This window comes from Candidatus Chloroploca mongolica, from assembly GCF_004762035.2.
GTDB classification, from domain to species: domain Bacteria; phylum Chloroflexota; class Chloroflexia; order Chloroflexales; family Chloroflexaceae; genus Chloroploca; species Chloroploca mongolica.
Genome location: NZ_SIJK02000009.1, coordinates 12,181 through 69,851, shown reverse-complemented (window position 1 = coordinate 69,851; position 57,671 = coordinate 12,181). Strand labels below are relative to the sequence as shown.

The window sequence follows — 57,671 nt, the reverse complement described above, 5'->3', positions numbered from 1 at the left end:
CGGACGCACTGTCCGCGATGGCAAGGCCTATTTTGTGCGTGATGCTTCGACCGATCCAGATTTTTTGCATGCCGTACCCGGGATAACCCAGGGTATCTTTGTGCCGATTCGTTATGGACATCAGCCGGTCGCAGGCATTATTAGTATCGAATCCTCAGGCGAACCGGCGCTCTCGGATGATGACCTCAAGTTACTCACCCTTCTGGCCGATCAGATCAGCGTCGCCCTCGTAAATGCCCGTCTCTTTGCCCGCGTTGAGGATGCCGCCCTCCGCTTTCGCTCACTGGTCGAGACGGCTGGCAGTGTCATTGTCTGCCTTGACCCTGTATTACGGGTGACCGAGTTCAATCGCGAGGCTGAACGGGTCTTTGGCATGGCCCGTGAAGCGGCGCTCGGACGCGATTATTTGCGGACGTTTGTGGCCCCTGCTGACCGTGTCGCATTTGTCGAACTTGCGCGCACAACCACCACCGGCGCACAGCCATTCTCGTTGGAAACAACGATCGCGCTGGACAATGACAGTGAACGCACCTTCTTCTGGTCGCTGACCTGGCGGCAAGATGTGCGGGGCAAGCCGATTGAGTTGCTAGTGGTAGGGCAAGATATTACCGCCCGTCGGCACGCCGAAGAAGCCCGCCTCGCTGTCGAACGCAAAATGTTTGAGGCCCAACGCCTCGAAAGCCTCGGCGTGATGGCCGGCGGCATTGCCCACGATTTCAACAATCTGCTCGCGGCGATCCTCGGCAATGCGAGTCTGCTGCTCCTCGATCTCCCTCAAGAGAGCGAACTGTACCAGAGTGCCCGCGAGATTGAGCTTGTGACCCGTCGTGCGGCCGATCTGGTTGGTCAGATGCTGGCCTATGCCGGACGCGGGCATTTCGATGTGCAACCACTTGATCTCAATGCGGTTGTCGCTGAGATGATCGGTCTCCTACGCATTTCAGTCAACAAAAAGGCGCTCTTGCACCAGGAACTGACCCCAGATCTGCCCCTTATCGCGGCCGATGCCGCGCAGATTCGCCAGGTAGTGATGAATCTGATTGTCAATGCCGCCGAATCCCTGGCCGAAATTGGAGGCACGGTGACGATTAGTACCTTCCTGCGGGAACTGACGTTAGTCGATCTTGCGACATTCCATACGTTCCCAGAGGTAACCGCGGGTACGTATGTTTGTCTGATGGTCACTGATACAGGGATTGGCATGGAATCAGCGAGTTTGTCACGTATTTTTGATCCGTTTTTCACAACGAAATTTGCTGGGCGAGGCCTCGGATTGGCTGCGGTGATGGGCATTGTGCGCGGGCACCGGGGTGCGTTGACGGTTAAGAGTACGCCGGGCAAGGGGAGTAGCTTTACCATCCTGCTGCCTGTCGATCAGGCGGGAACAACCTTCCTCAAGACGCTGTCTAGACCATCAGGGCCAAGCAAGCCGCCAACACCACCGCCTGATCGCCCGCTGATTCTGGTGATTGACGATGAGCGTGATGTGCGCAGCATCGTGATCCGGATTCTTGAGCGGGGCGGCTATCGGACGCTCAGCGCCAACGATGGGATCCAGGGGCTCGCTATTTGTGATCACCTGCCCCAACCGCTTGGCGCTGTCCTGCTCGATCTCACCATGCCCCAGATGAGTGGGAAAGAGGTCTTTTACCAGTTACGTCAGCGCTGGCCCACGTTACCAGTGGTGTTAATGAGTGGCTACACCACCGAAGAGATGACCAGTCATTTTCACGATGACAGCCCGATCGCCTTTCTCCAAAAACCCTTCACAGCCGAACGACTGTTGAACCTGCTCCATCAGGTGCTGCAACCGACGGAATAACAGGGAGGATCAGCTGTGAGCGATCATGGTATACTTGAAGGGTTCAATCGTGTGCATCTATAGTCTCTTGGAGGAGCCGTATGTCCGTTCCGTTTTTGCACGAGGCCGAATCGCTGCATGATGAACTGGTTGCCATTCGGCGCGACCTGCATATGCATCCCGAGTTGGGCTTTCAAGAATTTCGTACTGCCAACATCGTCGCCGCAAAGCTTGATGCGCTGGGCTACGAGGTTCAGACAGGCGTTGGTCAGACGGGGGTTGTTGGCATCCTGCAGGGCGATCTGCCAGGCGAACGCACCGTGCTCCTGCGTTTTGATATGGACGCCTTGCCCATCGATGAGGCGAATGATGTGTCCTACCGCTCGCAGACACCGGGCGTGATGCACGCCTGCGGTCACGATGCCCATGTCGCCGTTGGCATCGGCGTTGCGACGCTCTTTGCACGCCATCGCGACCAGGTGCCGGGCACGATCAAGCTGATGTTCCAGCCCGCCGAGGAGGGACTGGGCGGCGCAGTGGCGATGATTGCCGACGGCCTCCTTGAAAGCCCGGTACCCGATATCGCCCTTGGCCTGCATGTCTCGTCAGGCCATCCGCTTGGCACAGCGGTCGTCCGCGACGGTGCGTTGATGGCAGCGTCTGATCCCTTCCGGATCATTGTCCACGGCAAAGGCGGGCACGGGGCCCAGCCGCATCAGACGGTCGACGCGGTGCTCGTCGGTGCCCAGATTGTGGTCGCCCTCCAGACCATCGTTGCTCGCAATCTCAACCCCGAAGAGACGGGGGTCGTCACCATCGGGGCCTTTCAGTCCGGCGAGGCCGGCAATGTCATCGCCGAAAGCGCCGAATTGCGTGGAACGATTCGGAGCTTCAGCCCCGAAATCCAGGAATTGCTGCACCGCCGTGTCCGCGAGGTCGCCGAAGGCATTGCACAGACGCTGGGGGCCACCGCTGATGTCCAGATCCGCTTTGGGGTCGATGCGACCGTCAATGCACCTGCACCAACCGCCGTTACCTATCAATCAGCCGCAGCTGTGCTCGGCGAAGAGAAGATCAATACAACCTTCCGCACCACTGGTGGCGAAGATTTCTCAGCCGTCCTGGCGAAAGTCCCGGGCTGCTACTTCTTCCTGGGGTCGAGCAGCAACGAGGCAACTTCTTTCCCACACCACAATCCTCGCTTTGACATTGATGAAGCCTGCCTTCCACAAGGCGTGGCGATTCTCTGCGACACAGCGATGCGTTGCCTCAACGGTGAAGGGTAAGGGGGCCTGCGGCCCCCGAGAATCTTGCTTGCGCTGGAAAAAACCCAGCTACGCTGGTTTTTTTCCAGCGCAAGCAACCGTGGTTGGCAGCACCGCCCTGAAGAAAGGAAGATCATTTTGGCAAAAATTGGCCTCTCTGCTGCACTTGAGCAGTTTCACCCAACTGAGTTGATCGAGCATTGCAAACTCGCCGAGTGTTATGGCTTTGAAGGCGTGATGGCAGCTGACCATTTTCAGCCCTGGGTGCCTGCCCAGGGCCATAATGCCTATGCCTATAGTTGGATGGGCGCACTTGGCATGGTCACGAAGGGCGACTTTGGCCCCGGTGTGACATGCCCGAGTTTTCGTACCCACCCAGCGGTCATTGCCAATGCTGCCGCGACCCTCGCCGCGATGTTCCCCGGTCGCTTCTGGCTTGGCCTCGGAAGTGGCGAGTTGCTCAATGAAAATGTCGTTGGCGGCGAATGGCCCGAGCCGTTGATCCGCTTTGAGATGCTGCAAGAAGCGACCGAGTTGATGCAGAAATTACTCAGCGGCAAGTCGATCCGTTATCGCGGACGCTACTTCCAGATGAATAAGGTGCAGCTCTGGACGCTGCCCGAAGAGCCGCTGCCAATCTATGTCGCCGCTACTGGCCCCCAGACGCTCAAGTGGGCTGGCAAGACCTGTGATGGCCTGATTACGCCTGGGGCCAACCACGACAAACTGCGCGGCATTCTCGATAGCTTTGCCGCCGGGGCAAAAGAGGCGGGCAAAGATCCGGCCAGAATGCCCAAGCTCTTGCAACTGCACGTCTCGTGGGCCGAGACCGACGAAGAGGCGATGCAATCAGCCATGGTTGAATGGCCCAATGGTGGCATGAATTTCCCCAAACAGGATGTCCGCAGTCCTGAGGATTTTGCGGCCATGGCCCGTCTCGTGCGCCCCGAAAACTTCAAAGGGCGGGTGCTCATCTCGTCCAACCTTGACGAGCATCGTGCCCACCTGCAAGGCTTCCTCGATCTCGGCTTTGATAAGATCTATGTCCACAACGTCGGGCGCAATCAGGAGGCCTGGATTCGGGCCTTCGGCGAGCATATCTTGCCAAAGCTGACGTAGGGGGCCTGCGGCTCACGGGAATGTTTCCTTGTGCGACAAACAAGCCAGCTACGCTGGCTTGTTTGTCACACAAGATGATAAGACCTGCCAGCGTAGCTGGCTTGTCAAGAGAAAAACGATGCAACGGATGTTGATTGCCAACCGCGGTGAAATTGCTGTGCGCATTCTGCGGGCCTGTCGTGAACTGGGCATTAGTCCGGTGGCAGTCTATTCAGAGGCTGATGCGAGCGCAATGCATGTGCGCCTTGCCGATGCCGCCGTCTGCCTTGGGCCACCTGCCGCAACGCAGAGCTATCTGCGCGGCGAGGCGATCATTGCGGCGGCCCGCGCAACCGGGGCCGAGGCGATCCATCCTGGCTATGGCTTTCTCTCAGAGAATGCGGCGTTTGCGCGTATGTGCCGCGAGGCGGGCCTGATTTTTGTTGGCCCGCCTCCCGAGGCGATCGAGGCCATGGGCGGCAAGATTGGGGCACGTCACCTCGCCACGGCCGCCGGTGTACCAGTTGTACCAGGCTACGATGGGCAAGATCAGTCTGATGAGCGGTTGATGATCGAAGCTGAACGCATTGGCACGCCGCTGCTGATCAAGGCGAGTGCCGGTGGCGGCGGCAAAGGGATGCGGATCGTCACTGATCTCGCCGGCTTCACCGAAGCGCTCGCCGGCGCTCGACGCGAGGCGCTCGCGGCGTTTGGCGATGATGCGGTGCTGCTCGAACGCCTCATCGTGCGCCCGCGCCACATCGAGATCCAGGTGCTCGCCGATGCCTATGGGACGGTGCTGCACCTCGGCGAACGCGAATGCTCGATCCAGCGCCGCCACCAGAAGATCCTTGAAGAGGCCCCGTCGCCCGCCCTGAGTCCTGCGCTGCGTGCAACGATGGGCGAAGCAGCTGTGCGTGTCGCACGGGCAGCCGGATATGTCAATGCCGGCACCGTCGAGTTTGTCCTTGACCCCGAGGGCCAGTTCTATTTTCTCGAGATGAATACGCGCTTGCAGGTCGAACACCCCGTCACCGAACTGGTGACCGGGCTCGATCTTGTGCGCTGGCAGATTGCCATTGCCAGGGGCGAACCGCTCACCCTGACCCAGAGCGAGATTGCGATGCGCGGCCACGCGATCGAGGTACGCCTCTATGCCGAAGATCCGGTCTCGTACTTGCCTGCCATTGGACAACTGGCGCTCTTTGCGCCACCAACTGGCCCGGGCATCCGCGTCGACGCCGGCTTGAGCAGCGGCGATGAGGTGACCGTGCATTACGACCCGATGATCGCCAAGCTGATCGTCGCGGGCGAAGACCGCACCGCAGCCGTCGAGCGCCTCTGTGCCGCACTCGATGCGACGGTTGTGCTCGGGTTGACCACCAATCTGGCCTTGCTCCGTGCCCTCGCTGCGCACCCTGCCTACGCCGCTGGTGCCACCAATACGGGCTTCCTCACTGATCACCCACTTGAGCTAGCCACCCCTAGCGAACCGCCTATCGAGGTTGTGCTAGCCGGGGCGATCCTTGCGCAACAAACGGCCCAGGCCACCGCGGCAACGCCACTTCGCCACGACCCCTTTGCGCTGCACTGGCGCATGGGCAACGCCGGTGTGCCGGTGCGCTTCCAAAGCGGCGACCACGCCCTGGTTGCGTATACGCAGCACCGTGGGAATGACTGGACAATCAGCGTCCAAGGAACAAGCCACCCGGTACGCCGCGTGATGCAGGGCGCAACCGAATGCGTCCTGGAACTCGGAGGGCGACTCGAGCGCTTTCTGTTTGCGCACGACCGCAGTGGCGACCTCTTGATCGGCTGGCGCGGCAATGGTTACCGACTCACCCAACCTGCGCCCCTCAGTGCCGACAGCGCCACGCGCCCAGGTGGCGGCCACGATGCCGCCGGACTCACCGCACCAATGCCCGGCACGCTGATCAAACTGCTCGTCAGCGAAGGCGAAGCGATCGAAGAGGGGCAACCACTGATGATCCTCGAAGCGATGAAAATGGAACACACGGTGGTCGCCCCGTACAGCGGGGTTGTGCGACGTCTACCCTTTGCGCAAGGAGCCAGCGTCACTGGCGGGGTGAACTTGATCGAGCTCGAAGCCGAAGGGGAGGCAACCGCCTCGTAAAGCGCCCATGCCGCAGAACTAACTCATTACAAATCCATAACCCCAACACAACGCCCCCCTCGCTATACTCAGCAGTGCATCCATTGATCACTGCTGCCAGTGTCGTCAGCATCTCGCATACGGGAGGTCAGGTCAGACAAGCCTTTGCACCTCCCGGATACGCATCAACGCAAGCCTTGCATCCTTCATCTGGCGAGAGAGACGACCATGAACACAGCAGCACTCCCCGAGGATCTTGTCCATCGTGCGCGATCCGCCGACCCCGAAGCCTTATCAACCATTTACGAACGCTTTGCACCTGGGATCTATCGCTATGTTTACTATCGCATTGGTGACGCCGAAGTCGCCCGCGACATCCAGTCTGATGTCTTTTTACGCATGCTCGAGAGCATCGAACGCTACGAAGACCGGGGATGGTCGATCGGATCTTGGCTCTACAGCATTGCGCACGCCCGCACCGTTGACACCCTGCGGCGCAACAAACGGCGCAAGCAAGCCCCACTCAGCGAATGGTGCGCGATCAGCGAAGGCCCCGAGACGAGGCTTACCGACCGGATCAATGAAGCAGCCCTCCAAGAAGCGCTCGGTCACCTCAGCGAAGCCCAGCGCCAGGTCATCTTACTCCGCCATAGCTACGGCCTCTCGCTCGAAGAAACAGCCAACCAACTAGGGCGTAGCATTGGCGCAGTCAAATCATTGCAACACCGGGCCCACGAACGTCTGGCCCGCCTCATCCGCACCAGCCTTGGTGAAGATGATTCAACCGAAGGCTGAACGCAAGATGATCGCGTGGGGCGAAGGCAGGCAGACTTCGCCCCACGTCATTATCCCTCTACCCACTCACGCAGCGCCGGGCCGGTTTCAAAGAAGATTGACGGTAACACGTTGAAGCGCTCGCTGAACCAGGGGAGCAGTGCCTGGAAGGCCTGGTGACGCAACGGCGCAAGCAAAGCCAAGCCTGTCGCTAGGCTGGCGAGGCCAAGCCGACCATGGCGATGACCAAGCATAACGAGAGCAACACCCGTCGCCCCAGCGAGCCCCGCAGCCCCTGCAAGTGCTCGTTTGCGTTCGTGGCGTATCAGACCAACGGCCACCATGGCAAAGCGGGCCTGGAGCTCTACCCGCCGGGGATGCGTACGGAGTTCGGTAAGAAAGCGCTCGACTTCCTCAAGCTCCAACGCTGGAAAATCACGTCGCTGCCCCCAGGTTACCTGGTGCATAACGATCTGTTCCATTAGTTGCGCAACTTCCTTGCGCAGATCGCTACGCGAACGAGGCTCTACCGCCTGAGCCTGATGTAACAAGGCAAACATGAATGCGCGGATCGCATAGGCCAGCGCCAGCACATCGGCGAGATAACGGGCACTGTCAACGACAAACTGAACCTCTGCTGCCTCAGTCGCACGTTCTGCCAGACGTTCCGCATACCTCCTCGCTCGCGCCACAGCGAGCGCACTCGCCTCTAGCACCGTCTGCGGCGAAGCCACAGCGCCGGCTAAATACGCCCAGATCGGGAGTGAGGCCGTCGGACGCATCCACCAGACCCAGAGCAAAGGCGAAAGATAGACCCCGCCAAGCCGGTTGACCGCCTGTGGCAAGTGGCTCATATACCAGCCCTGTTCAAGTAACTGAGCCGAATCGCGATAGAGATCCGCAGCGACATCGACAAAAGCAGGGCTACACACCAAACCAAGACGTGTATGGAGCCAGTCACGGACAAAGGTTTCGCTCGCAAATGCGGATTGATCGGCAAGTGCCGCCGTTACCGCGCTATTCAATTCAGTCCAGAGGTTCCAGCCGGTCTGTCCCAGTGAAGCCTGCCCGCCGCCCCAGCCGCCGGTACTATTCCACGCCCAGAAGCCAGCACACTGTGGATCACGCGCCGCACGCGCTAGCGCCATACCGTGCAAGGTGACAATTGAACTCGGCACCAGACCAAAGAGTTCATACTCACGGCGATTCTGGAATTCGATCAGTTGGCGTGGGCCTGGCAAGCCCAGTGTCGGGTTGGCTGGCAGCAGACGAAAAAAGTCGGCTGGACCATGCTTGATCGAAACAAGCAGGTTGGGGGAAGTGAGGCCACCAAACGTCGCAGCATAACGGGCAGGCGAGCAGATCAGATCACCCAGTTCGCCAATACCGACGCTCCAGGTACGGATGATCAACTGCTTGCCGTACGCTTCACACACGGGCAACAACTGCTCGATGAGCCTACGCAAAGCCGCCGACGTCGTATAGATCATATGGCCGGTATAGGTATCACCCTGATTGTGCGCCCCGCCCGCTTCGCCCACGCGCATCACAAGCCCGCTCACCTGCGGGAGAGCCGCAAAAAGCTCGGCGATAGCGCGCTGATTGAGGGCGACCAGACGGGCATTGCTCGCATCGAGTGAACCAACCTCCCGCCGCAGTTCGGGCGTACTCCACTGCATATCGGTGGTCACAAAAAAGTGCATGCCAAGGGCGGCTGCGTGTTCCGCAAGTGAGGCAAAGGCGCGGCGATAGACAAGCGCACGCCGTCGCACCGGGCTATCAGCAGCATACACTGGTTCACCAGGGCCATCAAACGCAACCAGGTGGGCCAGGTTATCCACCACAACCCCATTGTAGCCCTGTACGTGCAAGACATCGAGTTGCGCACGCGCCCGTGCGACCCCCTGATCGAGTTGAAGTAGGTCAACATACGGGGCCGTCGGCAGATCAAGCTGATCGTAGGGGAACGACGACCAGTTGCGAAACGGTTTCTCAGGATCAAAAAATGGCCCACTCAGATCGGCCAGACGGTACGAAAGCATCTTCAGGTTACCTGCGCTAGATTAACAAACGATGATGTGATGTTAAGAGTGTGTTAATTGATTATACCGCAGATACTCCTTGACGATCATACTGCCAGAGACGCAGACAGAGCTGAAGCAAAGTCGTTGGAGTTGCGCCCCAGACCCCAGTTTTTGGTTCGTTTTGGCGGCTTCACCGCCAAAACGAACCAAAAACTCTCGTGGAGCGGTGAAGCCGCTCCACACCCCACCGCCGGAGGCGAACTTTGCAGCAGCCCTGGCGACGCAGAACGCCCCTGCCAGCTTTGCTGACAGGGGCGTTCTGCGTCTTTCTAAAAGTTCCACCAGACCCAGTGGTACGATTGTACCGGGAATGGGCGTGACGGCATCGGCTGCCCAGGACGCGGCAGTTTGTCGTTAATTGGATTGGCGCTTGCGCTGCGGGCATAAATATAGGCCGGTTTGCCTGCATTCATCTGGAACGCGGTATTGACCCAGGCCTGCGCAATCGTCTGTTGCGCCCACGGGAAGTCAATGCCAAAGAAACGCGGCATGCGCATGTTGTCAACAAGCCGCCCCCCAAACGCAATATCGCTCATATTGCTGTTGAAGCCAAGCAGCATATGCGCCCCCTGGAAGGCATTGAACCAGCGACGAATCGGTTCGTTGCCGGCACTGTAGCCCTGCACCCGCAAGGTCTGGCACGAGGCAAACCCGACCCAACGCAGGTTCTGGTACCGCGCATTCGATCCGTCAAACCAGGTGCTATCCTTGCTCGACGCCATCCCCAAGCCACCGGCCCCACCATGCCCGGCATAGTAGACAAAGGCCGCCCGATCAACGCCTGATGTGCAATCAAGCCCATTGCCAATGCTGCAATCACGCCAGTCACGCTCCCAGGCGTTGCCGTTGCTCCAGAAGAAGCGCGAGGTGTAGCCATAACTCGCCATCCCACTGCGGAACCCATTGACATCAGGGATCACGCCTGGCAGATCCGAGCCACCCGGCCCATAAGGCGGGTAATCCCAGTTGCCCTCAACCCCAAAGGTGTAGCCAACCTGAGCGAGACTGGCCGCAGGGGCAACCGAACTGGCCGCTGCGCCACCGCGGGCAACCAGCGGCAGATAGACCGCAGGAATAACCTCAGGGGCGACAAAGACGGTCGCTTCACGAACGATGCCGACACTATCAGTCACCCTCAGAATGACCGTTGAACCTGACGGCAGGCCATCACGCCCCTGCACCGGCAACTGGTCGGTCAAGAGCGTCACCTCGCCAGCGGCCTCACGTACGGCGGGATCGCTCAGTGGCTCATTGTCATCAAGGAACCACTGGTACGTATACGGGGCCGCGCCATCGGCAATCGTGCCGCGGAAAGTCACTGCTGTCCCAGGGCGGAAACGGCTATCGTTGGCTGGTGCCGTGATCTGCACGGTCGCACCAAGGCCCTGTTCGCCACCTTCGATCAGAGGCACGGTGATATTCCGCAACACGATTGTTTCACCATCAACCGTCACCTCGATCGCCCCAAAGTCGAGCACTGGCTCCATGATCTCCTGCTCAACCGCAGCGTCACTGACAAAATAGAGCAGGGCCGGATCGGGGATGGTCACATTGGTTGCGTCGGGATAGGTCGCCCTGACCAGTTGCTCAACCTCCTCGCGCAGCGTTCCAGGATCACGGATGGGGAAGGTGCGGTCAAGCATCGCCGGTTGCCGGCCAAAGAAGGGCATCGCCACCGCCGCGAGGCCAGGGCTATCTGGATCAAGCCAGTTACCTTCAACATCAAAGTCAGTTGTGCTAAAGAGCAAAGAGAGATGCCCACCCGGGCCACCAATTGGCAAGAACTCGGGCGACTGACGATCAATTGCATAAGGAATGCCCATCGGGATTTCAATCACCGCCCCGATGGTCTCGGTGACTGGCACATCCTGTTGCAACGCGTTCGCGGGCAACGTCGCCGCCTGGATCGTCTTGATCGTGCCAAATGGCGTATTCTCATCAATATCACAGAACTGGGGATTGGTAATTGTTTGGACATTCTGAGGGATCTGCCGATCAATCAGCAATTGCCCATCGCCAGCCATAAAGCCGCCACTCAACAGGAACTGACAAGCGCGCCCCTGGAGTTGTCCAGGATCAAGTTTGCCCACCGGCGTTTCGCGCCCTACTTCTTCAAGATTAAACGCATAAAAACCACCCGTGGCCCCATACTGCGTCAACAACGAGAGCGTTTGCGTATTCGGAACCGTATAGCGGGGGTTACTCAGATAGGTCTCAGCAGCAACTGGTTGACGAGCATAGATGTTGCCAAAACGCTGAGCCAGTTCGCTCGCCCGACCTTCATCTACAGCAAGTGCGGTCAGTCGAAAGACGGGCAATTGTTGTGGGATCTGCAACGTAAAGCCATTCGACGTCACAAACCCAGGCGGAGCCGAACGTACAATCAGAGCTCCATTCCCTCCGATCACCAGGATCAAGCTAAGCATGAGCACCAGGCCAAGGAACAGATGGCGAACCGAACGTGCATGCATAGAACTACCCCTTTGGCAAAACGATCGTGAAGGCCCCACTACCTTCCAGCAGAGCATGACCAGCAAGGGCGAAACAACGCGGGTCTCAATACGAGACCAACCCTGTTTCGCCCCTGATAGGATGTTCACGATCTGTGCGTATACTACCGCATCATGCGCATATATGCATCAACTTCGTGACCAAGTTCTTCGCCAACCACCACCTGATTGCCACCGGCATGGCGCGCACAGTAGAGGGCCAGTTCAGCCGCGCTGAGCGCTTCGTCAAGCCGTGTCCCAGGTGCAATGATGGTGGCAATGCCAACCGAAACCGTGAGCTTGACTGTTGCCGTGGCATTCGGGCACAGCTTCCGCGCAGCGATAGCGTGCCGGATAGCCTCGGCCCGTTCGGTGACACCTGTGCGGTCTTCCCCAGTTATCACCAGCAGAAAAAGCCCGTCACCATAATGGCAGACGAGGTCATCAGGATGAACACGGGCGGTCAGCAAGCGACTCACCGCCTGGGTTACCTGCGCACTCGTGGTGGCAACATCAGCCTCGGCAACAACAGGATAGCCATCCACACCGATCAGCACCAGGCTAATCGGATACGCGGATGGCTCAAAAAGCTTGATTCCCAGCAATCTGGGCAGCGCCTGGGGCCTGGCCAAGCCGGTCACGGGATCATGCATGCTCTCGTCGTACGCAGAGAGACGGCGCTGCACCTGTGCGAGACCCTCCACTGCATATTCGACCAGGGTCGCACAGAGCCGCCGCCGGGCTTCAAGCAAAGGATCAAGCAAGAGGGGAGCCGACACGGGGACGTTGATCCGCACATGCAGCATGCCGTGAACCTGTTGCTGCACAATCAACGGCATACAGAGTGAGAATGGAGTCGTTGGTAAAACCAGGGTACCATCATCAGGAAACGCGCTCCACCGGGCGACCGGCTCAAGTGCCCCTGGTATGGTCTGGCGCATATAGAGGGTGCCATCATCACCAGGAAAAAGGCGTTGCACACTCTCGGCGATGATTGCGTAGGCTTCCGGCAACGATGCACACTGCGCGAGACTCGCTGTCATCTGCGCATAGATTGCCTGCTCAGGCAGAGACTGAACTGACCCAGTGCTGGCATAATCCTCAGGTCGCAGCAAATTGCTTTTCCCCATGAGCCTTCTCCAATCCAGGTACAGCCAAGAAGTGTGCCTTTGCATTGTATGAAGTGAACTCTGGGAAGGTACGAGGGGAATAAAGAGGTGAGCGTACTTCAGACATCTTCAGTGTACGCACACCGGCAAGCCGCGTCTATCCGTAGGAATACGGGATACAACCGTGCGATCTTGGCAAAAGACCTGGCGAAAAGTACGGAGAGTCATGTTTGCGCGGGAAAAAAGCCAGCTACGCTGGCTTTTTTCACGCGCAAGAAAAAGTGCTTGTTCAGAACAACCGCTGCTGGCGAGGCTCATCACCAGCCAGGGGCGGTTGCTGACCTCGCAACGCCCAGGTTAGCAACTCAGCGAACCCAAGTGCGTCGGCCCACTGAAGAAGATAAGCTTGATCGAGCGCATCATCCTGTACCCGCAGGATGGCCTGCACATCCCGCCACTGGCGATCAGATGGGGCAAGGCTGTACCATTCTAGCTTGGCCAGCACTGTATCTTCAGCACTCGCTACACGCAGCGCTCCACCCGGCTCACCGGCGATGTTTACCACCTGTGCCCGCTGAAACTGGGCCACCTCGAACGGACGCCCCGAAAAGAGGTACACATCTAGCTGGAAGCCCGTCGTCTTGTCGTAGGCACAAAAACTTGCCCGCTGCTGCCCATCATCCCGTGCTTCAGGAAGACGGAGGAGCGCGTCGGTAATGTCGCTCAAGAGAAAGGTAAAATCCTCACGCAGCCCTTCGACGAACACTCGCACGTTCTGAGCAGACAGGTTCACCACTACGTCGATATCGCGCGTCGTACGGTACTCGCCGTGGACAACAGCAGCCATTGAGCCAACGATGACATAGGGGATGGCCTGGGCATCAAGCAATGCGCCAAGACGCAACGCCAACGCAAGCGGATCAACAGGAGTCGGCATAAGCGGAATTCCTTCAAGAACAGCTGCACCATAAGGCCGTCGTTCCAACGTGAGCCGTTGGAGAGCCAGCGCATAGGCCCACTCGTGCATCGTTACCTCAGGCATCCGCTGCTGAATACCGGCCAGCGCCAGGCGATCAGCCATCTGATTCATCGCTCGAGCCAGTTCCAGTTTGCGCACAGGCGTCAGCGTGCGGAGCGTGGCGATAACCCCCGCTTCAAGATGGGCGGGGGTATCACCTGCAAGCGGCTGGGGCAGCATAGCGCCACGCGGTGCCTCCAAGAGCAGGGGTTTACCAGAAAATGGTATATCCAACGACCTTCCCCCGACTAGACATCCAGATCAACCACCTCTGACGCATGCGTCTGGATAAATTTACGCCGCGGGGGCACCAGGTCACCCATCAGCATCGTGAACGTCTCGTCGGCGCGCTGGGCATCTTCGATGGTTACCTGGAGAATCACGCGGTTCTCGGGGTTCATCGTTGTCTCCCAGAGTTGCTCGGCATTCATTTCACCGAGGCCTTTGTAGCGCTGGATGCCAACGCGCTGCCGCGTTTCTTCGGGGAGCTTGGACAAATACGCATCACGCTCGTTATCTGAATAGGTATAGACCTGCTCTTTGCCATGTTTGATCCGATAGAGCGGCGGCTGCGCAATATAGAGATGCCCACTGCTGATCAACTGGCGCATATGCCGAAAGAAGAAGGTGAGCAACAGCGTGCGGATATGGCTCCCGTCCACATCGGCATCGGTCATCAGCAGAATGCGATGATACCGCAATTTATCAGCATTGAACTGTTCACCGATGGGGGTACCAATCGCCGTAATCAAGGCCCGTACCTCGGTATTCGAGAGCATCTTGTCGAGGCGGCTACGCTCAACATTGAGGATCTTGCCACGAAGCGGCAGAATCGCCTGGAAGCGCCGGTCGCGCCCCTGCTTGGCCGTGCCACCTGCGCTGTCACCCTCAACAATATAGAGCTCGCTGCGCGCTGGATTGGTATCAGAACAATCGGCCAATTTGCCTGGCAGGGCAAACCCCTCCATCGCACTCTTGCGTGAGGTCTCTTTCACTTTCTGAACCGCCAACCGCGTTCGCGCTGCGCTCAACACCTTCTCAATCACCCGCCGGGCCTCGCCAGGATTCTCATCAAGCCAGGCCGCCAGATGATCGCCAAGCACCGTCGCAACCGCACCTGCTGCTTCAGGGCTAACCAGTTTTTCTTTGGTCTGCGAGCTAAAGAGGGGATCTTTCAGCTTGACACTAATCACTGCGGTCAGACCCTCACGCACATCTTCACCAGTCAGATTAGATTCATTCTCTTTCAGAATGCTCTTGGCACGGGCATAGGTATTGATCACACGGGTCAGGGCCGTACGAAAACCCGAGAGATGGGCACCACCGTCAGTATTATTGATATTATTCGCAAACGCATACACCGAGTCAGTATCATACGAGTCGGTATACTGCATTGCCACTTCGACGGCCACATCATTGACCGTATTTTCGGCATAGAAGGGCTGCTTATGCAACAAGGTTCGATCTTTGTTCAAGTGGCGCACATAACTGACAATGCCACCCTCAAAATAGAAATGCACTTCTTGATCGCTACGTTCATCAGTAAAGGCAAAATGCAGACCCTTGGTCAGATAGGCCATTTCACGAAAACGCTGAGACAGCGCCTTAAAGTTATATTCAATGCCTTCTTTGAAGATGGCCACATCAGGCATAAAATGGATCGACGTTCCCGTACCCTCAGCCAGGCCCACGGCTTTCACCGCACCCTGGGGTTTGCCAATGCGATACTCTTGCACCCAGAGCTTGCCGTGGCGACGCACTTCGGCACGCATCCATTCAGAAAGTGCATTCACCACCGAAAGACCCACCCCGTGCAAGCCCGACGAGACTTTATAGCCCCCATCGCCAAACTTGCCCCCGGCATGCAACTCAGTTGCGGCAAGTTGCAACGCCGAGACCTTGTGCTTGGGGTGAATATCAACGGGAATACCGCGACCATTATCAGTCACTTGAATCGATAAATCTTTATGGATCGTGATGGTAATGCGATCAGCGTGACCAGCAAGTGCTTCGTCAACCGAATTGTCCACTACTTCTTTGATCATATGGTGCAGGCCATTCATGTCGGTTGGCCCGATATACATCCCCGGGCGTTTCCGCACCGCATCAAGCCCCTCGAGCACCGTGATCTGGCTCGCATCATACCCCTGAGGTTCAGTGGAAGAAGTCTGCTCGTCATTCATACAACGCTCTATCCTCTATGCTATCGCGCAAGATGCGCACGATAAAACTCCATCCGAGCAGCCGTCAGGCCACTCCCAATATACGCGCTGCCAAGCAGCGCCACCGGCAAACCGACCGGCATCGCGGCAAGTTGCCGCCAGACAAGCCCCAGACCATTGACAATCAACAGGTTGAGCAAGAGCAGCATCAGGGTTTCAGCCAGATTGTGACGGACAATGTTGATGCTTGCGACAATCGCCTGCAACGGCCCGACCCGACTCAGCAGAATCGCCTCGGGCGCAAAGCAGGTATAAATATACGCCCAGAAGAGCACAATATACCAGGCTAACAGAATCGCCAGCGCCGTCCCCGGCAAGGCCACAATCACAATAATCGAAAGCGCCAGAAAGGGCAGAGCCAGCAACAACCCAATCCCAGCCAGGACCAACCAGTACCCCACCAGCGCAAGCGCCACTGCCAATGCCCGCTGCAGCGAACCCACGAGCGGCAGATAGACCCCACTGACGGCTTCACTCAATAAGGTCAAAAAATAGCTACTGAACACCAGCGCCAGCACATTGACCACCCCAATCGTCAGCAGCATGCGCGGCCAGTTCACCTCGTGCTCTATGCCCATAAGCGGCACAACTGGCCCTTCCGTTGGCGCAAGCATCGGGACAAAATTGAGCCAGGCAAGCGCTAAACGCAGATCGGTCATCAATACCGCCTGCGCGAGACGCACCCCTTCTCCCTCTTGCCCAATTAGTTCTCCGACCATCGCCAGATCAGCTTGCACGCCTGTCGCCAGCGGTGTCAGCGCAATCGGCGCCCCAAGCCAGAGGTACCCACTTACCAGGGCCGGGATCAACATCACCCAGAGCCTGCGATGGAGCGCACGGTAGCCTGCACTGATGATGTCAGTCAGAGACAGGTTTTTAGGCGTTGCAATGCTCAATCCGGCCTCCTCGTTGATATTCTATTATACCATACTCAGGCCGATCTGAAAAGAAGAAAGCGCATGTTTGTGCGATTTATCACCGTTGCACGCGAGCCCTGAGGGTCTGGAAGAAAAAACCGGCCGCTTCGATGCGGAAGGTCAGGCAAAGCACGAGATAGCTCAGGATTCCACCAGTTCCTGCCACCAGAATCTGGACGACCAGCGGGAGATTCGCGGTGAGCAGCGCGAGGGCCACGACCGCAGCGGCCATGACGCCACTGGCCCCAACGCCTTTCAGGGCGGCCTCGCCAAGGCGCAGGCCGCGCAGCGGTACGGTTCGGGTCAACAAGACCCCCGTAATCACGGCATGCCCGATCCATTGCGCCGAGTTGGCCAGTACCAGACCAAGAAAACCAAGTTGCGTGAACCAGATCAGGGGCAAGGCGACCAGCAAATAGACCCCGATGGCGGCACCCTGGATCAGGTTGGGGGTCAGCGTATTTTTGCGGGCATAGAAGGCAAAAATCAAGACTTGATCAAGCGCTGCGGCCGGCAAACCCGGCAGATAGAAACGCAAGGCCATCGCCGTCGCCGCTGTGTCAGCCGCCGAAAACCGCCCCCGTTCATAGGTCAGGGCCACCAGCGGCTCGGCAAGCACAAGCAGACCCGCCGTCGCTGGCAAGATCAACAGCAGCACCACCTTGAGCCCCATTGCCAGGGTCGTCTGAAAACTCGCCTCATCCCGTGCCTCACTCTGACGCGCCAGCGTCGGCAAGACCGCCAGCGCCACCGCCGAAGCAACAAGGCCCAGCGGAAACTGGATCAACGTCGTTGCATAACGCATCGTACCCAGTGCCGCTTCATAGCCCGAGGCGAGCCAGCGGTCAATCACGGTGCCCAACACCGAAAACCCGATTCCCAGGGCCACCGGCGCATAGAGGCGCAAGATCCGGCGCAGCGCCGGATGATCCAACCCGCTACCCAGACGTAACCGGGCACCGCGCAAGCCTGGGATCTGCAACAGCACCTGCCCAACGGCGCCAATCAACGCCCCAAACGCCAGGCTGTTGATGCCAAAGCGATCGTGGAGCAGCACAATGCCTGCGACCATACCAACATTGAAAGTTACCATCACAAAGGCAGGCAAAAGAAATCGCTGCTGAGCATGGAGCACCGCCGTCGCCAGTCCCGACAAGCCCATCAACAGGACGGCCGGCATCAACAGACGCACCAGCGGCGTCGCGAGCGCCCGCAACTCGGCCTGGTCGGGGCGCGTCAGCAGGGCCACCACCAGCGGGGCCTGCCAGACGGCCAGCGCCGTCAGCGCAGTCAAGGCAGCCAGAGCAACCGTGAAAACCCCCGAGATCACCCGCCAGAACTCGTCGTGGTCGCCTTCGGCATACGACGAAAAGACGGGAACCAGCGCGGCACTCACCGCCCCCGCAATCAACAGATCATAGATCGTGCTCGGCACCGTCCAGGCCACCTGGAAGGCATCAACCTCGACCCCGCGGGCGAAATAGAAGGCAATCGTACTATCACGCAGAAAGCCAACCATGCGGCTCGCGATATTGCCAAGAGCAATCAGCACCGCCGCGATCGCCACACCACGCAGCGCTCCGCCCGGCTCAGTTCCACGCACAGAGGGCGCATCAGCCACTAATTGCCACCAGCTGTCGGCACGGTCTCACCAGTAAACTCGCGCACCACCCGCCGCAAGGCTACGGGTTCAGCCGCAAACGTCGCCGGATCATTCAGTTCAACAATCATGCGCGAATCAATCGCATACCGGTGCAAATCTTCAATGCTGATCTCGCCAGCAAAATTGGCTAGCGCCAGAATCTGCCGCCGACTCAGATCGGTCTGCACATAACCGCGCATCATCTGGGTATAGTTATCGACTCCGATGATCCGATCGAGCATCCCGCGCTGGCTCAGACGCTCAAAAATAGCAATGAGCACTAATTGTTGGCGTTGATTACGGCCAAAATCACTATCAACATTGCGTGTGCGCGCATAGGTCAACGCGCGTTCACCGTCAAACCACTGGCGCCCCGCTTCGAAACGAACTTCGATTATGCCATAGTCCTCAGTCGGAAATCTGGGATCAAAGATCGCCTCAGGCACATCAACTTCAATGCCATCGATATAATCAATCAAGTTCCGAAAGCTCTCAAAATTAAGCATGACATAGTTGTCAACTTCAAGATTGAGCAAGCGGCCAACTGTTGCTTTCGCGACCGCCGCCCCACCTCCTGCGCCGAGCTGCAACTCACCTACAGCATAAGCCGCATTGATGCGCCCCGACGTACCGGTCGGATACGTCACCCAGAGATCGCGAGGCAACGAGAGCATACTGACCCGCCCATTCTCGCGGTCAATCCGCACCAGAATAATCCCATCAGTACGGGTTGGATCAACATCACCAGGACGAGCATCAGTGCCAAGCAATAAGATATTGAGGGTTGATTCGGTCAGCGTAGGCGCTGGTTGCACGGCGACCGACTGTGGCGGTGCATCATGATGCGTCATCCGCGCTGACTGTTTCGAGAGGAGGTCAGCTGTTGACCATTCGTTGTATTGAAATGATGATCCGCCCTGGACATCAACAGGGTCAGAGGTCACGATCATCGAGTCGATATCAGCAATTGCCTGACGCCATTGAAAGCCGAGACGTAGCAACAGGGCGACTACAAGCAGGCCACTGACGGCCACGGCGCTAAAAACAAGGCGCCTTCGCGAAAACGGCATATCTACGCATCTCCTGGATAAAGGCAATTCGTTATTTTGTTACCCTGTCTATTATAGGCCATCCAGTGACAACATTGCAACGCGAAGTTCGGGGCGGCAAGTCCTCACGAGTGAGTTGTAGAGCGGCAGCACTATAAGCCCACATCCCCCGTCGTTACTGGACAAAGTTCCCCACTCGCCTGACGCACCAGCAGGGTTCCATCAGGCTCAACCTGCTCGGCCAGGCCACTCACCAGACCAGCAGCGGTCTCAATGCGAACCTGCTGACCCAGGGTCACCAGACGTGACCGCCAGGCCCCAAAGAGTGCATCACGCTCACCCGCAGCAAGCCGCTGATACCACCCATCGATCCGCTGCATCAGTGCGATCAGCAGCGCCATCCGATCAACCTCCACTCCGGCAGCCGCCAGACTCGTCGCGGGATACCGCGTCTGGTCGGCTGGCGGGGCCGACGTCAGGTTGACCCCACAGCCAATGATCGCCCACGCCAGGTGATCCACGGTGCTGTTGACTTCCAACAACAATCCGGCCACCTTGGCCAGGGTGAGCGCAGGCGGTGCCCCCACGGGCAGCAAAAGATCGTTCGGCCACTTGAGCACCGGTTGCAGCGGGGTGACGGTCTCGATTGCTTCACAGAGTGCGACCGCCGCCATCCAGACCAGATAGACCGCTTCGGCAGGTTGCAACCAGGTCGGTTGCAACACCAGCGACACGAGCAAGGCGGTGCCCGGTGGCGCCATCCATGGGCGCCCCATTCGTCCACGCCCGGTGCGTTGCTCGTCTGCGACCAGCAAAACGGGGAACTGCTCAGGCGGCAATGTTTTCAGCAGCGGTCGCGCCAGATCCATTGTCGAACCAACACTGCCATAGGTATAGACCGTACGCGGCAACGATAACGAACGGAGGGCATGGGCAAGGATCGTAGCATCAAGACCTGGTGTCATATGAAATGCTTATTTCTGAATAAATTTCTCCCGATCAAGTTGCTGATCGGCAAACGAGAGTGGATCATCAAGTGGTTCGAGGTGGGTAAAAAAAGTCGTACCGGGCAAGGCCTCACACACATCACGCTCGATCTCTTCAATCAGCCGATGCCCATGCATGACGGTCCACCAGCCAGGCACCAGAACATGCACCGAAACAAAACGACGCGAAGCAGCCTGCCGCGTCCGCAATGCATGGAACTGAACCCCATCACGCGCCGCGTAGGCATCGAGGATCGCCATCACCTGCGAGCGTTCCGGCAGAGGCACCGCCGTATCAAGCAAGCCCAGCGCCGAGCGTTGCAGCAATTTGAACCCGGACCAGATAATATTGGCGGCCACAATGATCGCAATCATTGGATCGAGACGATGCCAACCAGTCAGCGCCACGGCACCAACCCCCACAACGACACCCACTGACGTCCAGACATCTGTCATCAAGTGGTGCCCATCGGCCTCCAGGGTAATCGAGTTATGCTGCTTACCGGCTTGCATCAGAATACGAGCGACACCCAGATTGATCAGCGACGCAACGATCGCAATCACCAGACCAAGCCCGACCCCTTCAATTGGCTGCGGGTCGAGCAAGCGTCGAGCGGCGGTATACATAATCGTTACCGCCGCCAGCAGAATCAACCCGCCTTCAACGCCACTCGAAAAGTATTCGGCCTTGTCGTGACCATACGCATGCTCCTCATCAGGTGGGCGCGCAGCAATCGTCAGAACAACGAGCGCCACCACAGCAGCAACAAGGTTCGTCACCGACTCAAGCGCATCCGAGAGCAAGCCGACCGAGCCCGTGATCAGATAGGCCCCAGTTTTCAAGCCAATCACAATCACCGAGGCGCTGATCGACAGCCATGCATACCGAACCAGTGACGCTCGTGCGGGCGCTCTCATCATTAGATCACCATCACTTAGTACTCGCGGCCTAGACGCAATACCATCTCAAATACGCTCACGTCAAGCCACGCGCTCGATCCCAAGAGCCACAGCCTCGCCGCCACCCAAACAGAGCGCAGCGATCCCCCGTTGCCCACCGCGCTCGCGCAACGCATAGATCAAGGTCACGAGCAAACGAGCCCCGCTGGCCCCGATCGGGTGCCCAAGCGCAATCGCGCCACCGTTGACATTCACCCGGTCGGGGTCAAGACCGGCGACCCGAATATTCGCAATCACCTGGGCCGCAAACGCCTCGTTGATTTCAAAGAGATCGTAGTCATCAACGATCCGTCCGGCCCGCGCCATCACCTTCTCAAGCGCAAAAGGCGGTGCCGTAAAGACCTCGAGTGGAGGCACTGCCGCCTGCGCCATCTGGTCGAGACGCGCCAGTGGCGTCAAACCAAGCTGAGCCGCCCGTGTCGCCCCCATCACTACGACGGCCGCCGCTCCATCGGTAATGCCAGGCGCATTGCCAGCGGTCACACTTCCCTGTTCGGCAAAAGCCGGGCGCAACTTGCCCAATGACGCGAGATTCGTATCACGCCGTGGGTTCTCGTCATGCTCGATTGTCAGCGTCGTCCCCTTGGGGCCTGGCACCACCACGGGCGCAATCTCGGCGGCAAAACGACCAGCATCGCTTGCCGCAACCGCCCGCTCGTGTGACTGCAACGCAAACGTATCCTGCTGTGTGCGCGTCACCCGTTGCGTCCGCGCAATCCATTCAGCCGCAACCCCCATATGCTGATGCTCAAACGCACACCAGAGCCCATCATGCACCATCACATCAAGCAACTCGCCGTTGCCAAGACGATAGCCATGACGCGCACTGGGCAACGCATACGGTGCCCCGCTCATATGCTCCATCCCACCGGCCACAATCACCTCGGCTTCACCCGCACGGATCATAGCGGCGGCAAGCATCACCGCTTTCAGACTACTGCCACACACTTTGTTGATCGTCAAGCCCCCGACTGTATGCGGCAACCCACCCTTGATCGCCGCCTGACGAGCCGGGGCCTGGCCGAGCGCCGTACTCACCACATTGCCCATAATGCACTCGTCGACCAGAGCAGGGTCAATGCCCGCCCGACTCACAGCAGCACGAATCGCAGCAGCACCAAGATCGACCGCAGACACCCCTGCATACGCACCATTGAATCTCCCAATCGGTGTCCTTGCAGCCCCCACAATGACGACATCGTCCATATGCGCTCCTCAACCTTCACCACAGCTACGTTAAGAGACCATTATACTGGATACGCCCACCCCCCGCTGCCAGTGCGCCCCAAACCCCAGTGTTTGGTTCATTTTGGCGGCTTCGCCGCCAAAATGAACCAAACAAAATCAAGCATCTATGCTATAGTACAATGTTGTTATCAATCCATTGCTGGCAATGGCACATGAGACCAATGGTGCCAGCATGGCGTACGAGGAGGTAGCCATGTTCGTCGGGGAACGCATGAGTCATCCAGTCATTAGTGTAACACCTGAAACCACGATCCACGATGCGCTGCACTTGATGCGCACCGAACACATCCGCCGCGCACCGGTGATTCACCATGGACGCTTGGTTGGCATCGTTTCGATGAAGGATCTGCTCAATGCATCGCCATCACAGGCAACAACCTTGAGCGTGTGGGAACTCAACTATCTGTTGAGCAAATTGACGGTCGAGTCCTATATGAACCGGCATGTCCTGACCGTTACCGAAGATACGCCGATCGAAGAAGCGTCACGCATTATGGCCGATCAGCGCATCGGCGGCTTGCCGGTGGTGCGCAATAGTGATGTCGTCGGAATGATCACCGAGACCGATCTCTTCAAGATTCTGCTTGAACTGATGGGGGCCCGCGACGCAGGCGTACGCTGTGCAGTCCATATGGTGGATGAGCCCGGTCAACTCGCCAGGCTTACCCAGGCGCTTGCCAGCGCTGGTGGCAATATTCTTGCCCTCGGTACCTTCGCCGGTGATACCTCAGCAAATAGTACCGTTACCTTCAAGGTTCACGGCCTTACCCCAGATCAGGTGCGTGCGCTCATTACGCCCATCGTCGAGCAGGTCGTTGATATTCGCATCACCCACCCCTGAGCCATTAGAGCGGCTTCACCGCTCCATACCCCACCGCCGGAGGCGGCCTTTGCAATACCTCTTTCAGGATGCCAGCCTCGCTGGCATCCTGAAAGAGCACCCTACTCCCTCGCTCGCACCGCACGCCAGATCTTTTCGGAACGCAGCGGCATATCAAGATGGCGAATACCCAGGTGCGCAAGGGCGTCAATGACGGCGTTGGTGATCGCCGGGGTCGAACCAATGGTGGCGGCTTCGCCAATGCCTTTGACGCCTAGCGGGTTGAGCGGCGTCGGCGTTTCAGTTTTGTCCAGCGTAAAGGGCGGGAAGATGTCGGCCCGTGGAATGGCATAGTCCATCAGAGAACCGGTCAGCAATTGTCCGTTGGCATCATAGACAACCTCTTCCAGCAGCGCCTGGGCAATGCCCTGCGCTAAGCCGCCATGCACCTGGCCGGCCACAATGATCGGGCTGATGCGCGGGCCACAGTCGTCAACCGAGTAGTAGTTGCGCAGGTGAACGTTGCCGGTCGCCAGGTCAACTTCGACGACCGCCACATGGGCACCAAAGGGGTAGATTAATTCGGGTGGCCGAAAATAGTCGGTCGCCTCCAGGCCCGGATCAAGGTCGGGCGGGAGTTTATTGCTGTACGCTCGGTGGGCAAGGTCGGCCAGGGTCAAGCTATTGCTCGGGACACCTCGCTCTTGATAGCGCCCCTCGACCAGTTCAATCTCTTCGGGAGTCACTTCGAGCATATAGGCGGCCAAGCGCATCGCTTTGGCCCGAATGACCTCCGCCGCACGCATCAAGGCCCCGCCTCCAACGGCCAGCGAGCGCGAACCCATCGTGCCAATGCCCATCGGTGTTGTCGCCGTATCGCCGTGACGCACGACGATCTGCGCAAAATCGGCACCGATCTGGTCAGCCACAATCTGCGCAAAGGTCGTCCCGGTGCCCTGGCCGTGCGGCGAAATGCCGGTCGTCACCGTCACCGAGCCAGTCGGCTCAACTTTGATCTGCGCACTCTCGTAGGGGCCAAAGCCACACATTTCGACATAGCAGGCAAGACCAATGCCAAGGGCAACCGGATCATCTGCCTGGCGACGGGCCGCCTGTTCACGGCGCAATTCCTCGTAACACGCCAGTTCCAACGCTTTGCTGAGCGCCCGATCATACTCGCCGGTATCGTAGGTCAAACCAGTCGGGGTCTTGTAGGGAAAAGCGTCGGGCGGGATGAAGTTCCGCCGACGCACTGCTACCGGATCAAGCCCAAGTTCAACGGCAATGCAGTCCATCAATCGCTCGATATAATAGGCCGCCTCGGGCCGCCCCGCACCACGGTAGGCCGCAACCGGGGTGGTGTTGGTATAGACCGAGAGCGCTTCGAGATCCACGGCCGGAATCTTGTATACCCCAACGCCCATCGCCGTGGTAAGATCGGGCAGGCCTGGGGCCAGCGGGTAGGCACCCAGGTCAGCGATGATCTGCATGCGCAGCGCCGTCACCGTGCCATCCGCTTCAACCGCCGCCTCAAGCTCGGCCACCTGGCCGCGCCCGTGGGTCGTCGCCTGCATGTGCTCCATCCGCTCTTCCACCCAACGCACCGGGGCCTTGAGCCGCTGAGCCAACGCGGCACACAACACCTCCTCCGGGTAGAGGCCGATCTTGACCCCAAAGCCTCCACCAACATCAGGCGCAATCACGCGAATCTGGCTGGTATTCATGCGCAAGACTTTGGCCAGTTCACTCCGGATCTGATGCGGCGTCTGCGTGCTTGTATAGACGGTCAAGCCACCCGTCATGTGATCTGGCACCGCAACGACGGCCCGACCCTCAAGCGGAAAGCCGCACAGGCGTTGATTGACCATGCGCTGACGCACAAGGCGATGGGCATTGGCAAAGGCGGTAACAACGTCACCTCGCTGACGGCGACGACGATGATCAAGATTATCGGGTAATCCGGTAAAAATCATTGGCGCATCTGGCTCCAGCGCCCGCAATGGATCAGCAACGACCGGCAAGGGGTCATAGTCAACGACGACCGCATAGGCGGCATCAACCGCCTCGGCATATGACGCAGCAACAACCGCCGCGACCGCCTCACCAACATAACGCACGCGCTCGACGGCCAGGGTATAGCGCGTCCTCCCCGTATAACTCACCTCACCATGCTCACCTTCGCCCGAGGTCGCCAGAGGCAACGGCTGACATTGATCCAGCAGATCGCTGCCCGTCACAATCGTCACCACACCCGGCATTGCCAGCGCCTCGGCCAGGTCAAAGCCGAGCACCGACGCGTGAGCATAGGGGCTCCGTACCACTGCGACATAGAGCATCCCAGGAAGCTTGAGATCACCAACATAGGTACCGGCCCCCTGAATCAAGCGTGGATCTTCGTTCCGTTTAACCTCAGCACCCATCATGCGGGCGTATGCCATGGGATAAGCCTTTCAATAATGATGTCTTTCGTAATAACCGAATGGTATACTCAAGCCAAAAGCTCGGGCCTGCATTCCCCTTACGCCTGTCCCGACCAGAGTTCGAAGGTGGTCTCATGGACTGGTTCTTCAACTTCTATAGCTACACGATCCTGCTTGCAATTGGCATCCTGGCAAGCATTCTCGTCTACATTATCCGTCATCGTGAGATGATGCTCGCCCGGAGTCACCTCTGGATGATCATCCCGGCCCTGGGCTGGATGATCTTCTGGTTCTTTGAGTTGTGGGTACGCGATCTGGCGCTCAAAGCAATGATGAATCAGATCCGCTTCTCATTTGTTGCCTTTGTTACCTTCGGGCTGGTTGTCTTTGTGCTTGAGTACACCGGACGACATAACCTGGTTCGTCCAGCGGTGCTTGGGCCACTCGCCACGATTCCCCTCATTACGCTTGTTCTCACCTGGACCAATCCATTCCACCAGTTACTCTGGCAAGAGTATCCCGTGACAACCGTTGGCATGTGGCTTATCCCTCTACGGGTCTATGGTGACTGGTTCGGTGTCCACATGCTCTATAGCTATCTGCTGCTTGCAGCCGTCTATCTCATTTTAACCCACGCAATGCTGACCTATCAAAATGCCTACCGTGGGCAGGGATGGCTCTTGATGCTCGCCGTCCTCGTACTCCATATCACTGATCTCTTCACGTTTATCCATCCCTTTACCCAATTTCAGGTCACCATGGTTCCGTTTGGGTATGTCTTTGCCGGTGCGATCCTGGCCTGGACATTGTCACAGTACCATCGTTTTACGCTGACACCTGTGGCCCAAGAGACGCTGATCCAGCGGCTCCCCGACGGCGTGCTTGTGCTTGATCGCACCTCTCAACTGGTGCAGGCAAACCCTTCAGCCCTCCGCATTCTAGGCAAACCGCTTAACGAGATGATCGGGGCATCACTCGACGTCATCCTGCCCTCCCTCAAGCTCAATGTGACCCTGGATGCTGAGCATGACTTTGATAATATCGAATTGATCCACGAGGTTGAAGGCCAGAAACGGCATTACGACGTTCAGATTACCAACCTCGCGCACCAGAATGATCCGTTTAACGGGCTGATCCTCGTCTTGCGTGATATTACCGAGCGACGCCAGGCTGAACGTACCCTGCGCAAATTTCAACGAGCCGTCGAACAGAGTCCTGCTTCGGTCGTGATTACCGATACGAGCGGGGCTATCGAGTATGTCAATCCCAAGTTTACCCGTGTCACCGGCTATACCTTTGAAGAAGCCCGGGGTCAGAGTCCCCGGATTTTGAAAACTCCGTACACCCCCACTGCGACCCATGTCGATCTCTGGCAAACGCTGCTGGCCGGACGCGCATGGGAGGGCGAATTTTGCAATCACCGCAAGGATGGCTCGGTCTACTGGGAATCGGCCTCCATTTCACCGATCTTTGACAGCCAAAGCAACATCAGCAATTTTGTTGCCGTCAAGCTCGAGATCACCGAGCGAAAACAGGCCGAAGATGCGCTTAGAGAGGCGCGGGACGCCGCCGAAACGGCGAATCGCGCCAAGAGTCTGCTGCTCGCCAATATGAGTCACGAGCTACGCACGCCACTGAACGCAATTCTCGGCTTTACCAATCTGTTGCAGCGAGCCCCCAATCTCAGCCCCGACCAGCAACACGATCTGGCGATTGTCCATCGGAGCGGCGAGCACCTGTTGGCTTTGATCAACGATGTGCTCGATCTGTCGAAGATCGAAGCAGGGCGGATGCAGATCCATCAGAGTGAGGTACATCTCGCGCATATGCTCAAGGAACTGCACGATATGTTTGCCCTACGCGCACGGCAGAAAGGGCTTCACTTCGCCTTTGAGTATAGCGCAGACCTCCCGGAAATGGTGCGGCTTGACGAAATCAAGCTCCGCCAGATCTTGATCAACCTGCTCTCGAATGCGATCAAGTTTACGCAGCACGGCTCGGTCACGCTCCAGATCCACAGCAATCCGTTCACGTCAGCGGCACCACAAGGAATGCTGCGCAGGCTTCATGAAAGCAGCGAAGAGGCATGCTGCATACTCACCTTCGCCATCGAAGACACTGGACCAGGGCTAAGCCCGGCGGAACTCACCAGCATCTTTGCACCTTTTGTGCAAGCCGAAGCTGGGCACAAGGCCAAAGAGGGTTCAGGACTGGGACTTGCCATCAGCCGACATTATGCCCAATTGATGGGTGGTGACCTTACCGTGACCAGTACGGTTGGGCAGGGGGCCATCTTTACCTGTTCAATCACCGCTGAGCAGTGCAGTGAGCTTGCGGCAGCAAAGCGACCAGCCAGCCAGCGCGTCATCGGCCTGGCCCCGGGGCAACCAGCGTATCGCCTGCTCGTCGTTGATGACCAGAACAGCAGCCGACGTCTGCTCGTACGGATGCTGGCCCCCCTTGGCTTTCAGGTGAGTGAAGCCGAGAGCGGCTACGCTGCCTTACGCATCTGGCAGGCATGGAACCCCCATGTCATCTTCCTCACGATGAACTTGCCAGACATTGATGGTTTCGCGATCACACGCCAGATCAAGACCTTTCCAGGAACCAACACCACCATCGTCGGGTTCACAAGCAGCATCAGCGAAGAGGATCAACACGCTCTTCTAGCTGCTGGCTGCGACGAGGTGATCAAGATTCCATTGCACGAGCATACGATCTTGAGGCTGCTCCAAAAACATACAGGCGTACAATATCAGACCATCAAGACCGAGCCAGGCATGACCCCACTGGGCAACCGAGCGATCTGGTTCGATCATACCCTGCTTGCACCCACGCAAATGATCCCACCAGCGCTGTTGCATCAGCTACGCGACGCCATCGTGATGGGCGACCTGAGCGCGATCAATGCACTCGCCACGCAGATCAAACCCTTCGAAGCTTCGGTTGCCCAGCAGATCGAAGCGATGGCCTATGAATTCGCCTATGACGACATGATCACCTTGCTTGACGCGCTCGAGCAAACAACGTGAAGAGACCTCTGCGTAGCAGCGGCCAAGCTGCTGCTACGCAGAGGAGTACATGAAGATCATCTACCCTCCCCAGCCCTTGCTGATCAACACCTCTTCGCCGGGTTTGCGTTGGGGAATACGGTAGAGCCAGCGTACAATCTGGTCAGCGGCGATGAACATAATGATGAGCGCCTGGATAATGCGGATCACATCAATAGAAATCCCGGCGCGCACCTGCATCAACCGTGCCCCGGTGAGCAAAGCCCCCCAGAGCAACCCGGAAAAGAGAATGCCAATCGGATTCGAGCGCGCCAGCAGCGCCACAGCAATCGCATCAAAGCCGACGCCCGAAATAAAATCGGTGCTCACGGCATAACGCACACCCATCACCTCACCGGCCCCCGCCAGACCAGCCAGGCTGCCCGAGAGCACCATGGCAAGGACAATCGTTTTGGGAACACTGATGCCGGCATACTTCGCCGCATTCGGATTGGTGCCCGAGGTGCGCAACTCAAAGCCAATCGTGGTGCGATTCAAGAACCAGGCCACCACAAAGACAAGAATGATCGCCATCAGAATGCCAGCATGCAACGCCGTCGTCTCGCCGAGGCGGATATTGGGCAGACGCATCGACTCGGCAATAAACGGGGTACGCGAACTGCTGGTATCAAGCGGATCGCCAAGTAACAGCGGCTGACGGCTCCGGATCAGCCAGTCGGTAAGCCGCAGAGCGATATAGTTGAGCATGATCGTATTGATCACCTCGTGCGCCCCTGTCCGCGCCTTGAGAATACCGGCAATCGCCGCCCACGCAGCCCCACCCACAGCACCTGCCACAATGCCCATCGGAATATGGAAAATCGGTGGCAACTGGAGTGTTGTTCCAATCACCACGGCACACATCGCCCCGGCATAGAGTTGGCCTTCAGCGCCGATATTGAAGAGACCCGACTTGAAGGCAAGTGCCACGGCCAGACCACAGATAATATAAGGGGTACTGCGGATTACCGTATTCGCCAGCGCCCGTGGCGAGCCAAACGCACCTTGCCAGAGCCCGATATACGCAGCGAGCCAATCGCCCCCGGTCATACCGATAATCACCGCCCCGACGATCAAGGCCGTAATCACAGCCAGAATTGGCACAAACAACGGCGAATAGCGTGCCCAGAAAGCACGGAAACCCGCCGGTTGCGCAGGTTCAGGAGTACGTCCCTCAACGGCCATGCGAAACTCCGCTCATCTACTGTTGCAAGACCATCGCCTCTGTGAGGCTCACCCCGGCCATCAAGAGGCCCAGTTGCTCACGGGAGAGATCACCATTGTTGACAATCGCGACGACCCGCCCGTGATACATCACCGCGATGCGATCCGAGAGCGCCAGGATCTCATCAAGTTCAGCTGATACCACCAGCACGGCCACGCCCTCATCACGTTTATGCACAATCTGATTGTGAATAAACTCAATTGAGCCAACGTCAATGCCACGGGTCGGCTGAGCCGCAATCAAGAGCTTCAGGGGATGCGAGAATTCGCGCGCCACAATGAATTTCTGCTGATTGCCGCCACTCAACGAACTCGCCGAAACATGCACCCCTGGGGTACGTACATCAAAGCGCGTCACCAGGTCTTGCGCGTGCTTGGTCACCTCCTGCTCATTGCGGACAATGCCACGGGCAAACGGCTCACGATAGTAATATTCGAGCACCCCATTATCCGTCAAAGGATAACTGGCAATAATACCATCACGCTGCCGATCCTCGGGAATATGGGCCACCCCAAGTTCACTGACCGTCCGCGAACTTGCCAGTGTGACATCCTGACCGGCAATGCGAATCGACCCGGCAACAGCCGAACGCAACCCATTCACGGCCTGCACCAACTCGGTCTGCCCATTGCCCTGCACCCCGGCAATGCCAAGGATCTCGCCAGCATGAACCTCAAAGCTCACATCATTGACCGCCATCAACTGACGGTCATCGCGTACCTGCAAGTTCCGTACCTCAAGTACCGGAGCCCCGGGACGCGCAGCTTCTTTGTCAACCCGCAACAACACAGTGCGCCCAACCATCAACGAAGCAAGACTCGCCTCAGTCGCCTCGGCGGGCGTCGTCTCACCAACAACCCGTCCACCTCGCAACACCATAATGCGATCGGCAACCTCAAGCACTTCACGCAATTTATGGGTAATAAAGATCAGCGATTTGCCTTGCGCCGTCAGGGTACGCATCACGCGCACCAGATCATCGGCCTCTTGCGGCGTCAGCACCGCCGTTGGTTCATCGAGAATCAAAATATCGGCGTTCCGATACAGCGCCTTGATAATCTCGACGCGCTGCTGGGCACCAACATCAAGATCAGCAATCAGCGCCTCCGGCTCAACAGGCAAGCCATACTGTTGCGAAATTTCACGAATGCGCTGCCCGGCCTGGCGTCGATCAAGCAGACCGCGGCGCATGACCTCATTCCCAAGAATAACATTCTCGGTCACCGTCATCACCGGCACGAGCTGAAAGTGCTGATGCACCATGCCAATGCCACGCTCAATCGACTCGTGAGGACTATTCACACGTAACGGGGCACCATTGACAAAAATCTCACCCTCATCTTGACTATAAAGGCCATAGAGGATATTCATCAGGGTGGATTTGCCTGCGCCATTTTCGCCAAGCAGCGCAAGTACCTCGCCATGCAAGAGCTTGAGCGAGACATTATCATTCGCAACCACACCAGGAAAACGCTTGGTAATCCCGCGCGCCTCCAGTACCACCGGGCGATCCTGGCCATTCTGGGTCACAGCGCACCTCTTGGGGGGGCAAAAGCCATGTAGTTTTCGTATTGTAACATAAATCACTGTATCTCTATCGGTACGCCCCTTGCGCAGAGCAGGTGCTTACGGCTACAATAGGGGCGGTGCATATGCCATCCCTCCGTGCAATGCTGTGCGGGAAGGGAAGAGACCGTACGGCCACCGGAGGCCGCGCCTAGGATCATAACGCCCATGGCCGAGCTACGGCAAAACATTGCAACCCGCGAATGGGTCATTATTGCCAGCGAGCGGGCACGCCGTCCCAATGCCTACGCCGAAGCAAGCAATCGCGTCCGCACCCACGAGCGCCACGAACACGACCCGGCATGCCCTTTCTGTGTCGGCAATGAAGAACTGGATCTTGAGGTCTGCCGCGACCCCGAGGATGGCCCGTGGACAACGCGTGTTGTACGCAATAAGTATCCCGCCCTGGCCCACGACGGCTCGCTCGCCAGGGTGTTCAATGGCGTGGAACGCCGCATTACGGGCATTGGCTATCACGAGGTTCTGGTTGAGCATCGCCTGCATAATGCGACGCTCGCGTTGATGACCGACGAAGAAGTGCGCGATGTGTTGCTGATGTATCGCCGCCGGGGGCAGCAAATTGCCAGCGATACGCGCATCGAACAGATCGTCTTTTTCAAAAACCACGGCGAACGAGCCGGGGCTTCATTACCCCATACCCACAGCCAGATTATCGGCCTCCCCATTGTGCCTGGCAATATCCGCCACCGCATCGAAGAAGCCCGTCGCTTCTTTGATGATACCGGCCAGTGCGTCTTTTGTACGATGCTCCATGATGAATTGACTAGTGGCGAACGCATTGTTGCGATCAATGATCATTATGTCGCCTTTGTGCTCTATGCTTCGTCTTCACCCTTCCATATCTGGATCCTGCCTCGCTATCATCGTGCGAGCTTTCTCAACGCCTCCGACGAAGAGATGATGCATCTTGCACCACTCATCCGTGATGTGCTCTTCCGCCTCTATAGCCATCTGAATGATCCCGACTACAACATGATCATTCGCACAACGCCAACCAAAGAGCCAGAAAATGGCTACTTTCACTGGTATATTGCCATCATCCCCCGCCTCAGTCGCAGTGCCGGCTTCGAACTAGGCAGCGGGGTCTGGATCAATCCTGCCCTCCCTGAACAGTGCGCCGCCTTCCTCCGCGAAGAACCGCAACCATAACCCCGTTCCTTGCGAAAAAGCCAGCGTTGCTGGCTTTTTCGCAAGGAACGGGGTTATAGGACGGCAACAGGGTACGACGAAAAGTCTTGCACGCACGCCAGACAGACAGCTTCCCGGAAGCTTTCACGCGTTTGACAGTACCTCCATACCTGTGGTATCCTTAACTCCGTTCGATAGAACAATATCTAAGGATTGAAAATACCCTTATGGCTCCCAGATCAGTGCTCGTACTCCTTATTAGCGGTCTTGTACTCCTCCTTATCGGGTGGAGCAAACGCGTTTAGGGGGTTGAGCCTGCGGGCCTGGTAGAGTGAGCGAGACTAAACCTCCTGGATGCGACCAGGGGGTTTTTTAATGTCACCAGTCTATCGTCGCACTGCCTTGCAGCAGGTCGTACATAGACGCAACGTCAGGAGGAACGGCTCATGTCCGAACAAATGACCGGTGCCCAGATCATGTGTGAGGCACTCATCCGCGAGGGGGTCGAGGTGATGTTTGGCATCCCTGGTGGGGCCATCATGCCATTCTATTTTGCGATGTGGGAGTATCGTGATCGGTTGCGCCACGTGCTCTGTCGGCACGAACAGGGCGCAGGCCACGCCGCCGAAGGGTATGCACGTTCGACCGGGCGTATCGGTGTCTGTATCGGTACCAGTGGCCCCGGGGTGACGAATCTGGTCACACCAATCGCCGATGCGATGATGGATAGTACACCGCTGCTGGCGATCTGTGGGCAGGTTGGGAGCCACGTGCTGGGCAAGGATGCCTTCCAGGAGACCGATATCACTGGCATTACGATGCCTATTACCAAGCACAATTATCTGGTCAAGGATGCGAATGAACTGCCCTATGTCTTCAAAGAGGCCATCCATATTGCTACCACTGGTCGCCCCGGCCCGGTCTTGATTGATATTACCAAGGATGCGATGCAAAAGAGTATCGTGCCCAACTGGGATGTCAAGCTCAATTTGCCCGGCTACAAGCCTACCTATCAGCCCAATCGTAAACAGATCCGCGAAGCGCTCAAGCTGCTCCTCCAGGCCAAAAAACCTTTGATTATCGCCGGTAATGGCGTGATTATGTCGGGGGCCGCCGATGAACTGCGCCACTTCGCCGAGAAGTTGCGCATTCCGGTGATTACGACGCTCCACGGCATTGGCTCGTTCCCTGAAGAACATCCCCTCAGCATTGGCATGCCTGGGATGCACGGGTGGGTGCATGTCAATCGGGCCATCCAGACCTGCGATGTGCTCTTTAATATCGGTGGGCGCTTTGATGACCGCGTGACCGGCAAGGCCAGTACCTTTGCGCCCAATGCCAAAGTGATTCACGTTGATATCGATCCCTCCGAAATTGGCAAGAATGTCAAGGTGACGGTGCCCATCGTCGGTGATGCCCGCGCAACCTTGCTCGCCCTGCTTGAAGAGATGCCCGCCCGCGAAGAACTGGCTGACCTGCATAGCGCGGCCTCGGATTGGATGGAACATATCCGCGAGATGCAAGACAAACATCAGGGCAAGCAGCAGTATGTCAATCGCGCCGATACCCTCCATATGACCCTGCCCCCGCATGATGTCTACCAGAAAATCAATCAGACGCTTGCCCTGCGCGGTAACTATCGCGTGGTGACCGATGTTGGTCAACATCAGATGTGGGCGGCCCAGTTGATGGATTGGAACGCCGGGCCACGCACCCATATCACCTCGGGTGGGGCCGCAACCATGGGCTTCTCGGTGCCCGCCTCGCTGGGCGTCGCGATTGCCCATCCCGATGAGACGATCTGGGTAATCTGTGGCGATGGTGGCTTCCAGATGACCAATCAAGAGATGGCGACGATTCATCAGGAAGGGATCAAGAATATCAAGGTAGCCATCATTAACAATGGCTACCTTGGGATGGTTCGTCAGTGGCAAGAGCTCTTCGAGAATAAGCGCTATAGTGGGACGCCCCTCAGTGGCCCCGATTTCGCAAAACTCGCCGAGGCCTATCACTGGAAGGGCATCACCGTTGAGCATAGCGATCAGGTGCAGGCCGCCATTGATGAAGCCTATGCGACTGATGGCCCGGTCTTGATCGATTTCCGCGTCGAACGCGAAGTCAATGTCTTCCCGATGGTGCCGCAAAATGCCTCCATCGGCGATATGATCACCGTCGACCCACAGGCATCATAATGATCGCCCAGGATGCGCACAAGGCCTGAGGTCTCGTGCGCATGACTTGGCGAGTGGGGCCGTTGCTCCCACACGCCCTGTTCGCCAGCACAACAGCGTAGGGCCACAGGCCCACAAATAGAGGTAGAGGGCACGATGAAAAAACATACCATTGTCGCGCTTGTCCAGGATCGCCCCGGTGTGCTCACACGTGTGGCCGGGCTGATCCGCCGTCGCGGCTATAATATCGAGAGTCTCGCCGTCGGTCATAGCGAACAGCCCGAGATCAGCCGCCTCACGCTCGTTATCGAGTCCGATCACGTCGAGCAGGTGGTGAAACAACTCTATCGCTTGATCGAGGTGATCAAGGTTAGTGACGTCACTGACGATCCCATCGTTGAACGTGAGATGGTGGTGCTCAAATTGCACGCTCCGTCGTCGGTTCGCCACGAGATCGTTTCAATGTCTGGCGTCTTCGAGGCCAAAATCGTCGATGTTGGGGCCAGTACGATGATTGTTGAGATGACCGGTACGCCGAGCAAGGTCGAGAATTTTATCGAAGTGGTGCGTGGCTATGGCATTAAAGAGATGATGCGCACCGGGCGCATCGCAATGGTACGCGGCGCACGCGGGCATAACGCCAGCGAGTATGTCGAGAATACCAATGGCAGCGGGGTGGTGCCAACCCTCAATTGAGGCGTCAGACAACGGCGGTTGAAGTTTTGGCTTCAACCGCCGTCTTTGGGTAAGGGCGCAGCGCGCTGCGCCCTTACCCAAAGACGGCGATCCATCAGAAAAAGATGGACGGAGTGCTCGTAGCAACACGGGTCTTCAGGGCGCTAGCCCTGCATATCTAAGACGTACAGGGCAAGCCGCCCTGTACCAGAAGCCTGGCAGACCTCGTCTGCCTCTTATGTGGAGAAGATCAGCATCATGGCGGAGCTCTTTTACGACAAGCAGGCCGATCTCGAACGTCTGAAAAACAAGCCGATTGCCATTATTGGTTTCGGGAGCCAGGGTCACGCCCATGCCCGTAATTTGACCGATAGCGGGCTTGATGTACGGGTTGGCCTCTATCCTGGGTCAAAGAGTTGGAGCAAGGTGGAAGAAGTCGGCCTCAAGCCGATGAGTGTGGCAGATGCCGCCCGCGAAGCCCAGATGATTATGATACTCACCCCTGATATTGGGCAGGCCGACATTTATCGTGATCATATTGCCCCTTCTATGGAGCCAGGTAAGACGTTGATGTTTGCCCACGGTTTCAATGTCCGGTTTGGGCAGATTATCCCCCCGGCTGGCATTGATGTGAGCATGGTCGCCCCCAAAGCCCCCGGCCACCGCGTCCGCGAGGTCTATACGCAGGGCGGCGGCGTTCCGGCGCTCGTCGCGGTGCAGCAGGACGCAACCGGGGGTGCCATGGCCGATGCCCTCGCGTATGCCAAAGGCCTCGGCTGTACCCGCGCCGGTGTGCTGACGACGACCTTCGGCGAAGAGACCGAGACGGATCTCTTTGGTGAACAGGTCGTGCTCTGTGGTGGTGTCTCCTCACTCGTCAAGATGGCCTTCGAAACCCTGGTCGAGTCAGGCTATCAGCCCGAGGTAGCCTATTTCGAGTGTATGCACGAACTCAAGCTGATCGTCGATCTCTTCTATCAGGGTGGCCTCAACTATATGCGCTACTCGGTCTCAGATACCGCCGAGTGGGGCGACTATACCGCCGGGCCCAGGCTGATTACTGAAGAGACCCGCCAGGCGATGCGGCAAATCCTGGCCGATATCCAGTCGGGGGCCTTTGCCGAAGATTGGATTGATGAGAATGTTCAGGGCCGTCCGCGCTTCAATGCACGCCGCCAGGCCGATATTGAACATCCCATCGAACGCATTGGGCTGGAATTGCGCCGCATGATGCCGTTTGTCAATCCACGTGAAGTCAAACCCGGTACCGGCGGCGCGTAAGCGCGGGGAGCTAGCCTGGGAGCGCGGGCGTCCCGCCCGCTTCGGGAGCAACAGCGGGCGGGACGCCCGCGTACCCAGGAAAGCCAGAAAACTTACTTCCCAGACCAATAAGTAGTCTGTGAAATAAGCTTTCTGCTCTGCTGCCGAAGGGAGTGCCGGCTTCAGCCGGCTAAAGCCGGCACTCCAGCATACCAGGAAACCTTGTTCCCAGACCAATAAGTGTAGATCAAGCTAAAGAGAGGTGATATGGGAGACAGCCACGTACGAATCTTCGATACGACGCTGCGTGATGGCGAGCAGGCCCCCGGTTGTACGATGACGTTGGAGGAGAAACTAGAAGTAGCCCGCCAGCTTGCCCGGATGAAGGTGGATATTATCGAGGCTGGCTTTCCCGCCGCTTCGCCAGGCGACTGGGCAGCGGTTCACGAAATTGCCCGTGAAGTTGGTACGGCCGATGGCCCCGTGATTGCGGCCCTCGCCCGTGCGAATCGCGACGATATCGAGAAAGCCTGGACGGCCATCCAGCCCGCAGTCAAGAAACGTATCCATACGTTTATGTCTACCTCAGACATTCACCTCGAGCATCAATTCCGCAAGACCCGCGCCGAGTGTCTTGAGGTGATCCGCGACATGGTCACCTATGCCCGCTCGCTCTGTGAGGAGGTCGAGTTCTCGCCAATGGACGCCGGGCGAAGCGATCCGACCTTTTTACGTGAGGCCGTCACGGTCGCCGTCCAAGCTGGGGCCACGACCCTCAATATTCCTGATACCGTTGGCTATCTGACTCCCGATGAGTATGGCGCGATGATCCGCGATCTCCACGAGAACGTGCCCGGCATCGAGCACTGCATCCTCTCGACCCATTGCCACGATGACCTTGGTGTTGCCGTCGCCAATTCGCTCGCCGGGGTGCGCAACGGCGCTCGCCAGGTTGAGTGTACGATCAATGGGATCGGCGAACGGGCTGGCAATGCGTCACTCGAAGAGGTCGTGATGGCGATCCATACGCGTGGTCAATTTTATGAGGTGCATACCCAGATCAATACCCACGAGATCGCCCGCGCCTCGCGTCTCGTCTCAAGCTTTATTGGGGTGCCTGTGCCACCCAATAAGGCGATCGTTGGCGCAAATGCGTTTGCCCACGAGTCAGGCATTCATCAGGATGGCGTGCTGAAGAATCGGCTCACCTACGAGATTATGAGCGCCGAGACGGTCGGACTCGATGGCAATGAGCTGGTGCTTGGCAAGCACTCGGGACGCCATGCGTTCCGTAAGCATGTTGAGGCGATGGGCTATAAGCTCAGCACCGAGGAGTTTCAACAGGTCTTCACCCGCTTTAAGGATCTCTGTGACCGCAAGAAGCGCGTTGATGACCGTGATATCGAGGCACTGATTGCTGGCGAGATGCAGCATACGCCCGATATTTATACGCTCGACCATGTGCAGTATGGCTCGGGCAGCGGGATGATCCCAACCGCCACGGTGCGACTGATCGGCCCCAATGGTCAGGTGCGCGTTGACAGCGACCAAGGCACTGGCCCCGTTGATGCGATCTACAAAGCGATCAACCGCATTATTCAACGCCCCAATGAATTGATGGAATTCTCGATCAACGCGATCACTGAAGGCCTCGATGCAGTCGCTGAAGTGACGGTGCGCATCCGTGAACAGGGCCATGCCGGGCTGAATATGGCCGCTAGCACCAGTACCGCCGCCAGTCTCACCGGGCGCCGCGCTGCGCAGCAGATCTTTAGTGGCTATGGGGTGCATACCGATACCATCATGGCTGCGGCCTATGCGTATATGGCCGCCCTCAACAAGATGCTCGCTGCCCGCCAGGAACGCATCAAGGCCGAAGCTGTCGCGTACGCCGCTGGCTATAGCACCGACTCTGATGGCGGGCTGCCGGTCGATCTCTTTGGGGGATGATGCTGTTTCAGACCAATACGGCTAGTTTCGCTAGTCGTATTGGTCTGAAGAAGCGAAATAACCTATGAATTTGATTGCCTATCTTGGACCACCAGGCACCTTCTCGGAAGAAGCCGCGCTCGCGTATGCAGCCACCCGGCCTGAATTGGGCTTGCTGTCGCTGACCAGTATCCCCGCCGTCGTTACAGCGATTGAGACCGGGGCCGCCCTAGTCGGGGTGCTGCCTATCGAGAATCTGCTCGAAGGTAGTGTCACTTACACCCTCGATCTGTTGATCCATGAGACAAGTTTGCAGATCGTTGGCGAGATCGTTATTCCGATTCGCCAGTATCTAGTAGCGCGTCCGGGGATGAGTCTCGACGAGATCGAGGTACTCTATGCCCATCCCCAGAGTCTTGGGCAGTGTCGGCGTTTTGTCGAGCGCTGTTTGCCAGGGGTTGCGACAGTGGCGTCACTCTCGAATAGTGCCGCCCCCGCCGAGGCCGTTGCCGATGACCGCAAGGCTGCAGCCATCAGTACCCTGCGGGCCGCTGAGTTGACTGGGACGCACATCCTTGCCCGCGATATTGCCGATAACCTCGGCAATGTCACCCGCTTTATTGTCCTGGCGACCGCCGATGCGCCTCCAACCGGTGACGATAAGACGAGTTTCTGCTTTGGTTTTACGGAAGATCGTGCCGGAACATTGGTCGGTGCGCTGCTCGAGCTCGCCGAAGCAAACATCAATATGACCAAGCTCGAGTCACGTCCGTCCAAGGCTGTCCTTGGGCAGTATATCTTTCTGGTTGATGTCAATGGGCATCGCGAAGATCCGCACGTGAAACGAACCCTTGAACGCATCAGTGCCAAAACCGGTATGTTCAAGGTGTTTGGTAGTTACCCGCGCTGGAAGGCGTAAGCTCTACCCTGGCCCAACAGAGATTGGAGACAAGGCCATGCAGATCATGCTCTATGATACGACGCTTCGTGATGGTACGCAGCGCGAAGGCATGTCCCTTTCATGTGAAGATAAACTCAAAATCGCTCGCATTCTTGATGATCTTGGTATTCATTATATTGAAGGGGGCTGGCCTGGCTCGAATCCAAAGGATGCCGAGTTTTTTCAGCGGGTGAAAAGCCTCGGTCTGACCCATGCACGCGTGGCCGCTTTCGGTGCGACCCGGCACGCTGGCAATCGCTGCGAAGATGATGCGAATGTGCAGGCCCTCGTTGCAGCCGAGACACCGGTCGTGACATTGGTTGGCAAGAGTTCGATCCTCCACGTGGAACAGGTACTCGAGACGACCCGTGAAGAAAATCTGGCCATGATTGCTGATACGGTCGCCTATTTCAAGCAGCGCGACAAAGAAGTTGTCTACGATGCCGAACACTTTTTTGATGGCTACAAGCTTGATCCCGACTATACGTTGGCAACGCTTGCCGCCGCATTCCGCGCCGGGGCCAATTGCCTGGTGCTCTGCGATACCAATGGCGGGGCACTGCCCCACGAGGTCGCCGCGATCACGCGTGCGGTTCGCGCATCTTTCCATGCTCAGGGCTTGCCCGAGCCTGAACTCGGGATCCATACGCACAATGATGGTGCCCTGGCCGTTGCGAATGCGCTCGCTGCCGTGCAAGAAGGCGTACGCCAGGTGCAAGGCACAATCAACGGCTATGGCGAGCGTTGCGGCAATATGGATCTGATCCCTGTGATCGCGAATTTGCAACTGAAACTTGGGTATGCGTGCGTCAGCCGGGCGCAACTGCACAAACTCAGCGACGTTGCGCACAGTGTTGCCGCAATCGCCAACCTCAATCCCGATCCGCACGCAGCCTATGTGGGCCGCAGTGCCTTTGCCCACAAGGGCGGCATTCACGTCGCCGCGATCGAGAAGGTTGAGTCAAGCTATCAGCACATTGATCCCACCCTGGTCGGCAATACCAAGCGAGTGGTGGTGAGCGAACTCGCGGGTCGCGGCAATATCCGCGTACGCGCCGAGGAACTGGGCCTGACCCTGCAAGGCGTCGAAGGCAACGTGGTTCAGCGCATCAAAGAGCTTGAGCACCGCGGGTTTCAGTTTGAAGCCGCGGAAGGGAGCTTCGAAATGCTGATCCGGCGTAGCGCGGTTGATTATGCGCCTCCCTTTGACCTGCTCGACTTTACGGTCATTGTGGAAAAACGTGGCAACCACCAGATCACTTCGCAGGCGACGGTCAAGGTGCGCGTTGGTGATCAGGTGATGCACACCGCTGCCGAGGGCGACGGGCCAGTCAATGCGCTCGACGGAGCCATCCGCAAAGCGCTGTTGCCCCACTATCCTGAACTTGCCGAGGTGCGCCTGGTTGACTACAAAGTACGCATTATTGACGAGCATCGCGGCACGGCCGCAACACCCCGCGTGCTGATCGAGAGTGCCAGAGGCGACGAACGCTGGTCTACCATCGGGGCCTCGCACAATATCATTGAAGCAAGCTATCAGGCCCTGTGGGACAGTCTCGAATTGCCCCTGCTGCGCTCACGCGAGCGCCAGAACAGAGAGTCTTCATAAGTCACAGAACTTGTCCGTTTTCGACGCAGCGGTAACTACCTAGAAAGCAAATCAATGCCAAAGACCCTCTTTGACAATGTATGGGATGCCCATATTGTTCGCCCTGAGACACCAGACACACCAGCGGTGCTCTATATTGATCTCCACCTGATCCACGAGGTCACCTCGCCCCAGGCCTTTACCGAATTGCGCCAGCGCGGGTTGCGCGTGCGTCGGCCTGATCGCACCCTGGCAACAATGGATCACAGTACGCCAACAACGCCCCGCAATGCCCTGGGTATCATCCCGGTGATCGATCCCCAGGCGATTGCCCAGCTTGATCAATTGCGTAAAAATTGTGCCGACTTTGGCATTCCGCTCTTCGAGCTAGGCAGCGCCAATCAGGGCATTGTCCACGTGATTGGTCCCGAGCAGGGTCTGACCCAACCAGGCATGACGATTGTCTGTGGCGATAGCCACACCAGCACCCACGGCGCTTTTGGGGCGCTCGCGTTTGGCATCGGTACGTCAGAGGTAGGCCATGTGCTCGCCAGCCAGTGTCTGCTCCAGTCGCGGCCCAAAACCTGTGCCGTCCGGATTGAGGGTCGGTTGCACCCCGGTGTGACGGCCAAGGATATTATTCTCGCGCTGATTGCCAAATATGGGGTAGGCGGCGGAACCGGGCACGTCTTTGAGTATATGGGCGAAGCGATGCGCGCGCTTTCGATGGAAGAGCGAATGACCATCTGCAACATGAGCATCGAAGGCGGCGCACGCGCTGGCATGGTTGCCCCCGACGAGACAACCTTTGAGTATGTCGCCGGGCGCCCGTATGCGCCCAAAGGCGCTGATTTCGACGCCGCCGTGGCCCGCTGGCGCACCCTGCCCAGCGCCCCCGAGGCCATCTTTGACAAAGAGATGTTCCTCGATGCCTCGAGTCTTGCCCCGATGATCACCTATGGCACCAACCCCGGGATGGGCATCCCAATTGATGCACCGGTGCCGACCCCTGAACAGATGCCCGATCCCGGTAGCCGCCAGGAACTCGACGCGGCCTTGAATTATATGAAGCTTGAGCCTGGCAAGCCCCTGCTCGGCCACCCGATTGATGTGGTCTTCATTGGCTCGTGTACCAACTCGCGCATCAACGATTTGCGCCAGGTCGCCCACCATCTGCGCGGGCGCAAAGTTGCCGACGGGATCCGCGTGATGGTCGTGCCAGGCAGCCAGCAGGTCAAACGCCAAGCTGAAGAAGAGGGCCTCGACACGATCTTCAAAGCGGCAGGAGCCGAATGGCGCGAAGCCGGCTGCTCAGCATGTCTCGGCATGAATGCCGACCAGGTGCCTCCGGGCAAATACGCCGTCTCGACGAGCAACCGGAACTTTGTCGGGCGGCAAGGACCAGGCGCTCGCACCCTCCTTGCCAGCCCGCTCACCGCCGTCGCTTCAGCCCTGACCGGGGTTGTCACCGACCCACGCACCCTGCTTGACTAGTGACAAGGCCTGCCGCCCTAATGTTCGTGTACATAGGGCCTGCGGCCCCCAAACATCTCGCATGCTGGCGCAAACGGCCAGCTTCGCTGGCCGTTTGCGCCAGCATACACACGGGTTTGTAGGGCGTCAGCCCTAACGTTCATGCGCATGGGGCCTGTGGCCCCATGCGCAAAGAAAGCGAGACGACACCACATGGAACCGATCACAACCTTTGCCGGCAAGGCGGTTGCGTTGCCGCTTGATAATGTCGATACCGATCAGGTGATCCCAGCCAAATATCTGAAAGTAACCGACAAGAGTGGACTGGCCGAAGGGCTCTTTACGGTCTGGCGGTATCTGCCAGATGGCACGCCCAACCCCGATTTTGCCCTGAATCGCCCCGAGGCAGCCGGCGCAAGCGTGCTTGTCGCCGGGCGCAATTTTGGCTGTGGCAGTTCGCGCGAGCACGCACCGTGGGCGCTGGCCGGCTATGGCTTCAAGGCGATCATCTCGCCCTATTTTGCCGACATCTTTCGTGGCAATGCCTTGAAAATTGGCCTGTTGCCGGTAACAGTTGATGAAGAGACCTACCACGAACTCTTGAGTCACATCGAAGAAGACCCCGAAACCTCGGTGACCATTGACCTCGCGGCCCAGCAGGTCATCTTGCCGGGGGGGCGCGCAGTCGCCTTCCCCATCGACAACTTTGCCCGTCACTGCCTGCTCAACGGGATCGATCAACTCGGCTTCCTGATGCAACAGGACGAGGACGTACGCAGCTACGAAGCCGCGAGCCCGATCACCCTGAATACCCACCTCTAAACATGATGCTGGCGCAAGCCTCTGGCTGAGGGTTTGGGGGCCGTAGGCCCCCAAGAAGCTCGCGTGTGCTGGCGCAAGTGGTCAACTTCGCTGGCCACTTGCGCCAGCACACGCATGGGTTTTTAGGGCATCCGCCCTAACGCTCATCCACCTGAGCAGCAGGCCCCCACGAAGCACTACGCAGCAAAAACCCATTGCCAACATGTACACAATGTGTTATAAGGGAATCAAACCTTCTACGGAGTAGCATCCATGTACATGGAAGAATCGATCACGACCCCGGAGTCACCACAGCCCACGTCTACACCGCCTGCCTGGGGTTGGCGTAGTGTGGGCCTGGCTGCCCTGGTGAGTATCGGGGCTTTGATCATCTTGAGTTTGATGGTTCAGGTTCTTACCAGCGGGCTGGGCCTCGAGGTCGGAAGTGGCATTGTTTCGCCCGTCCTCTATCTGGTCATGGTGGGCTTTTATCTCAGCCTGATCGGAGGGGTCTACCTCTTTGCGGCACGCCACGCTGGCTGGCAAGCCCTCGGTGTCCGTTCGGCGCGCCGACGTGATTATCTGCTGGTCATTCCCCTCTACCTGGCAGCACTTTTCCTGCTTATTTTAATCAATAGTCTTATCGTTTTTTTGATCGGTGATTTTGAAAACCCTCAGATCGAAGCGATCAGTGGCGGACGAGCACTGACGAGTGCAGAGCTCGTCATGCTCTTGTTGCTTGTCGCAGGGCTGGTCCCTTTCGCCGAAGAACTCTTCTTTCGCGGGATGATCTACCCGTTGATGCGCTATCGTGCGTCTATCATCACTGCGATTGCGCTGAACGCCGCTGCCTTCACCGTTGTCCACGTCATTCCAGTCATCTTTCCAGCCCTGTTTGTCTTAGGTCTGTTGCTCGCCTATCTACGTGAACGCAGTGGCTCGATCTGGCCCAGTGTCCTCTTGCATATGATGCAAAACGGCCTGGCGATCCTGGCAATCAATGCAGCGCTGGCGGGCACATAAAGACAAGCCACGTTCACCTTGATCACGCCCTCGGAGGTGAACGGTCATGAGGAGTGTATGAAGATCTACAAAGCCCGCGCCCCGATGCGGATAGGCTTTTTTGGCGGAGGAACTGACGTAACCCCGTATGCTGAAGAGCATGGCGGCAAGGTCTTGAATTGTACGATCAACTTATATGTGCGCTGTATGCTCAACCCCAGCACACAACCAGGCCTTACCATTCGATCCCTTGATCTGCAAGAAGTGAGTCGTATGGTAAGCGGGCGCGTCTGGGATGGGAAACTGGCGCTGCCGCAGGCCGTGCTCGACGCGATGCCCCATTTGCAACCATCCCTTGAAGCAACCCAACCGGGCTACAAGATTACGATGTTCAGCGATGCACCGCCGGGCAGTGGGCTGGGATCATCGTCGGCCCTCGTTGTGAGCATGCTCAAACTGCTCTACAATGTTGCCAACGAGAGCTTTGATGCCCACGAACTCGCTGAACTCGCTTATCGCATCGAACGGGTTGACCTGGGCATCCCTGGGGGGCGTCAGGATCAGTATGCGGCCGTTTTTGGCGGCATGTGTGTCTACCACTTTGGCAAAGGCCGCGTGATTGTTGAACCAGTGGTTACAGACCCGACCGCCCTGCTCGAACTCGAGAGTTGCCTTATTATCGGCTATATCGGTGATCGTCAACTCCTCCGTCATCATCTGATGGAAGACCAGGTGCAACGCCTCGTCAGTGGCGATACGCTGCGTTACCACGACGAGACCAAAGCGTTTGTCGACGAAGCCACCAGGCTGCTCCGCGAGTTGCGCATTGCCGATTTTGGCCGCTTGCTACACGATGCCTGGGAAGTCAAAAAAGCCTTCTCACCCCACATCGCCCCGCCCATCGTTGACGAGGTCTATGCGCTGGCTCGACGCCATGGTGCCTGGGGAGGCAAAATTACTGGGGCTGGCGGGGGCGGCTTTATGGTCTTTGCCTGCCCCTTTGATCGCCGACTCGAACTCGAACGCGTTCTGAGAGAAGCGGGGGTCCAGATGCGCCCCTTCTCCTTTGTAACCCACGGGGTACAGGCCTGGACGGTGCAAGAGCATGTGTAGCAAGCGCCGGTCTGAATCTATGCTACAATGGGCTAGATCCTATCACATGGAGGCTCTGGGCAAGTTATGAGTGACGTACCAATCGAAACCGCCACAGCGGAAACCGATCTCTACGGGTTGAGTGCCGTACGCGAATTATTGGGCATGATTGACAAGAGCGACGTCACCGAGATTCTTATCGAACGTGGCGAAATCAAACTGCATATCAAACGTGGCACGGTCATTACGACAGCACAGCCAATGACGATGGCACCAATGATTCAGCCGTCCTATATGCCTGGACCGATCCCAACGATGCCAATGCCATCGGCATTTACGCCAGAAGAGCCGCCGCCCACCGAAATGCCCGCCGGGCACACGATCACGGCTCCGATGGTTGGCACGTTCTATGCGTCCCCTTCACCCAAAGATGCGCCCTTCGTCCAGGAAGGCGATGAGTTGCGGGCCGGCGATCCCATCGGGATCATTGAAGCGATGAAGATGATGAATGAGATCGAAAGCGATACTGCCGGACGCGTTGCCCGCATTCTGGTCAAGAATGGGCAACCTGTCGAATATGGGCAGGCGCTGATGATCATCGAGCCACTGTAACGTCATTGCAGGGAACAATGCATCAGGCGCTTTCAGTCTCGGCGGTGACGACATATCTCCGCGAGTTGTTAGAGTCACATCCGCTCCTGGGCGATCTCTGGGTGCAGGGTGAGGTCGCCGAATTCAAGCGCCATGCAGCCTCAGGCCATTGTTATTTTAGCCTCAAAGACGAGGGTGGCCTGGTGCGCGCTGTAATGTGGCGAAGCAATGCCGTGCGCCTGAGTCAGTTGCCCCGCATGGGCGACCTTGTCCTGGCGCACGGCTATCTTTCGCTCTATGCGCCCCGTGGCGAGCTACAACTCTATGCCGATACCCTGCTGCCCGCCGGGGTCGGCTTGCTCTATGCTCGCTTCGAAGCCCTGCGCGCCCGCCTCGAGGCCGAAGGGCTCTTTGCCATTGAACGCAAACGGCCCCTGCCAAGGTTGCCACGACGGATCGGGTTGGTAACCGCACCCGGTGGCGCTGCGCTGCAGGATATGCTCACCATCCTCGCTCGCCGTTGCCCCCTCAGCGAGGTGCTGGTGGCACCATGTCTTGTCCAGGGTGAACGTGCCCCCGCAAGCATTGTTGCCGCCCTCACCACCGTCTATGCAGCCGGGGTCGATCTCGTCATTCTCGCTCGCGGCGGTGGCTCGCTCGAGGATCTCTGGGCGTTTAATGATGAGGCGGTTGCGCGCGCAGTCTTTGCAAGTCCGGTGCCGCTGATCACCGGGGTTGGGCACGAGACCGATACAACAATGGTTGATTATGTGGCCGACCTGCGGGCACCCACCCCCTCGGCGGCCGCTGAACTGGCGGTTCCTGAACACGACGATCTTTCGGCCCTGGTATGGCAAAGCCGGATGCGCCTCGATCAGAGTGTTGACGCCCTGCTCAATCGCACACAGGCTGACCTGGCAAACGCACGTTCGACGATTGACCGCCATACGCCCCTCCGTCGCCTGGCCCGTGATCGCCAGCAGGTTGATGACCTGGGACGCCACCTTGACCGGGCAGTTGACCGCACAACCGCTATGCGCCAACTTGCCCTGCAAGGCCTGGTGGCCCGCCTTGCCACGCTGAGTCCACAGGCTACCCTGCAACGGGGCTATGCCGTGGTACGCCACGCAACGACAGGGCACGTGCTCGGTTCGGTCATAGGCGTTCCGTCTGGGACACCACTGCAGATTGACCTCCGTGATGGCACGCTCGCAGCAGTCACTGTCCCCTTAGCAGAAGAGGAGTCCGAATGAGCAACATATCTGATGTCGAGACGTACGAAATGCTCTATGGGCAACTACAAGCGGTCGTAAACCGTCTTGAACAGGGCGATCTACCGCTCGCCGAAGCCTTGATGCTCTATGAACAGGGGACGCGCCTCGCTGCCGCTTGCCAGAAACTCCTCGATCACGCCGAAATGCGTGTACAGGAACTCCGTAGCGACGAAGTCTATCCTGATCTTGACCTAGAGGCATAAGGCCAGATCCGGAGTAGAAGCACATGCAGGTGGGCGAAAGTTATCATCGTTATAGTCGTCTGACGACATCAGCCCTTAGTTGGTTCTCAGCCGGTCTCATTGTGATGAGTCTCGGCTGGCTTGGGCTTACAATCCTGCAAGGGGTGTGGATCTTGAACGGGATCACGCCCGAGATGCTGCGCGCATGGCCGCTGCTGGGGTTCACTGGGTTATGGTCTGTTCAAGTGACCAGCGTGACAGACTTTTTTCCTGCGCTGCTGCCGCCACTCGTCGCCAGTGCCATCGTCCTGTTTGTCGCTTTGCTCGTGCGCAATGCGTTTCCGGCTATCCGCACCAGCAGTGTTGGCATGCTGGTGGAGTTTGCCGGAACATGGTTGCCCCTGAAATGGGAAGATCTGCGGGTGCTCAGAGTTACACCCTATGCCCAGGGAACGAAGTTTCTCGTCCTCGTTGAGGTCTTTCCCCGCCGCTTAACACCATGGCACCGCATCTATAGCGCGATCTACGGCTATGGATCTCAGCGTGGTTTTTATATCGCGTCGGGCATTGATCGTTTTGACCCCTTGCTCAAGACCATTCTGAGCCAGAGTGAGCGTACAGCTCGCGCCATCGAAGGGGCAAAGGTAATCCAGACCCGCGAGTACGATCATTCGATCTTTTTTCGGTTGTTACTACATCCTCGTTCCTTCTGGCAAGATGAGCATGGTCTGAAGACCAACCCGGCTCCTACAACCAACGGGCCTGTCGCCGCATGGTATGCGGAACGAGTGCGTATCATCGTCGGGGGCGTAATTCTCCTCTTCAGTGCGGCCTTGCTCTTTACCTATATCGATGCCTGGGTTCGCTTCCTCGCCCTCACTATCCCCGAGATACGTCAGGTTATCCCCTTCCAGTGGCTTCAGGACAACGCACGCTATGCGGCACTCTTTGCAGCCTATCCCGACCAGGGGGTTCCGTTCACCGGCCTGGTCGAATTCCCCGATCTGCCGACACCAGGATGGCTGCTAATTGCTGCTCATCTACGCCTGGTCGTGGGAGTTCCCTTGCTAATCTGGCTGCGTAGTCTTGTGCCAACCGTCGAGTCACGCAGTGAAGGTCTCGCCGTCCGCCTTGCGCTAGGCCGACGCTGGCGTGTCATCCCCTGGACAGACGTGAGCGCGGTGAAGGCGACCGAGTTGTCTGAAGAGAGCCAGATTGTCCTGTTGCAAGCACGAGGACTGCCCCAGACTAGCCGGCTGACAAGCCTGCTCTACGACGGAACGCGATCTCCGGGGATCGTGATCCAATCCACGATGATCTATTTTCAGCCTCTCCTGGAACACGCTTTGCGTCGCATCACACGCCTTCAAGAGCTAGATCGTCCTCCTATCTTGCAACAAGAGGCCCATTCGCTCCTCTTCTGGCTCGCACTGCAACGCGAGACCATCCTGGAAAAACTGGTGGTTGAGGTACGCGATGATCCAGCTACCCTACAACTTGATCGACGCTCGTTGGCGAGTGGCCTTCAGCCAATGCTGATGGTTGCCCTGCTGCCGGTCGTGCTGATCCTAAGCTATAGTCTCTTGCAGGATGCCCCGCCCCACTGGTTTTTGCTCGGCGCAATGGCAGGGTTCTGGATTGCCGGGGTGCTAGAGTGGCCGCTGATCAGTTTTGTATCTATGCTGATCGATCAACGGACAGGAGGGGGAGAGGAGGGAAGCCGGGCCTTTGTGCTCTACCCTGTTACCCAACTCCCCCGCCTCTTACCTCTGCTGGTAGGTGTTATCGCCCTGACCAGTGGCTTGCCGCTTGTCGCTGTGCTCGCATGGCTTGCCGCGATCGTCTGGTCCTATTTTTTGACGTCAGTGCTCTTTGAGCAACTTTATGCCTGGCGGGGAACCGAGGTTATCCTCGGTGGGTTGCTGCCCGTCGTCTGGCAATTACTGATGATGGTCGGCTATCTGGTGATCATGCGGTAATGGCAATAGCGTTTGATGCGCATGCTATATAATGAGAAGGCTCGTTTGTACAAGGAGGTAGGAAATGCATCTGCAACGAATTGAGGTCAGCACAGTTGATGCACCAAAGGCGATAGGCCCCTATTCACAGGGGATGATCGCAGGGAACATGGTTTTTGTGTCAGGACAATTGCCCATTAATCCCATCACCGGGGAAATGGTTGAGGGGGATATTGGGGCCATGACTCGGCAGATCTTTGACAATCTATCGGCCATACTGCATGCCGCCGGCACAAGCCTTGAGCGTGCGGTCAAAGTCACCGTTTTTCTGGCTGATATGAACGACTTCCAGGCGATGAATGAAGCGTATGCCGAATTCTTTCCGATCAATCCACCGGCTCGCTCGACTATTCAGGTTGCCCGTCTCCCACGTGATGCACGCGTCGAAATCGAACTTATTGCCGCGATTTAGGCCCCGGTCACGTATCTTTCTGGCTCACTGTGCGGTACAACGAGTAACGCTTGCAACGACCCACAGTGAGCTTTGTTATGCACCTTTCCCAACGATCCATTGTTCAGGCTACCCTGCTGATAGTCGGGTTGCTCGGTGTGCTTGCCGCTATTGCCTGGCAGCAGCGCCCTGACGGGTATCTGCACATTTCCTTGCTGACCGTAACCGGCGATGCAGCCTTGCTTCGCACCCCAGCGGGGCGTTTTGTCCTCATTGATGGCGGAAGCGAGGGCGATCAACTCTTGCTCTTGCTGGGGCGCTTGATGCCCTTCTGGCAACGCGATCTGCAGGCCGTCATTCTGACCGGAACCGATTCCAAGCGTGTGCCTGGTCAGGTTGCCGCCTTGAGCCACTATGCCATTGGCTATGCCCTCGCCCCACCAGGGCTTGAGCGTACGGGATATGCTGGTGAGTGGCAAAGGCTGCTTGGTGCCCAGGCAACGCCGGTGGCAAAGCTGCGGCCAGGCCAGCGCTTTGCACTTGACGGCGTTGTCTTTGTCGTGATCGACGTGCAAGAAGGCAAAGAAGGTGGGGTTGTTCTGCTTGTAACCTATGGGACGACCCGCGTGCTCTTTCATACTGGCGGACGTGATGGCGATCAAGCCGCATTACGTGCCGCCAAAGATCCCGTTGATCTTTTGATCTATCCGTGGGCACGCGAATTGCAGACCAGTGCTGTACAGCAACTACGACCACGGGCGATCGCCTTTAGCAGTGCCTATAGCACCGAACACTCGGTCTTGTTGAGCTATGCCGAACGCCGACGCTTCAGCCCCCAGGTGCAGCACCCACGGGCCGACGGACGCATCGAGTGGATGAGTGATGGCCGCACGGCACGCATTGTGCTCCACCCTGATTGATTTACTATGAGTTTGCTCTGGCTCACTATTGCCCTGGTTGGCATTCTTGCATTGGCTGGACTAGCCGTCCTGCTCTGGCGTCGCTGGTATCGTGACGATCCCGAGAATGCGGTTCGCCGGGTCTTCAAGAATGGTGCCGTTACCTTTGGTTTACGCCTTGGGGTACGCGCACTTGATATGATCGTGCTCTTTCTCCTGGCTGGCAGTTTGAATGTGGCCCGTTTTGGCGACTATACCTTTGCCGCACTGCTGGTGAGTCAATACCTTGCCATTCTGACCGAATTTGGCTTGGGTGTACTCTTGACCCGCGAAGTCGCCCGCGATCCCGGGGCAGCCAGACGACTCTTTGGTGTAACGCTCGCCCTGCGGCTCTTGTTGATCGGGTTCATCGCCGTGCCCATCGGGATCATGGTCGTGGGCAGCTTTGCCTTGCTGGGGCAGCCCCTCTCGAGCGAAGGCACGGCGGTCATTTTCGTTTTAATGCTGACCCTTGTTCCGGGGGCCTATTCCGGGGCCGTGACCGCACTCTACCATGCGAACGAACGCATGGAAGTCCCGGCCTTGATGGAATTAATCACGGCGGCGTTGAGCTTTCTGGGGCGCATTGCCGTCATTGTGCTTGGTCTGGGCATTCTGGGGCTCGCGTGGAGTGCGGTGATCGTGTCGAGCATCACAGCAGGTTGCTTTTTCGTCCTCCAGCGGCGTGACTTCTTCCGCCCCGAACTCACCTGGAATCGCCAGGCCATGTGGGCGACACTCGGGCCAGCCCTGCCCTTGATGCTCAACAACTTGCTGGGGGCCGTCTTCTTTCGTTTTGACGTTTTCATCGTGCGTGCCTTCAGTGGCGGGCAAGCCGAAGCGCTGGTCGGGCAATACAACCTGACCTACACGATTATGGGCATTGCCATGATCCTGCCGCCCGCCATCACCTTCGCCGTCTTTCCGCTGCTATCGCGGCGTTCAGGCGATGATCGTGCCGGGTTTGCCTCGGCGATGCGCCGCACCTTGCAACTCCTGTTGATCCTGGCCTTTCCCTTGGCCATGGGGATCACCCTGCTCGCCTATGATCTCGTACGCTTCTTTACCCGCTCTCAATTTGGTGACTACCAGTATGCAGTGATCGCCCTCGCGATTCTCGCCTGGTTTCTCCCGCTCTCCTTTGCGAATGGACTGTTGCAATACGCGCTGATTGCCCTCGACCGCCAGACGGCCATTACCCGTGCCTTTATCATTGGGGCCATCTTCAATCTAGGGGCCAACATGGTCGCGATCCCCGTTGCCACCATCTGGTTCGGCCAGCCTGCCTGGGCCCTCTATGCCGCAGCCGGCATCACCATTCTTTCGGAAGTGGTGCTCTATCTTATCTTCAAACCCCTGCTCACCAGCGAAGGATGCCCGCCCGAGATCCTACGGTTCAGCTGGCGGCCCGGGCTGGCCTGCATTATCATGGGGCTTGGCATGGCAGGCCTGCAATGGCTGATTGGTGATTGGCCGGGCAGCATCGTGGCCGCCCTGAGCGCCCCCGTCGTCTATGGCATAGCCCTCTGGGCCGTAGGGGGCATCGGGGCCGAAGAACGGGCCCTCGTGTTACGCATCCTCGGTAAAGTATGATACTATGAAGGACAAGCTACGCTTGCTCTATAATAGGCATACAACAAGGTGGAAACCCTCTGGCTTGGGTACAATGGACTCGTGTTGCCCTTCCACGAGATCGTTGCAGTGCTGCACTATCAGCCTGCACTTGATGGGCGGATTCGACAGACATATGGACAAGTGCCGCAGGGCGTGATGGCCGTCGTCGTGACCCATCATGGGGGCTACCTGCCCGCACGCTGGCCCGCTGAACAACTGCGTCGGCGGTGGGCCACATGGCGTAGTTCAACGGTCAAGAGATAAGATTAGTCTGCTTATGATCAGTTATGAGATCGCAGCCTCGGCAATTACCACAGCCTCACCCGAACAGATCTTTGCGGTGCTTGATGATTTTGGGCACTGGCCTGCCTGGATGCCCTCGTTTGAGAATGTACGCGTCGACCTACCGGAAGGGGACACGCCAGGGCCGGGCTATCGCTTTCGGTTGAGTGGACGGGTGGTGCATGCAGATATGCAGGTGGTTGAATTTACCCCGCTGATCCGGGCAACCCGTTTTCGGATCAGCTTTCCGCCTTTGACCGGGTTCAACCGCTGTCGCATTGTGCCACTTGAGGATGGACAGTCGCGGATCGAACGCGTCGACTCGATTGATTTGCACGGGTTGATTGCAAGTCTCCTCGATACGACGCAGCGCCGACGCTTTGAACGGCTCGCCGATGAGTTCCTGGAGGCGCTCAAACATCGGGTTGAAGGAACGCCCCATGTCAAGCCCTGAGGAACCACTGGTTAGCCTGGCCGCACTGCTCGAGCGGGCCGGCTTGCGCACACCCGCCCTGCTGATCCTTGAGATGTTTGGCCCGATTGATGTGCTGAGTAGTAACCTGGTACGCTTTGGGATGCCTTTTGTACGCGGGACAAGGATCGAGCCAGTTGCAACAGCGCTCGGTGAACCAAATGGGTGGGGAGAACTGCGCCAACTGCTTGCCCGTGATGATTGACAAAGGCTTTGCGCTGGGTTACACTCATAGCGACGAAACCCTTTTGCATTGTAAAGAATTGCCAGGGAACGTCTGGCTGGAGTAGACCAATGGCCCTTGCCCCTGAAGCAATCTTGTTGCTGGTCGCCCTGCTGGTGGTCGTGGCAATGACCTGGCTCCATCACGCACGGGCAGTGAATGGCCAAATCCCGCCGCGGCGTCCGCTGCCAGCCCTTGATCCGGTACACACTGCCCTCGGGCGTGGTGCCGAGACGGGCCGTGCCGTGCATCTTTCGCCAGGGGCAAGTGTGCTCGGGGCAGCCGATGGTAGTCGCGCTCGTACCGCCGAGTTGCTCGCCGGATTGCTGGTGGTTCAGCGCATTAGCAGTGAGGCCGCCCTCAAAGGTGCTCCTATCTTGGTGACGTCGGGTGATGTGATTGCCCATAGTGCCCTGCGTGGTAGTGTGCGCCAGGCTTATCAGATGGCCGGACAAGCCCGCGCCTATGACGCGTCGTCTGTGCAACTGCTTGCGCATAATGACAAGTTTGCCTATGCAACCGGTGTCGCAACAGTCTATGCCCGTGAGCCGCTTGAGCTCAGTGTCCTCGTCGGTGGCTTTCAACAAGAGTTTTTGCTAGCCGGTGAAGAGGGGGCACAACGCCATCTGCCCCAAGTGATCGGGACAACCGGTGCCTCGGCGCTGCCCCTCATGCTGCTGACAACGCCTTCTACGTTGATTGGAGAAGAGATTTTTGCGGCTGAAGCCTATCTGGATACCGAAGGTCCCGCCCAGGCACGTCTGCTGACCCAGGATGGTCTGCGTACCGTGACTATCGTGGTGTTGATCGGTGGGTTGCTCTATAGCTTGCTCCAACCCGTACTGAATTTGCCTCCGCTACCATCACCCTAAAGCAGATACTATGTCATTGCTGCGCGATGTGAAACGCCTGTTTGCTGTCATGCTCGCCGGAGTCTGTGGGGTGATTGTCCTCATGGATTTTGCCGGGGGTGAGGGCGCACTTGCAGCCCTGGCAACGCTGCTCGTTGGATGGGCAGCCGTGCTTACCGCAGTTGCGCTGCTGTTGGGAATCGTGAGTGTGGCCGGACACCACGTGGGGCGGGTGCGCCAGCAACACAACGATTGGCGCTATAGCCTGGTGCTGCTCGTAGGGATGCTGGTAATGCTGGTGGCTGGCATCTTCTTTCCACTACCAGGACGCGGGGGCCTGGTGCTTCCCGCAAATCTGGCTGAAGTGCCTATTCGGACGGTCTTTCGTGTGGTCTATGAGCCAGTTGCGAGTAGTCTCCTGGCTTTGCTCACCTTTTTTAGCCTGAGTGCCGCCCTGCGGTCTGTGCAACAGCGTCGCGGCGAGGCTATCGTGATGATTGTGGTGGCCGCCCTCGCGCTGCTGGCCCAACTGCCCGTGCTCGCAGCGATCCCAACGATTGGCGGTACCCTTCAATGGCTGAATGATGTTGTGGCCGTGGCTGGTGCCCGAGGCCTGGTCATCGGTGCCGCTCTTGGTGCATTGGTAGCCGGGGTGCGCGTGCTGCTCGGCTTTGATACACCGTATCTCGATCGCTGACATGGAACATTTGCCCCCATGGCTTCGTAATGTGTCGCTTCCCGCGAACCCCGCCGCTGAGGTGGAGCTACCTCCACCCCCGCTTCCCCCTGCCAAAGAGTCGGCAGTAGACCAGATGCCAACATGGTTACGTGAGCTCAAGGCAGAAGTGGCCGAGGATGAGACGACTCGTACAGCAATGCCAGAAGCTGATGCATGGCTGTCTGACTTCACTGATCCTCAGGCCGCGCAACCAACCCTGAGCGCTGATGTCCCCGCTGATCAGAATCCCTTTGATGACCAGACCCAGGCCCAGAAATCTGGTGTAAAGTTACCCTCAGGTGCAACCGACTGGCTCGTAAGCATGGGTCAGGATCTGGCTGAACCTGATGAGACGACCGCTGAGTCGCCAGCCGATGAAGATGCGCTCGCCAATGAGGGCATTCCTGATTGGTTGCGTGATTTGACCGAAGAGGAGGTCGCCCGGGCGATCGCGTCCGAAGTCAGTGACCCGTCACTTGAACCGACGTACTTCGGATCGGAAGAACCATCGCTTGATGTGTTTCCTCCTCCATCCGAGCCACCAGTAGCCCGCGCGGCGCCGCGCAAGCCACTGCCTGACTGGTTGCTCCCACCAGAACCTGAGCCGGATCCTCGCCCCGAACGCAAGGCAGGTAATGAGGCAGCTAATCTTGCGGCAAGTGCTGAAATTCCAGCATGGCTCCGCGATATTGCCGAGGAGAGTCCCTCTACGCCAGCAGCACCTGTTGATGATGTTCCCGGGTGGCTGCAAGAGGCCGATGCAGGGAATCTGCCCGATTCCTCGGCTGAACTCTTTGAACAGACTGGGGCTGATGATGTCCCCGACTGGCTCCGGGACGATGCCCCCTCCGAGCCTCCTGCCACACCTAAGGCCGAAGTCGGCGACCTCCCCGACTGGCTTATCTCCGAGCCAGGGCAAGAGAGCGCAACTGACCCTGATGTGCCAACCTGGTTGCGTGGTGATGAGACGGGCCAGGGAGCCGTTGAGTCTTCGACAGAAGTGGATGTGCCAACCTGGCTCCGTGGTGATGAGGCGAAAGCACCAGCAGCGGGTGATCGTGCAACCGATATTGCTGTCCCCGACTGGCTCAGGGACGATCAGCAGGCATCCGACGATGAGCCCGACGCTGATGCCGAGGTTATGCCCGAGTGGCTGCAAGATCTGGAGCGTACGCCTCCGGCATCTTCCCTCGATCCTGGTGATGTGCCTACCTGGCTCCGTGAAGCCGAGGCCCGGGCTGAGTCTGATGAGGCCGACGTCGAGAACCTGCCAGACGCTGATGCCCAGGCGACAGTCTCTGATGTGCCTACCTGGCTCCGCGAGGCACATAAACCAGTGGCCGAACCCTCTGACACTGATTGGGAAGCCGGTTCGGTCGCTGAGGGTGAACAGCCAGGAGAAGCTTCGGCATGGCTCGGTGATGCATCGGCTGATTCAGGCCAACCTGAGGCCATCCAGCCTCCCGAAGATGTTGAAGCCTGGCTGCGTGATGAAGATGTTCCCCCGGTCGAGGCCCCTGCATGGCTGAGTAAGGCTGAAACATCATCGGCTGACGATCAGGTTCCTGAGTGGCTGCGTGAAGATCTGGCTGAAGCCACCCGCGCAGACTCGGCGCAGGCTGATGATGTGCTCGCATGGCTGCAAGATGAGACGGCGACCCCCGCATCAGCAACACCTGACTGGCTCAGCGAACCAGACGATGCTTCCGAAGAGATTCCAGCGTGGCTCAGGCAAGATGCACCAGCCGCCGAGGTGAAGCCGCCCACGGATGCGGATATTCCGACCTGGCTCCGTGAGGCGATCGCTCCAGTTGAAGCAAGCCTCAGGGAAGAGGCGCTTCAGGCGAGTGAGGAGGCGGCTGCGACTGATGTCGAGATGCCTTCCTGGCTCCGTGAAGCCGCTTCAGCCGATGATGACTCTGATGGGAAAGATACGGCAGGTTGGCAGCAAGAGGCTGACGCGCCCCCGCCCGATGCGCCCCCGCCCGGCAGCATGCCCGCCTGGTTAGAAGACGTAGACGCGGCCTCCGCTGATCCCTTCGCCCCCGCCGCGCAACACGAGGCCGAACCCGCTGCGCCCCCGCCCAGCGGCATGCCCGCCTGGTTGGAAGACGTGGACGCGGCCCCCGCTGATCCCTTCGCCCCCGCCGCGCAACACGAGGCCGAACCCGCTGCGCCCCC

At 58.1% G+C, this 57,671-nt stretch carries 45 protein-coding genes (1 of these 45 running past the window's edge); 31 read left to right on the top strand and 14 right to left on the bottom strand.

From position 1 onward, the window contains the following. The 5 genes from EYB53_RS07095 to EYB53_RS07075 form a co-directional block, all read left to right on the top strand. On the top strand, window positions 1–1,822 hold the 3' portion of the coding sequence (locus tag EYB53_RS07095) for a GAF domain-containing protein (protein ID WP_135477511.1). Its footprint begins 866 nt before the window's first position; 1,822 of the gene's 2,688 nt are visible here — the last part of the coding sequence; the start codon falls outside the window, past its left edge; its stop codon occupies window positions 1,820–1,822. An 80-nt stretch (window positions 1,823–1,902) separates the two neighbouring features. Next, window positions 1,903–3,087 (top strand): M20 metallopeptidase family protein, encoded by a 1,185-nt coding sequence (locus EYB53_RS07090; RefSeq protein ID WP_135477510.1) that lies wholly within the window; start codon window positions 1,903–1,905, stop codon window positions 3,085–3,087. Between the two features lie 117 nt (window positions 3,088–3,204). Next, window positions 3,205–4,185, top strand: a complete 981-nt coding sequence (locus EYB53_RS07085) for a TIGR03557 family F420-dependent LLM class oxidoreductase (protein ID WP_135477509.1) — start codon at window positions 3,205–3,207, stop codon at window positions 4,183–4,185. 118 nt (window positions 4,186–4,303) lie between these two features. Next, window positions 4,304–6,298, top strand: coding sequence for an acetyl/propionyl/methylcrotonyl-CoA carboxylase subunit alpha (locus tag EYB53_RS07080; protein ID WP_135477508.1), 1,995 nt, complete (start codon window positions 4,304–4,306; stop codon window positions 6,296–6,298). 207 nt (window positions 6,299–6,505) lie between these two features. Further along, complete coding sequence (locus EYB53_RS07075) at window positions 6,506–7,072, top strand: RNA polymerase sigma factor (RefSeq protein ID WP_135477507.1); 567 nt, start codon at window positions 6,506–6,508, stop codon at window positions 7,070–7,072. 50 nt (window positions 7,073–7,122) lie between these two features. Here the strand turns inward: EYB53_RS07075 and EYB53_RS07070 are convergent, their stop codons facing one another. The 11 genes from EYB53_RS07070 to EYB53_RS07020 form a co-directional block, all read right to left on the bottom strand. Next, window positions 7,123–9,093, bottom strand: coding sequence for a hypothetical protein (locus EYB53_RS07070; RefSeq protein ID WP_135477506.1), 1,971 nt, complete (start codon window positions 9,091–9,093; stop codon window positions 7,123–7,125). Window positions 9,094–9,404: 311 nt separating this feature from the next. Further along, window positions 9,405–11,606 (bottom strand): DUF6345 domain-containing protein, encoded by a 2,202-nt coding sequence (locus EYB53_RS07065; protein WP_135477505.1) that lies wholly within the window; start codon window positions 11,604–11,606, stop codon window positions 9,405–9,407. Between the two features lie 143 nt (window positions 11,607–11,749). Further along, on the bottom strand, window positions 11,750–12,754 hold the full coding sequence (locus tag EYB53_RS07060; RefSeq protein WP_167857296.1) for a GGDEF domain-containing protein: 1,005 nt from the start codon (window positions 12,752–12,754) through the stop codon (window positions 11,750–11,752). 268 nt (window positions 12,755–13,022) lie between these two features. Then, a complete protein-coding gene (locus tag EYB53_RS07055) occupies window positions 13,023–13,985 on the bottom strand; it encodes a nucleotidyl transferase AbiEii/AbiGii toxin family protein (protein ID WP_209949589.1) in 963 nt (320 codons plus the stop codon). 14 nt (window positions 13,986–13,999) lie between these two features. Next, window positions 14,000–15,934 carry a DNA topoisomerase (ATP-hydrolyzing) subunit B gene (gyrB, locus tag EYB53_RS07050; protein ID WP_135477502.1) on the bottom strand — a complete coding sequence of 645 codons (1,935 nt, stop codon included), beginning with the start codon at window positions 15,932–15,934 and terminating at the stop codon, window positions 14,000–14,002. A 20-nt stretch (window positions 15,935–15,954) separates the two neighbouring features. After that, entirely contained in the window at window positions 15,955–16,869 is a 915-nt protein-coding gene (locus EYB53_RS07045; RefSeq protein WP_135477501.1) for a hypothetical protein, read from the bottom strand. A 79-nt stretch (window positions 16,870–16,948) separates the two neighbouring features. Continuing rightward, window positions 16,949–18,493 (bottom strand): murein biosynthesis integral membrane protein MurJ, encoded by a 1,545-nt coding sequence (gene murJ, locus EYB53_RS07040; protein WP_371879078.1) that lies wholly within the window; start codon window positions 18,491–18,493, stop codon window positions 16,949–16,951. Window positions 18,494–18,510: 17 nt separating this feature from the next. After that, window positions 18,511–19,602 carry an LCP family protein gene (locus EYB53_RS07035; protein ID WP_135477500.1) on the bottom strand — a complete coding sequence of 364 codons (1,092 nt, stop codon included), beginning with the start codon at window positions 19,600–19,602 and terminating at the stop codon, window positions 18,511–18,513. Window positions 19,603–19,733: 131 nt separating this feature from the next. Continuing rightward, window positions 19,734–20,546: a biotin--[acetyl-CoA-carboxylase] ligase gene (locus EYB53_RS07030; RefSeq protein ID WP_135477499.1), complete on the bottom strand. Its 813-nt coding sequence runs from the start codon at window positions 20,544–20,546 to the stop codon at window positions 19,734–19,736. Window positions 20,547–20,555: 9 nt separating this feature from the next. Further along, a complete protein-coding gene (locus EYB53_RS07025; RefSeq protein ID WP_135477498.1) occupies window positions 20,556–21,488 on the bottom strand; it encodes a cation diffusion facilitator family transporter in 933 nt (310 codons plus the stop codon). A 60-nt stretch (window positions 21,489–21,548) separates the two neighbouring features. Continuing rightward, window positions 21,549–22,733 (bottom strand): acetyl-CoA C-acetyltransferase, encoded by a 1,185-nt coding sequence (locus EYB53_RS07020; RefSeq protein WP_135477497.1) that lies wholly within the window; start codon window positions 22,731–22,733, stop codon window positions 21,549–21,551. 214 nt (window positions 22,734–22,947) lie between these two features. On the opposite strand from EYB53_RS07020, the gene EYB53_RS07015 reads away from it, so the two are divergent. Then, window positions 22,948–23,616 carry a CBS and ACT domain-containing protein gene (locus tag EYB53_RS07015; protein ID WP_254150945.1) on the top strand — a complete coding sequence of 223 codons (669 nt, stop codon included), beginning with the start codon at window positions 22,948–22,950 and terminating at the stop codon, window positions 23,614–23,616. Window positions 23,617–23,717: 101 nt separating this feature from the next. Here the strand turns inward: EYB53_RS07015 and EYB53_RS07010 are convergent, their stop codons facing one another. Further along, the gene (locus EYB53_RS07010; RefSeq protein ID WP_135477496.1) at window positions 23,718–26,033 is read right to left on the bottom strand and encodes a xanthine dehydrogenase family protein molybdopterin-binding subunit; all 2,316 of its coding nucleotides are present in this window, start codon (window positions 26,031–26,033) and stop codon (window positions 23,718–23,720) included. A 116-nt stretch (window positions 26,034–26,149) separates the two neighbouring features. On the opposite strand from EYB53_RS07010, the gene EYB53_RS07005 reads away from it, so the two are divergent. Further along, entirely contained in the window at window positions 26,150–29,047 is a 2,898-nt protein-coding gene (locus EYB53_RS07005) for a histidine kinase N-terminal 7TM domain-containing protein (RefSeq protein ID WP_167857295.1), read from the top strand. Between the two features lie 60 nt (window positions 29,048–29,107). Here EYB53_RS07005 and EYB53_RS07000 read toward each other — a convergent pair whose 3' ends face one another. Continuing rightward, window positions 29,108–30,250, bottom strand: coding sequence for an ABC transporter permease (locus EYB53_RS07000; protein WP_135477494.1), 1,143 nt, complete (start codon window positions 30,248–30,250; stop codon window positions 29,108–29,110). 16 nt (window positions 30,251–30,266) lie between these two features. Next, window positions 30,267–31,820 (bottom strand): ABC transporter ATP-binding protein, encoded by a 1,554-nt coding sequence (locus tag EYB53_RS06995; RefSeq protein WP_135477493.1) that lies wholly within the window; start codon window positions 31,818–31,820, stop codon window positions 30,267–30,269. A 204-nt stretch (window positions 31,821–32,024) separates the two neighbouring features. On the opposite strand from EYB53_RS06995, the gene EYB53_RS06990 reads away from it, so the two are divergent. From EYB53_RS06990 to EYB53_RS06875, 24 genes are all read left to right on the top strand, one after another. Further along, the gene (locus EYB53_RS06990; protein ID WP_135477492.1) at window positions 32,025–33,026 is read left to right on the top strand and encodes a galactose-1-phosphate uridylyltransferase; all 1,002 of its coding nucleotides are present in this window, start codon (window positions 32,025–32,027) and stop codon (window positions 33,024–33,026) included. Between the two features lie 425 nt (window positions 33,027–33,451). After that, entirely contained in the window at window positions 33,452–35,197 is a 1,746-nt protein-coding gene (gene ilvB, locus EYB53_RS06985; RefSeq protein WP_135477491.1) for a biosynthetic-type acetolactate synthase large subunit, read from the top strand. Between the two features lie 135 nt (window positions 35,198–35,332). Further along, window positions 35,333–35,872 (top strand): acetolactate synthase small subunit, encoded by a 540-nt coding sequence (ilvN, locus tag EYB53_RS06980; RefSeq protein WP_135477490.1) that lies wholly within the window; start codon window positions 35,333–35,335, stop codon window positions 35,870–35,872. Between the two features lie 237 nt (window positions 35,873–36,109). Continuing rightward, window positions 36,110–37,132 carry a ketol-acid reductoisomerase gene (gene ilvC / locus EYB53_RS06975; protein WP_135477489.1) on the top strand — a complete coding sequence of 341 codons (1,023 nt, stop codon included), beginning with the start codon at window positions 36,110–36,112 and terminating at the stop codon, window positions 37,130–37,132. 246 nt (window positions 37,133–37,378) lie between these two features. Then, window positions 37,379–39,061: a 2-isopropylmalate synthase gene (locus EYB53_RS06970; protein ID WP_135477488.1), complete on the top strand. Its 1,683-nt coding sequence runs from the start codon at window positions 37,379–37,381 to the stop codon at window positions 39,059–39,061. A gap of 64 nt (window positions 39,062–39,125) precedes the next feature. Beyond that, window positions 39,126–39,959, top strand: a complete 834-nt coding sequence (gene pheA / locus EYB53_RS06965; protein WP_135477487.1) for a prephenate dehydratase — start codon at window positions 39,126–39,128, stop codon at window positions 39,957–39,959. Window positions 39,960–39,996: 37 nt separating this feature from the next. Continuing rightward, window positions 39,997–41,589: a citramalate synthase gene (gene cimA, locus EYB53_RS06960; protein WP_135477486.1), complete on the top strand. Its 1,593-nt coding sequence runs from the start codon at window positions 39,997–39,999 to the stop codon at window positions 41,587–41,589. A gap of 54 nt (window positions 41,590–41,643) precedes the next feature. Then, window positions 41,644–43,062, top strand: a complete 1,419-nt coding sequence (gene leuC / locus EYB53_RS06955; protein WP_135477485.1) for a 3-isopropylmalate dehydratase large subunit — start codon at window positions 41,644–41,646, stop codon at window positions 43,060–43,062. A 192-nt stretch (window positions 43,063–43,254) separates the two neighbouring features. After that, window positions 43,255–43,863 (top strand): 3-isopropylmalate dehydratase small subunit, encoded by a 609-nt coding sequence (leuD, locus tag EYB53_RS06950; RefSeq protein WP_135477484.1) that lies wholly within the window; start codon window positions 43,255–43,257, stop codon window positions 43,861–43,863. Window positions 43,864–44,115: 252 nt separating this feature from the next. Next, window positions 44,116–44,865 (top strand): CPBP family intramembrane glutamic endopeptidase, encoded by a 750-nt coding sequence (locus tag EYB53_RS06945; RefSeq protein WP_135477483.1) that lies wholly within the window; start codon window positions 44,116–44,118, stop codon window positions 44,863–44,865. A 57-nt stretch (window positions 44,866–44,922) separates the two neighbouring features. After that, the gene (locus EYB53_RS06940) at window positions 44,923–45,957 is read left to right on the top strand and encodes a GHMP family kinase ATP-binding protein (RefSeq protein ID WP_135477482.1); all 1,035 of its coding nucleotides are present in this window, start codon (window positions 44,923–44,925) and stop codon (window positions 45,955–45,957) included. A 66-nt stretch (window positions 45,958–46,023) separates the two neighbouring features. Continuing rightward, window positions 46,024–46,548 carry an acetyl-CoA carboxylase biotin carboxyl carrier protein gene (gene accB, locus EYB53_RS06935; RefSeq protein ID WP_135477481.1) on the top strand — a complete coding sequence of 175 codons (525 nt, stop codon included), beginning with the start codon at window positions 46,024–46,026 and terminating at the stop codon, window positions 46,546–46,548. A gap of 17 nt (window positions 46,549–46,565) precedes the next feature. Further along, window positions 46,566–47,780, top strand: coding sequence for an exodeoxyribonuclease VII large subunit (gene xseA, locus EYB53_RS06930; protein WP_135477480.1), 1,215 nt, complete (start codon window positions 46,566–46,568; stop codon window positions 47,778–47,780). Next, the gene (gene xseB / locus EYB53_RS06925; RefSeq protein ID WP_135477479.1) at window positions 47,777–48,004 is read left to right on the top strand and encodes an exodeoxyribonuclease VII small subunit; all 228 of its coding nucleotides are present in this window, start codon (window positions 47,777–47,779) and stop codon (window positions 48,002–48,004) included. The genes xseA and xseB overlap by 4 nt, the downstream gene beginning before the upstream one ends. A 23-nt stretch (window positions 48,005–48,027) precedes the next feature. Then, the gene (locus tag EYB53_RS06920; RefSeq protein ID WP_135477478.1) at window positions 48,028–49,962 is read left to right on the top strand and encodes a hypothetical protein; all 1,935 of its coding nucleotides are present in this window, start codon (window positions 48,028–48,030) and stop codon (window positions 49,960–49,962) included. 64 nt (window positions 49,963–50,026) lie between these two features. After that, the gene (locus EYB53_RS06915) at window positions 50,027–50,413 is read left to right on the top strand and encodes a RidA family protein (protein WP_205712601.1); all 387 of its coding nucleotides are present in this window, start codon (window positions 50,027–50,029) and stop codon (window positions 50,411–50,413) included. Between the two features lie 77 nt (window positions 50,414–50,490). After that, window positions 50,491–51,312: a ComEC/Rec2 family competence protein gene (locus tag EYB53_RS06910; RefSeq protein WP_135477477.1), complete on the top strand. Its 822-nt coding sequence runs from the start codon at window positions 50,491–50,493 to the stop codon at window positions 51,310–51,312. 6 nt (window positions 51,313–51,318) lie between these two features. Continuing rightward, window positions 51,319–52,923, top strand: coding sequence for an oligosaccharide flippase family protein (locus EYB53_RS06905; RefSeq protein WP_135477476.1), 1,605 nt, complete (start codon window positions 51,319–51,321; stop codon window positions 52,921–52,923). A 48-nt stretch (window positions 52,924–52,971) separates the two neighbouring features. Then, window positions 52,972–53,208 carry a hypothetical protein gene (locus tag EYB53_RS06900; RefSeq protein ID WP_097650674.1) on the top strand — a complete coding sequence of 79 codons (237 nt, stop codon included), beginning with the start codon at window positions 52,972–52,974 and terminating at the stop codon, window positions 53,206–53,208. Between the two features lie 13 nt (window positions 53,209–53,221). Continuing rightward, window positions 53,222–53,680 carry an SRPBCC family protein gene (locus EYB53_RS06895; RefSeq protein WP_135477475.1) on the top strand — a complete coding sequence of 153 codons (459 nt, stop codon included), beginning with the start codon at window positions 53,222–53,224 and terminating at the stop codon, window positions 53,678–53,680. Beyond that, window positions 53,667–53,903 (top strand): hypothetical protein, encoded by a 237-nt coding sequence (locus tag EYB53_RS06890; RefSeq protein WP_135477474.1) that lies wholly within the window; start codon window positions 53,667–53,669, stop codon window positions 53,901–53,903. Before EYB53_RS06895 ends, EYB53_RS06890 begins: the two co-directional genes overlap by 14 nt. Window positions 53,904–53,992: 89 nt before the next feature. Beyond that, window positions 53,993–54,793, top strand: a complete 801-nt coding sequence (locus EYB53_RS06885) for a DUF6754 domain-containing protein (RefSeq protein ID WP_135477473.1) — start codon at window positions 53,993–53,995, stop codon at window positions 54,791–54,793. A 10-nt stretch (window positions 54,794–54,803) separates the two neighbouring features. Beyond that, a complete protein-coding gene (locus EYB53_RS06880; RefSeq protein WP_135477472.1) occupies window positions 54,804–55,469 on the top strand; it encodes a hypothetical protein in 666 nt (221 codons plus the stop codon). A gap of 115 nt (window positions 55,470–55,584) precedes the next feature. After that, window positions 55,585–57,671: serine/threonine-protein kinase (locus tag EYB53_RS06875; RefSeq protein WP_503827057.1), on the top strand; the 2,087-nt coding region annotated here is incomplete at its 3' end.

Bases quoted from the DNA above. Each gene is read 5' to 3' on its own strand.
- EYB53_RS06940 (WP_135477482.1), top strand. From the start codon at position 44,923: ATGAAGATCTACAAAGCCCGCGCCCCGATGCGGATAGGCTTTTTTGGC.
- EYB53_RS06890 (WP_135477474.1), top strand. From the start codon at position 53,667: ATGTCAAGCCCTGAGGAACCACTGGTTAGCCTGGCCGCACTGCTCGAG.
- EYB53_RS06915 (WP_205712601.1), top strand. From the start codon at position 50,027: ATGCATCTGCAACGAATTGAGGTCAGCACAGTTGATGCACCAAAGGCG.
- EYB53_RS06910 (WP_135477477.1), top strand. From the start codon at position 50,491: ATGCACCTTTCCCAACGATCCATTGTTCAGGCTACCCTGCTGATAGTC.
- EYB53_RS07015 (WP_254150945.1), top strand. From the start codon at position 22,948: ATGGCGTACGAGGAGGTAGCCATGTTCGTCGGGGAACGCATGAGTCAT.
- accB (WP_135477481.1), top strand. From the start codon at position 46,024: ATGAGTGACGTACCAATCGAAACCGCCACAGCGGAAACCGATCTCTAC.
- pheA (WP_135477487.1), top strand. From the start codon at position 39,126: ATGAATTTGATTGCCTATCTTGGACCACCAGGCACCTTCTCGGAAGAA.
- EYB53_RS06885 (WP_135477473.1), top strand. From the start codon at position 53,993: ATGGCCCTTGCCCCTGAAGCAATCTTGTTGCTGGTCGCCCTGCTGGTG.
- EYB53_RS06880 (WP_135477472.1), top strand. From the start codon at position 54,804: ATGTCATTGCTGCGCGATGTGAAACGCCTGTTTGCTGTCATGCTCGCC.
- EYB53_RS06895 (WP_135477475.1), top strand. From the start codon at position 53,222: ATGATCAGTTATGAGATCGCAGCCTCGGCAATTACCACAGCCTCACCC.
- EYB53_RS06945 (WP_135477483.1), top strand. From the start codon at position 44,116: ATGTACATGGAAGAATCGATCACGACCCCGGAGTCACCACAGCCCACG.
- EYB53_RS07035 (WP_135477500.1), bottom strand. From the start codon at position 19,602: ATGCCGTTTTCGCGAAGGCGCCTTGTTTTTAGCGCCGTGGCCGTCAGT.
- EYB53_RS07005 (WP_167857295.1), top strand. From the start codon at position 26,150: ATGGACTGGTTCTTCAACTTCTATAGCTACACGATCCTGCTTGCAATT.
- gyrB (WP_135477502.1), bottom strand. From the start codon at position 15,934: ATGAATGACGAGCAGACTTCTTCCACTGAACCTCAGGGGTATGATGCG.
- EYB53_RS07080 (WP_135477508.1), top strand. From the start codon at position 4,304: ATGCAACGGATGTTGATTGCCAACCGCGGTGAAATTGCTGTGCGCATT.
- leuC (WP_135477485.1), top strand. From the start codon at position 41,644: ATGCCAAAGACCCTCTTTGACAATGTATGGGATGCCCATATTGTTCGC.
- EYB53_RS07020 (WP_135477497.1), bottom strand. From the start codon at position 22,733: ATGGACGATGTCGTCATTGTGGGGGCTGCAAGGACACCGATTGGGAGA.
- cimA (WP_135477486.1), top strand. From the start codon at position 39,997: ATGCAGATCATGCTCTATGATACGACGCTTCGTGATGGTACGCAGCGC.
- EYB53_RS06990 (WP_135477492.1), top strand. From the start codon at position 32,025: ATGGCCGAGCTACGGCAAAACATTGCAACCCGCGAATGGGTCATTATT.
- EYB53_RS07090 (WP_135477510.1), top strand. From the start codon at position 1,903: ATGTCCGTTCCGTTTTTGCACGAGGCCGAATCGCTGCATGATGAACTG.
- EYB53_RS07065 (WP_135477505.1), bottom strand. From the start codon at position 11,606: ATGCATGCACGTTCGGTTCGCCATCTGTTCCTTGGCCTGGTGCTCATG.
- EYB53_RS07025 (WP_135477498.1), bottom strand. From the start codon at position 21,488: ATGATGAGAGCGCCCGCACGAGCGTCACTGGTTCGGTATGCATGGCTG.
- EYB53_RS07030 (WP_135477499.1), bottom strand. From the start codon at position 20,546: ATGACACCAGGTCTTGATGCTACGATCCTTGCCCATGCCCTCCGTTCG.
- xseA (WP_135477480.1), top strand. From the start codon at position 46,566: ATGCATCAGGCGCTTTCAGTCTCGGCGGTGACGACATATCTCCGCGAG.
- EYB53_RS06920 (WP_135477478.1), top strand. From the start codon at position 48,028: ATGCAGGTGGGCGAAAGTTATCATCGTTATAGTCGTCTGACGACATCA.
- EYB53_RS07010 (WP_135477496.1), bottom strand. From the start codon at position 26,033: ATGGCATACGCCCGCATGATGGGTGCTGAGGTTAAACGGAACGAAGAT.
- EYB53_RS06905 (WP_135477476.1), top strand. From the start codon at position 51,319: ATGAGTTTGCTCTGGCTCACTATTGCCCTGGTTGGCATTCTTGCATTG.
- EYB53_RS07075 (WP_135477507.1), top strand. From the start codon at position 6,506: ATGAACACAGCAGCACTCCCCGAGGATCTTGTCCATCGTGCGCGATCC.
- ilvC (WP_135477489.1), top strand. From the start codon at position 36,110: ATGGCGGAGCTCTTTTACGACAAGCAGGCCGATCTCGAACGTCTGAAA.
- EYB53_RS07060 (WP_167857296.1), bottom strand. From the start codon at position 12,754: ATGGGGAAAAGCAATTTGCTGCGACCTGAGGATTATGCCAGCACTGGG.
- xseB (WP_135477479.1), top strand. From the start codon at position 47,777: ATGAGCAACATATCTGATGTCGAGACGTACGAAATGCTCTATGGGCAA.
- EYB53_RS06970 (WP_135477488.1), top strand. From the start codon at position 37,379: ATGGGAGACAGCCACGTACGAATCTTCGATACGACGCTGCGTGATGGC.
- EYB53_RS07070 (WP_135477506.1), bottom strand. From the start codon at position 9,093: ATGCTTTCGTACCGTCTGGCCGATCTGAGTGGGCCATTTTTTGATCCT.
- EYB53_RS07000 (WP_135477494.1), bottom strand. From the start codon at position 30,250: ATGGCCGTTGAGGGACGTACTCCTGAACCTGCGCAACCGGCGGGTTTC.
- ilvN (WP_135477490.1), top strand. From the start codon at position 35,333: ATGAAAAAACATACCATTGTCGCGCTTGTCCAGGATCGCCCCGGTGTG.
- ilvB (WP_135477491.1), top strand. From the start codon at position 33,452: ATGTCCGAACAAATGACCGGTGCCCAGATCATGTGTGAGGCACTCATC.
- leuD (WP_135477484.1), top strand. From the start codon at position 43,255: ATGGAACCGATCACAACCTTTGCCGGCAAGGCGGTTGCGTTGCCGCTT.